This window comes from Streptomyces sp. NPDC059696, from assembly GCF_042733745.1.
Classification (GTDB): Bacteria; Actinomycetota; Actinomycetes; order Streptomycetales; family Streptomycetaceae; genus Streptomyces.
Genome location: NZ_JBHWFG010000010.1, coordinates 227417 through 272006 on the forward strand (window position 1 = coordinate 227417; position 44590 = coordinate 272006).

29 protein-coding genes and 3 pseudogenes (1 of these 32 only partly in view) are annotated in these 44590 nt (G+C 68.9%); 14 read left to right on the forward strand and 18 right to left on the reverse strand.

What is annotated here, in order from left to right:
- Window positions 1–129, reverse strand: the beginning of a protein-coding gene (locus tag ACFV20_RS14210; protein WP_385656049.1) for a hypothetical protein. The gene continues 1107 nt to the left of window position 1, outside the view; only the first 129 of its 1236 coding nucleotides appear in the window; it begins with the start codon at window positions 127–129; its stop codon lies beyond the left edge, outside the window.
- A gap of 765 nt (window positions 130–894) precedes the next feature.
- On the opposite strand from ACFV20_RS14210, the gene ACFV20_RS14215 reads away from it, so the two are divergent.
- From ACFV20_RS14215 to ACFV20_RS14225, 3 genes and pseudogenes are all read left to right on the forward strand, one after another.
- Entirely contained in the window at window positions 895–1614 is a 720-nt protein-coding gene (locus ACFV20_RS14215; RefSeq protein WP_385656114.1) for an AAA family ATPase, read from the forward strand.
- Window positions 1615–1798: 184 nt separating this feature from the next.
- Window positions 1799–3393, forward strand: a pseudogene (locus tag ACFV20_RS14220) (Mu transposase C-terminal domain-containing protein); the annotation flags it as partial.
- Between the two features lie 194 nt (window positions 3394–3587).
- Entirely contained in the window at window positions 3588–4133 is a 546-nt protein-coding gene (locus ACFV20_RS14225) for an AAA family ATPase (protein WP_385656051.1), read from the forward strand.
- A 432-nt stretch (window positions 4134–4565) separates the two neighbouring features.
- Here the strand turns inward: ACFV20_RS14225 and ACFV20_RS14230 are convergent, their stop codons facing one another.
- The 5 genes from ACFV20_RS14230 to ACFV20_RS14250 all read right to left on the reverse strand — a co-directional run bounded on the left by ACFV20_RS14230 (window position 4566) and on the right by ACFV20_RS14250 (window position 15103).
- A complete protein-coding gene (locus ACFV20_RS14230; RefSeq protein WP_385656053.1) occupies window positions 4566–7589 on the reverse strand; it encodes an FdhF/YdeP family oxidoreductase in 3024 nt (1007 codons plus the stop codon).
- A gap of 127 nt (window positions 7590–7716) precedes the next feature.
- The gene (locus ACFV20_RS14235; RefSeq protein ID WP_385656054.1) at window positions 7717–11298 is read right to left on the reverse strand and encodes a helicase associated domain-containing protein; all 3582 of its coding nucleotides are present in this window, start codon (window positions 11296–11298) and stop codon (window positions 7717–7719) included.
- A 15-nt stretch (window positions 11299–11313) separates the two neighbouring features.
- Window positions 11314–12324, reverse strand: coding sequence for a TniB family NTP-binding protein (locus ACFV20_RS14240; protein ID WP_385656115.1), 1011 nt, complete (start codon window positions 12322–12324; stop codon window positions 11314–11316).
- Window positions 12325–12368: 44 nt separating this feature from the next.
- Complete coding sequence (locus tag ACFV20_RS14245; protein WP_385656056.1) at window positions 12369–14555, reverse strand: transposase; 2187 nt, start codon at window positions 14553–14555, stop codon at window positions 12369–12371.
- Window positions 14552–15103, reverse strand: coding sequence for a TnsA-like heteromeric transposase endonuclease subunit (locus ACFV20_RS14250; protein WP_385656058.1), 552 nt, complete (start codon window positions 15101–15103; stop codon window positions 14552–14554). Before ACFV20_RS14250 ends, ACFV20_RS14245 begins: the two co-directional genes overlap by 4 nt.
- 924 nt (window positions 15104–16027) lie before the next feature.
- Between ACFV20_RS14250 and tpg the strand changes: the two genes are divergently transcribed.
- Window positions 16028–16621: a telomere-protecting terminal protein Tpg gene (gene tpg / locus ACFV20_RS14255; protein ID WP_385656060.1), complete on the forward strand. Its 594-nt coding sequence runs from the start codon at window positions 16028–16030 to the stop codon at window positions 16619–16621.
- A 92-nt stretch (window positions 16622–16713) separates the two neighbouring features.
- On the opposite strand, the gene ACFV20_RS14260 is transcribed toward tpg, so the two are convergent.
- Entirely contained in the window at window positions 16714–17403 is a 690-nt protein-coding gene (locus ACFV20_RS14260) for an AbiV family abortive infection protein (RefSeq protein WP_385656062.1), read from the reverse strand.
- 104 nt (window positions 17404–17507) lie between these two features.
- Window positions 17508–18824, reverse strand: coding sequence for a helix-turn-helix domain-containing protein (locus ACFV20_RS14265; RefSeq protein WP_385656064.1), 1317 nt, complete (start codon window positions 18822–18824; stop codon window positions 17508–17510).
- 533 nt (window positions 18825–19357) lie between these two features.
- On the opposite strand from ACFV20_RS14265, the gene ACFV20_RS14270 reads away from it, so the two are divergent.
- From ACFV20_RS14270 to ACFV20_RS14285, 4 genes are all read left to right on the forward strand, one after another.
- On the forward strand, window positions 19358–19681 hold the full coding sequence (locus ACFV20_RS14270; protein WP_385656066.1) for a hypothetical protein: 324 nt from the start codon (window positions 19358–19360) through the stop codon (window positions 19679–19681).
- A gap of 42 nt (window positions 19682–19723) precedes the next feature.
- Window positions 19724–21313, forward strand: coding sequence for a hypothetical protein (locus tag ACFV20_RS14275; RefSeq protein WP_385656068.1), 1590 nt, complete (start codon window positions 19724–19726; stop codon window positions 21311–21313).
- 355 nt (window positions 21314–21668) lie between these two features.
- Window positions 21669–22238 carry a hypothetical protein gene (locus tag ACFV20_RS14280; RefSeq protein ID WP_385656070.1) on the forward strand — a complete coding sequence of 190 codons (570 nt, stop codon included), beginning with the start codon at window positions 21669–21671 and terminating at the stop codon, window positions 22236–22238.
- Between the two features lie 137 nt (window positions 22239–22375).
- Window positions 22376–23347, forward strand: coding sequence for a hypothetical protein (locus tag ACFV20_RS14285; RefSeq protein WP_385656072.1), 972 nt, complete (start codon window positions 22376–22378; stop codon window positions 23345–23347).
- Window positions 23348–23460: 113 nt separating this feature from the next.
- Here ACFV20_RS14285 and ACFV20_RS14290 read toward each other — a convergent pair.
- Window positions 23461–23791, reverse strand: a pseudogene (locus tag ACFV20_RS14290) (hypothetical protein); the annotation flags it as partial.
- Between the two features lie 263 nt (window positions 23792–24054).
- On the opposite strand from ACFV20_RS14290, the gene ACFV20_RS14295 reads away from it, so the two are divergent.
- The 3 genes and pseudogenes from ACFV20_RS14295 to ACFV20_RS14305 form a co-directional block, all read left to right on the forward strand.
- A complete protein-coding gene (locus ACFV20_RS14295) occupies window positions 24055–24699 on the forward strand; it encodes a hypothetical protein (RefSeq protein ID WP_385656073.1) in 645 nt (214 codons plus the stop codon).
- Window positions 24696–24992 carry a hypothetical protein gene (locus ACFV20_RS14300; protein ID WP_385656075.1) on the forward strand — a complete coding sequence of 99 codons (297 nt, stop codon included), beginning with the start codon at window positions 24696–24698 and terminating at the stop codon, window positions 24990–24992. The genes ACFV20_RS14295 and ACFV20_RS14300 overlap by 4 nt, the downstream gene beginning before the upstream one ends.
- A gap of 398 nt (window positions 24993–25390) precedes the next feature.
- Window positions 25391–25555 (forward strand): annotated as a pseudogene (locus ACFV20_RS14305) (helix-turn-helix domain-containing protein); the annotation flags it as partial.
- A 938-nt stretch (window positions 25556–26493) separates the two neighbouring features.
- Here the strand turns inward: ACFV20_RS14305 and cas3 are convergent.
- The 6 genes from cas3 to ACFV20_RS14335 all read right to left on the reverse strand — a co-directional run bounded on the left by cas3 (window position 26494) and on the right by ACFV20_RS14335 (window position 37400).
- The gene (cas3, locus tag ACFV20_RS14310) at window positions 26494–28854 is read right to left on the reverse strand and encodes a CRISPR-associated helicase Cas3' (RefSeq protein ID WP_385656076.1); all 2361 of its coding nucleotides are present in this window, start codon (window positions 28852–28854) and stop codon (window positions 26494–26496) included.
- 84 nt (window positions 28855–28938) lie between these two features.
- On the reverse strand, window positions 28939–29601 hold the full coding sequence (cas5, locus tag ACFV20_RS14315; RefSeq protein WP_385656077.1) for a CRISPR-associated protein Cas5: 663 nt from the start codon (window positions 29599–29601) through the stop codon (window positions 28939–28941).
- A complete protein-coding gene (gene cas7i, locus ACFV20_RS14320) occupies window positions 29598–30629 on the reverse strand; it encodes a type I-B CRISPR-associated protein Cas7/Cst2/DevR (protein WP_385656079.1) in 1032 nt (343 codons plus the stop codon). Before cas7i ends, cas5 begins: the two co-directional genes overlap by 4 nt.
- On the reverse strand, window positions 30626–32050 hold the full coding sequence (locus ACFV20_RS14325) for a hypothetical protein (RefSeq protein ID WP_385656080.1): 1425 nt from the start codon (window positions 32048–32050) through the stop codon (window positions 30626–30628). Before ACFV20_RS14325 ends, cas7i begins: the two co-directional genes overlap by 4 nt.
- Window positions 32047–32715, reverse strand: coding sequence for a CRISPR-associated endoribonuclease Cas6 (locus ACFV20_RS14330; RefSeq protein WP_385656082.1), 669 nt, complete (start codon window positions 32713–32715; stop codon window positions 32047–32049). Before ACFV20_RS14330 ends, ACFV20_RS14325 begins: the two co-directional genes overlap by 4 nt.
- A gap of 2162 nt (window positions 32716–34877) precedes the next feature.
- A complete protein-coding gene (locus ACFV20_RS14335) occupies window positions 34878–37400 on the reverse strand; it encodes a hypothetical protein (RefSeq protein ID WP_385656083.1) in 2523 nt (840 codons plus the stop codon).
- Between the two features lie 504 nt (window positions 37401–37904).
- On the opposite strand from ACFV20_RS14335, the gene ACFV20_RS14340 reads away from it, so the two are divergent.
- On the forward strand, window positions 37905–38093 hold the full coding sequence (locus ACFV20_RS14340; RefSeq protein WP_385656084.1) for a hypothetical protein: 189 nt from the start codon (window positions 37905–37907) through the stop codon (window positions 38091–38093).
- A 454-nt stretch (window positions 38094–38547) separates the two neighbouring features.
- Here the strand turns inward: ACFV20_RS14340 and ACFV20_RS14345 are convergent, their stop codons facing one another.
- Both ACFV20_RS14345 and ACFV20_RS14350 read right to left on the reverse strand, forming a co-directional pair.
- Complete coding sequence (locus tag ACFV20_RS14345) at window positions 38548–38739, reverse strand: hypothetical protein (protein ID WP_385656086.1); 192 nt, start codon at window positions 38737–38739, stop codon at window positions 38548–38550.
- 568 nt (window positions 38740–39307) lie between these two features.
- Window positions 39308–40108 (reverse strand): hypothetical protein, encoded by an 801-nt coding sequence (locus ACFV20_RS14350; RefSeq protein ID WP_385656088.1) that lies wholly within the window; start codon window positions 40106–40108, stop codon window positions 39308–39310.
- A gap of 254 nt (window positions 40109–40362) precedes the next feature.
- On the opposite strand from ACFV20_RS14350, the gene ACFV20_RS14355 reads away from it, so the two are divergent.
- Complete coding sequence (locus ACFV20_RS14355) at window positions 40363–41301, forward strand: Shedu anti-phage system protein SduA domain-containing protein (protein WP_385656090.1); 939 nt, start codon at window positions 40363–40365, stop codon at window positions 41299–41301.
- Between the two features lie 66 nt (window positions 41302–41367).
- Here the strand turns inward: ACFV20_RS14355 and ACFV20_RS14360 are convergent, their stop codons facing one another.
- On the reverse strand, window positions 41368–43875 hold the full coding sequence (locus tag ACFV20_RS14360; protein ID WP_385656092.1) for a Helicase associated domain protein: 2508 nt from the start codon (window positions 43873–43875) through the stop codon (window positions 41368–41370).
- Window positions 43876–44155: 280 nt separating this feature from the next.
- Here ACFV20_RS14360 and ACFV20_RS14365 point away from each other — a divergent pair, with 280 nt between their 5' ends.
- The gene (locus ACFV20_RS14365) at window positions 44156–44347 is read left to right on the forward strand and encodes a hypothetical protein (RefSeq protein ID WP_385656093.1); all 192 of its coding nucleotides are present in this window, start codon (window positions 44156–44158) and stop codon (window positions 44345–44347) included.
- Window positions 44348–44590: the final 243 nt, after the last annotated feature.

Consider the following 44590-nt stretch of genomic DNA (forward strand, 5'->3'; position numbering starts at 1 on the left):
GGCCACTCTGGCACCCGTACCGTCGGGATCGTAGAGATCGATCCAGGTCAGGTCCTCAGGCCAGGACGCCCACCTGTACACCTGGTACTCGTAGATCCAGGCCACCAGAACGGCCACCAGCAGAGCCACCAGTGGCCCTCCCTGGCGCCGCAGGTTCGCGTTCAACACGAGCACGAACGAAGTTCGTTGGTTCACTGACACACCGATATGAAGCGGGAGAGGCATCGGCGGTTCCAGGGCTTATAGGGAGTGAAGGGGCAAAACGGGGGGCGTGCGCACGAGAGCGAGCGCCTATAGCCCCCTGACGTGACCGTGGCGCGTCACTGTGATTGGGCGTTGGGGTGGCAGCGGATGGGCGTCAGCGGGATCGTGGCGTGGATGTCCTGGTAGTGGGTGTGGACGGGGATGGTGGTTGCTGTCATGGGGTGACCAAGCGGATGTTGTGGGGCGGTTAGCAGGTTGGTTGCTGGCTGTCATGGTCTTGGCTGTTCCTGTGTGAGGCGCGGCCGCGGCAGGATGGGTTTTCGCTGAGCGACGCCTTGTGGGAGGTCCTCGGGGAGGCGGGCGGGAATGTAGCGGAGTTGCGGCGCAGGATGCTCCGGACCCAGGAAGAGGGGGCGTTGGAGGGGTGGGGCGCGGAGTGCGTGCCCTCGCTGCCGACGCTGCACCGCGTGATCAAGCGGGATCTGGGGGCGGGCCGGGTTCTTGAGGTGGCCCGTCCGGCAGGGGCCAGGGTGGGGCTGGAGCCGAGCCGGTATGACCGGGCGCTGGCGGATTTGGGGCTCGTGGACGGGGCGGGTGGTCCGCTTGTTGTCGACGGGCCGCCCGCCGACGTGCCGGTGCCGGAAAGCGCCGTGGAGGCGGGGGCGCGGGGCGGCGGTGTGCGGGTTGTACGTGCCGGAGGCCCGGCTGGTGTCCACACGGCAGGTGGCCGGTGTGGCGGAGGCTGCGGGGCATACGGTCGCGGCCCGCGGGATGTGCTGTGTGTACGGGGACACGGGCCGGGGGAAGACGGTCACCGTCGAGCAGGCTTTGCATCTTCTGCCCGGCCGGGTGCCGGTGTGGCGGGCGGTGGCCGGAGTGGCGCCCGGTCTGCCGCAGCTGCGGGCCTCGCTGTGTGAAGCGCTCGGGTTGCCGTCGGGGGCGCTGCCACACCGGGCCGGACCGGCTAGCCAGGCTCTGATGCGGGCACTGGCCGAGCCGGGTGTGCTGTTTATCGATGACGCCCAGCGGCTGACGCCGCCATTGCTGGATTATCTGCGGCAGCTGTCGGACGCGCCGGGCTGTGCGGCGGCGCTGGTGCTGTGCGGGGCCGGAAGCGAGCGGGCCCTGGCCCGCGCGTCGGCGCTGCGCTCGCGAGTGCTGACCTGGCACCAGGTCGGCCGGCTTGAGCCGTCTCAAGTGCCGCAGACGCTGACTCTGTTCCATCCCGTGTGGGCGCAGGCGGACCCAGACGACCTTGCCCGGGCGGACGAGCAGATGGCGCACGGCAATCTCCGTACCTGGGCGAAGATCACGCCGCATGTCTACGCGGCCCGCGAGCGCGGCCCCGCAAAGCGTGTGGAGTGGAAGCTGATCGAGCAGGCCTGCACGCGTCTTGGCCCCTACCCGTGACGGTCCGCGCTGCTCGAAGGGCTCGTGTACGGGGCCTTCACCTGTTCCGACGAGGTGAACGAAGGCGCGCTCTATGGAAGCGGATGTGATGGGGCACGGCGTGGGCGGGCAGTCGATGGCGCCGCCTGAGGATCCGGCTGGTGTGCTGGGGGAGGAGTCCTTGACGGCGTTGCGGGCGCCGGCGGTGCGTCGTCTGCTGGCACTGCGCGCCGAGCGGCGGCTGTCGCGGGAGCATGTGCGCTTGGCCGGGGAGTGCCTGGGGGTGTCGGAGCGGACGGTGTGGCGGTGGTTGGCTGATGCCTCACGGTCGCCTCAGGCCGCGATCCGCCCCGGGGAACGCAGCGGTGACCGGTTCGAGATCACCAGGGAGATCCGGGTGCTGTTGGCGTACTGGCACGGCAACGCTTCTGCGGTCCACCGCCAGTTGGTGGCCCGGGCCGAGACCGGTGGCCGTGAAGGGCAGCCGACGGCGGCGTATGACTCCGCGGCTTCTCCCGCGGGCGCCCCACCGGCTGCGGTGCCGTTGCTGGACCCGGTGCCGTCGTTGTCGACGTTCCTGCGCGCGGTGCGTCGTGATCTCACCGCGGGAGAGCGGGCCGGTCTTGCGGCGGGGCCGGATGCGGCACGCGCGCACGACGTCTTCGGCAAACGGGCGGCCTCCTGGCGCAATTACGTATGGGAGGCCGATCATGTGCAGGCACCGCTGCTGGTCGATGCCGACGGTGACCTGGTGCGCCCGTGGGTGACCTGGTTCAATCGACACCGCCACCAAAGTCATCACCGGCACCGCGGTCACCCCTGGCGTTCCTTCCCGCGCCTCCGTGCTGGCCGCGCTGCGCGCCGCTGCGCTGCGTGAGGAGCCCTACGGCCCCGCGGGAGGGACACCCGAGCAGGTGCGGGTGGACCGGGGCAAGGACTTCCTGTCGACTACCGTCACCGCCGCGTTCGGCACGATGGGCATGACGGTGAAGGACCTTCCCGCTTACAGCCCCCATCTCAAGGGCACGGTGGAGAACCTCAACCGAGCCGTCGACCGGATGCTGTTCGCGGCCCTGCCCGGCTATACCCTCACCAAGCCCCGCTCCGGCCGGCGACGCAAAGGCGCGGGCCGCACGCCGGAAGCCGGTGCCATGTCGTTTCAGGACTTCACCGCGGAGGTGCTGGGCTGGACACATTGGTGGAACACCGAGCACCGTCCCAAGGCGCTGTCCGGCCGCACGCCGCTTGAGGCATGGCAGGCCGATCCGACTCCCGTCACCGATGTTCCCGCGGCCGACCTGTGGACGTTCACCCTGGAGGACGACGGCCGCCCGCGGAAGCTGACCAGCCACGGCGTGCGGTGGCGCGGGCGCACCTACATCGCCCCATGGATGACCGGCCAGGCCGGCCGTACCGTCACCGTGCGCTACATGCCGCACCACGATCACGAGATCGACATCTGTGACGCGAGCGGCAAGTATCTCGGGCCCGCGCACCTCGCGGACGCGGCCACCCCCGAACAACTCAAGGCCCTGCGCACAGCCCGTGCGGAGCGTGCCCGACGTCTGCGCGCGCAGGTGAAAGCCGCCGAGACGCTGCGCCGACAGCACTTCGCCCCGACCACCACGGCCGGGCCGGCCCAACGGCTGGGAGCCCTCACCTCCGCTCAAGCCGGGCGTGAACTGGCCGCCGTCGAGCACACCGACGCCTCGAAGCTGGCGCTGCCGGACCTCATCCCGCCCGCCGCGCCCCCGGCCGACTGGCGTACCCCGCCCTCCCTCGCCACCCGGACCACATCCGGTCGGCCTGCTCCCGCCCCGTCGGAACCTGCCCCCGACTGCCCGCCCGCACGGGCCGCAGACCCTGCTGAAGACGGAGACGCCTCGTGACCGCGGCCACCTACCAGTACGTCGATCTGCCCGATGCGTCTGTGGTCACCACCCGCGCCCTGCTCGGCGCCCGGGAGAACATCCGACACCGTCGCTGCCCGTGCCATGATGTGCATCCACGGCGGCGCCGGCTTCGGCAAGACGCTCGCCGTCAACATCTGCTTGCGCGGCCTCGAGCCGCACGAGGACGTCCGCAAGATCACCTTCCGTGCCCGTCCCACCGCCCGCGCGGTGCGCTACGAACTGTTCACCGCGCTCGACCTGGCCGGTGAACCGCCGCGCCACCCCAGTGAGTTCGACCGGCTGCTGAAGACGGCCCTGGCCGAACGCCCCCGCACCTTCCTCGTGGATGAGGCCCAGTGGCTCAATGGGGAGGCGTTCGAGCACTTCCGCTATCTGTGGGACGAACCCTCCACCCAGCCCGCGATCATCTTCGTCGGCGGCGAGGGCTGCCACACCGTGCTGCGCCGCGAGCCGATGCTGTCCTCCCGCATTTTCATCTGGCAGCACTTCCCCGTCTCACCCCCGGTGAGGTCCTGGAGGCCATCCCGCTGTTTCACCCGGTCTGGGCCGACGGCGCCGACCCCGATGACATCACCTTCGCCGACCAGCATGCCGCGCACGGCAACTTCCGGGCCTGGGCCCAGCTGACCGCGCACAACCGTACCGCCCTGACCCGCACCGGCCGCCCCCGCGTCGACCAGGAGCTGCTGCGCTGGGCCTTCAGCCGCCTCGCCTGACGACCGCGCCGCCATGCCGTCCGCTGTGCCACCGCCGCCCGTCACTGTGGTCATCGATGCAGGTGACGACGCGATCCACACGCACACCGCCCTGGCCGCCCACCATCCGCCGTCCGGCCGGATCACCCCGCACCCCGGCCCGGGCACCACCAGTGAAACCGGCCTCGCCCACGACCTTCTCGCCGCCCTGGGCAAACCGCCCCTGCTCCCGGGCCGCTTCCCTGCCGGCCGTCAGCCCGCCTGGGAAGCCGCCACCGCCTGGATCGCGGCCCTGCCCGTGAACCGGCTGACCGTCCCGCGCGCCCACCGCCTCACCGCCCGTCGCGCGATGCGCCTCCTGCAGCTACATGCCCTCACCGGTATCCACCTGACCTTGGTCTGCCACCGCCCGCACCTTCCCGTCGCTCTGCACCAGGCCGTGCGGACCGCCGACTACTCCCTCACCGCCGACTTCGAGGCGGACGACGATGCCCTTCGACGTGGGCTGGTTGCTGATGTCGGCGACGCTGTCGAGCGGCACCAGGACGTTCGTCTCCGGGTAGTAGGCGGCGGCCGAGCCCTTGGCGGCCGGGTAGGACACGACCTCGAAGTTCTCGGCCCGGCGCTCGGTGCCGTCCTCCCAGACGCTCACCAGGTCCACGCGATCGCCCTGGGCGAGGCCGAGTCCGGACAGGTCGGCCGGGTTGACGAGGACCACGTGGCGGCTGCCGTGGATACCGCGGTACCGGTCGTTGTTCGTGTACGGCACGGTGTTCCACTGGTCGTGCGAGCGCAGGGTCTGCAGCAGCAGGTGCCCTTCCGGGGCGCGCGGGACCACCCGTTCGTTGCGGGTGAACCGGGCCTTGCCGGTCTCGGTGCGGAACACGCCCTCGTTGACCGGGTTGGGCAGCTGGGAGCCTCCCGGACGGGTCACCCGGGCGTTGAAGTCGTGGAAGCCCGGCACGATCCGGGAGATGCGGTCGCGGATGGTGTGGTAGTTGCCCTCGAACGAGACCCAGGGGATGTCCCCCTTGCCGTCGACCGTCAGCCGGGCGAGCCGGCACAGGATGGCGACCTCGCTCAGCAGCATGCGCGAGGCCGGTTCGAGCCGCCCCTGGGAGGTGTGCACCTCGCTCATGGAGTTCTCAACGGTGACGAACTGCTCGCCGTCGGCCTGGACATCACGCTCCGTGCGCCCCAGCGTCGGCAGGATCAGCGCGGTGTCGCCGCAGACGGTGTGCGAACGGTTGAGCTTGGTGGAGATGTGGGCGGTCAGCCGGCACGCACGCATCGCCTTCTCGGTGACCTCGCTGTCGGGCGCGGCGCGCACGAAGTTCCCGGCGAGGGCGAGGAAGACCTTGACGCGGCCCTCCAGCATGGCCTTGATCGAGTTCACCGAGTCCAGGCCGTGCGGGCGCGGCGGATCGAAGCCGAACTCCTTCTGCAGGGCGTCCAGGAAGCTGTCCGGCATCTGCTCCCAGATGCCCATGGTGCGGTCGCCCTGGACGTTGCTGTGGCCGCGCACCGGGCAGGCGCCCGTGCCGGCACGCCCCAGATTGCCCCGCAGCAGCAGGAAGTTGACGATCTCCCGGATGGTGGGCACGCCGTGCTTGTGCTGGGTGATGCCCATCGCCCAGCAGACGATGACGCGTTCGCTCTTCAGGACCTCGTCGCGGACCTTCTCGATCTCCTCGCGGGTCAGGCCCGTCGCCGCGTGGACGTCGTCCCAGTCGACGGTGCGGGCCTCCCGGGCGAACTCCTCGAAGCCGGAGGTGTGGGCGTCGATGAAGTCGTGGTCGAGGACGGTGCCGGGACGGGCGTCCTCCGCCTCCAGCAGCAGCCGGTTCAGTGCCTGGAACAGGGCCAGGTCGCCGCCCGGCTTGATGTGCAGGAAGCGGTCGGCGATCTGGGTGCCCCGTCCCATGATCCCGCGCGGCTTCTGCGGGTTCTTGAAACGCCGCAGCCCGGCCTCCGGCAACGGGTTCACCGCCACGATGCGGCCGCCGTTGCGCTTGGCCTCCTCCAGGGCCGAGAGCTGCCGCGGGTGATTGCTGCCCGGGTTCTGCCCGACCAGGTCGGCGAGCACCCGGTAGTGGCGTTGCCAGTTGAGCGGCCAGGGGCAGTTCCAGTCCGGGTCGATCTCCGTCAGCTGCGCCGCGCGCTCGGCGGCCCGTTCCGGGTCCTTGCCCAGGCCGTTCTTCGCGCACTTCCTCCGAAGGTTGGCCATGTGCTGCCCGATCGGCACGGTGCCGCCGCCGGCGAGGTCGGTCCAGACCGCGTCTTGGCGGGGGGCGAGGTGTCCGGTGGCCCGCCGGTAGGACCGGAGCGCGGCGAGCTTGTTCTCCCACGCCTCCTCACCGGGCTCCCAGACCATCCCAGCCTCCGGCGCGTCCAGGAGGACCTTGCGCCGCTCCTCCAGCTCCCCGGCCCGCAGCGCCTTCCTCTGCTGGTGCACCCACCGCCCAAGCGGAAACGCCTTCGTCGCCCCGACTTCGACCTCGACGTCGTAGGGAACGGCGTAGAGGCCGGTGATCTCGTTCTCCTTCCGCCAGCGGAGCAGGGCCTGGTAGCCCTCCAGCCACACCAGCGACTCCGGCCGGTAGACCCGGGTGCGCAGGAAGGCCGCGATCGTCGCCGTGTCGCGCGGGCTGGAGAAGTGCAGCAGGGCGGACTCGGCAGCGGCGTCGGTGTCGTCCTGCTCCTGGTCCTCGCCGTCCTCGCCGCCGGCCCCGACGATCCGCCCGTCCTCATCGCGCTGGAGGTGGACCTTGCGCTTGCCGCTGGTGAGCGCGCGGGAGGCGAGCTGTTCGACGAGTCGTTCATCATGACTGCGCAGACCTTGCAAAACGGCTACAAGGGGGCGGAAGCTGGCGGAAGCGACCATGTCGGTCGGGTCCTCGCCGGGCTGGAGGAACACCGGCACGATGATCCGCGCGACCTTCGTGCTGCCGTCCTTGTTGAGTCGCAGCGCGCGGCCGATGTTCTGCACGATCTCCACCTGGGAGCCGCGGGTGTCCGCGAAGCACACGGCCTCCACTCCGCGCTCGCCGGTGATGTCCACGCCCTCCCCGAGCACGCGAACGCTGGCGAGGAACGCGCGGTGCACCCGGCGCCCGGCCGCGTCGATGCCGTTGGCGAACTGGCGGATCTTCTCGCGCCGTTCGGCGACGGTGTGGTCGCCGCACAGCCACGCCGACCACACCCGGTCCGGCGGGACGTGGCGGTCGGCCTCGAGTTCGTAGAACTCCGCGTCGATGGAGGACTTCGGCAGCTTGTCAGCGGCGGCCAGGTCCTCATCGGAGGCATCGTTGACGTACAGCTCCGCTGCGGTCTCCGGCAGCTTCTCCGCGAACGCCGCGGCTTCCTCGACCTTCTGGTGGAAGGTCATGACCGTGCGGAGGTTGTGCGCGGCGGCGTGCTCCAGGAGTGCGGTCTGCAGGAGCGCCAGGCGCCGGCCGCGCCGGGCTTCCTCCGACTCCCCCAGAACGGGGGAGGGGTCGCGTGTCGTGGCTCGTTCAATCTGATCGGTGTTCGGTGTGTTGAGCTGGGCTGATCAGTTGATTGGTTGGGGCTGGCGGTGTGCTCTGTGTTGGCGAGCGGCTTGACGTTGCTTGCGGGCTGGGACTGGGTGGGGTCTGTGAGCTGTGGTGTTCCTGCTTCGGGGTGGCCGTGGGTCCGTTGGTCAGTTCTATTGGTTGGCCGGTCAGCTTCGTTGGGCGGCTGTTGTAGCTGATGAGGGGTACGGGTCCGTGGATGCCGAGGGTGGTCAGGAGGTGTTGTTGGTGGGGGTGGAGTTGGTTCCAGGCGCGTTGCTGGGTGCGGATCCACTTGGTCGTGGTGCCAGGGAATGGGCGGCCGGCGGTGTGGTGGGTGTGGGCTTGGTGGTAGCTGTAGTTCCAGGAGGCCCGCCAGGGTGGGTTCCAACACGGGTCGAGTGCGGTGAGCTGCGTGTCGTGGGGCCAGGGCCGGCCGGTGCGGCGTAGGTGGGCGACGGCGCGTTTGCGCTGCTCGTACAGCCACCAGCCCAGGGGGAATCCGTCGTGTTCGGTGGTGTAGTGGGCGGTGCCGAGTCCGCCGTGAGTGTGTGCGTAGGAGCGGGCGTAGGGCAGTCCGCCGTCGATGGATGAGGAGACGGTTGTGGGGCGCGACCGGCTGGTGCCGGTTCGGCGGCGCGTGCGTGTTTCCTGCCGGGGGCGGGCGGCGTGTGCGTCCTGGGGTGTTATGCCGAGGCCGGTCAGGAGTTCCTGCTGCCCCGGGTGGAGGTCGTCATAGTTGATGCACTGGGTGAGCAGCCATCTGGTGGCGGCTGGAGGGAGTCCGGGGAAACCTGCGGCCGCGTTCAGAGCGTGGCCGTGGATGTCGTTTCTGACGGCATGGTAGGTGATTTGCCACGGTAGGCCCCAGGGCGGGTTCCACCATGAGTCAAGGACGGCGAGGGCCTCGGCGCGGTGGTGGGGGAGTCGGCCGTTGGCGGCCCGTTTGCGTTGGTGGGCGATCCATGTGCCCAGCTGGTAGCCGTGGTGGTTCGTGCTCTTGGGCATGGCGAGGTGTCCGTGCCGGGCGGCGTAGGAGCGGGCGTGTGCAAGGCCGGTGTCGAATGATGCTTGCTGGGTGACGCGACGGGGCTGTGCGGTGCAGGAGTTCGCGCTGGTGATGCCGAGTTGCGTGAGCCTGTGTTGCTGCCCCGGGTGGAGGTTCTGGTAGGCGACGCACTGGGTGTAGAGCCACTGCCCAGTCCAGTCGGGGGTGCCGGGGAAACCTTGTGCAGGGAGGAGTTTGATCCCGTTCTCGACGAGTTTGCGGGCGGCGCGGTGGTTGATCTGCCAGTCCCCGTTCCAGGGTGGGTTCCACCATGGGTCGACGGCGGCCAGCAGCGGGTCGGCTGGGTAGGGCGCGGCGAACTTGGCGGTGTGAAGGCTGGCCTGGTGCTTTTGGCGGGCCAGCCACTTTCCGATGGGGAAGCCCTCGTGCCGGTCGGAGGGTGATGCGTTGAGGTCGCCGTGCTGGGCCGCGTAGGAGCGGGCGTAGTAGAGACCGGTCTCCAGGGACGGCCTGTGGGTGGCGGGGTTGGGGCGGGCGGTTGCGACAGTCTGCTCAGTCAGTCCGACGGCCGCGAGCTGTCGGCGCTGTTCCACTGCCAGGCCGGGGTAGGACGCGCATTGGGTGTATAGCCATTGACCGAGTTCGTCATCCAAGGCTGCAAAGGCGCTTTCGGGGTCGAGGGGGTGGCCGGAGCGGACAAGATCGCGCACTGTGTAGCAGGCTCGCTGCCAGTCGGAGGGCCAGGGCGGTGCCCACCACGGATCCATTGCGTCCAGCTGCTGCATGAGGGCGGGATCGAGAATGCCGCGTCGGGCGCGTACGCGGAGGTTGGTCAGCCATTTGCCGATGGGGAAGCCGGCGTACGTATCAGCAGCGCTCGCACAAAGGTGCCCGTGCTGCTTCCAGTAGGCGCGTGCATTGGTCAGGCCCTGGTCACGGGCCTCGGCGAGGTTGCGACGCCGCGGCAGTGCGTGGCGGGCGGCTTCGGCACTGATGCCGATCTGTGCCAGTAGTCTGCGCTGCTGGGGATGGAGGCTGCTGTAGACCTGGCACTGCCGGTACAGCCAGGTGCCGAGATTCTCGCTGGTGCCCGGGAAGCCCTGCTCGGGTCTGATGTCGGTGCCTGAGTCCAGCAGCCGTCGTGCGCGCAGATAGATGCGCTGCCACAGCGTGCTCCACGCAGGATTCCACCACGGGTCAAGAGCGGCCAGGGCCTGGCTGCGCTCGGGGGAGAGCTGAGGGCCTGCGGCGCGCTGGTTGGCCAGCCACAGGCCGAGTTGGAACCCGTCCTTTTCGTGCCGGTAAGGAATGCAGAGGTGGCCGTGTTCGGTGGCGTAGGTGCGGGCGTGGCGTAGGCCGCGCGCGAACCCCTTGGCGGTCTCGGCCGCGTCTGGGGCCGACGACTCCTCCGACGCCGTTTTCCCGGGTGCTTCGTCGACGGGCTGGGTTTCGGCCAGGAGCCGGGTGATCGGTGCGGGCCGGTGGGGCGGGGAGACGTGCCACATGCTGCGTGTCTTCGGCTTGTGCCCAGCCTGCGTGCGTACGCAGGCGCGTACCCAGGCGTTCAGCGGGCCTGTCGTGATGGCGCTGAGGCGACCGGCGATCCATGGCCGCTCAAGGCGCCGAGCCAGTTCGTCCACGAGGCTGGGGACATCGGCGAGCGCGTGCGGCTGATGCCGCCCCGCGTCATCGAGGAGCCGCTGCTGCAGGCCCGGGTCGGCGAGGGCCGCGGCCAGCGTGACGGCTTCGGGATAGGTCACCGCATCCCGCGCCGCGGCACGCCAAGCGAGGTCGTTGCCGGGTGCCATCAGCCGCAGCCGATCGGGCCAGAGGATCTCTTCCAGCCAGGGCTCGTCCCACCACGAAGCCATAATTGCCTGCGCCACGGTGAACGCTTCGCCGGCGTGCGCAGAGCGCCGCAGCAGCCGTACATGACGGCGCTGGGCCGCCCCGCTCTGCGGTACATACCGTAGGTCCAACTGCCCGGGGCCCGCCGTTGCCCCGTCGACGACGGGTGTTTCCAGCATCCAGCACTGGTGCTTGACGCATACCCGGCCGTGCGGCATCAAGTAGCGGCGTGCTTCTTCCCGGCCTCGTGTGGCGGTCGCGGTGCAGGCCCGGCATCCGGGGCCGGTCGGCGGGATAGTGGCTCCGGTGCGGACCCAGGCGGCCGGCCCGTTCCCGAGCCTGCTCGAAGGGCCGTCTCTGCCCCAGGCCGGCAGGGCACGGTGCAGGTGTTCTTCGGGCATGCGGCAGAAAGCGGCGACCACCGCCCGGGCCTCGGCGTTGAAGGCCACTTCTCCGTCGGGCCGCACCGTGAACAGGTTGGGCCGCCGTCCCACGTCCACGAGCGCGCCGATGAGTTCTTTGGCCGTGAGCTTGTACCGGGAGGCGACTCTGCTCATGAACGACAGCGTCGTCTCGCCGTTCAGCGGAGCGACACGCACCGCGCCCAAAGGCAGACTGTGCAGGGCGAGTTCGTTCTGCTCGCGCTGTGGTGGCTGCGAATCATCCCTGACGGCAGGTTCCACTAAAGGGCTGGTGGTCTTCTTCACCGCTGGTCCGCCTCGTCAGAATCCAGTGCCGTTGTTGCGGGGGCGCGGGAGGCGTTTTCGGGGCGGGCGGGCTTGCTGTTCCGCGCGGATGTCGAGCTGGATGCTGGTCAGGAGCCGTTTGGTGATCTTTTCGCTGCCGTCGAGGAGGGCGGTGAGGGCGGCTTCACGGATGAGGTGGGACAGGCTTCCCATGACTCCGCCGGTGCGCTGGTGGAGGTAGTCGGCATGCCGGGCCAGGGTGCCGTGGGTGTGGTGGCGCAGGCGCAGGGCGTTTTCCATGGCGGTGACCAGGTCCAGCCAGATCCCGCGCTGTTCGACGGTGCCGCAGGACAGGGCGGTGTTGCGGACCAGGGTGAAGCGACCGGCGAGCTGCGCGCCGCGCGGCCCGTTGAGCAGAGGGGAGGCCTCGACGTCGACGCCGGCGTAGACAAAAGTTGCGGGAATCCTCTCGCCGAGGTGCTTCATCTGGTCGGACGTCTCCGCGCCGGCGCGGGTGCGGGTGTCGAGCAGGTGGACGTCGTCGACGAGGACCAGCGCGGTGCCCAGCTGGCACAGCAGGTGGCAGACGGCGTCGGTGATCTGCGCCTGGTTCATCCGGACCGCGATGGGGATGCCGAGGAACCGGGCGAACTCCGAGACCAGCATCTTGGGGGTGGAGGCGGGCGGCACCGCCAGGAACACCACGGGCAGCCGGTCGGTGCGCCCGGGGTGGCGGCGCTGCTCGGCGAGCTCGAAGGTGCGGCCCATTTCCAGCAGAGTGGTGGTCTTGCCGGTGGTGGGCGGCCCGGACACGATCAGCCCGCGGCGGGCGGTGCCCTGCTGGCGGCGGTTGAGGAGCATCAGCCGCCGCACCGACAGCGAGATGCGCTCCATGGCTGGGGTAGTCAGGACGACGAACCGGGAGTGGTAATCCAGGCGTTCCTCCAGCGACCAGTCCTCGCTGGTGTCCGGCGGGGGCTGCAGCGGGGGAGTGCCGACGAACTGCTGCCAGCCCTCCCGCGTGGTCGGCGGCGCATACGCCGCCATCTGCTGCTCCTGGTCCGGGACGGGACCGGCTTCGGCGACTGCTGTTACCACTGGGCTGCCTCCTGGAGGGCGTCGTAGATCCGGGACGGGCGGGGGATCGCGGCCGGCCCGGGTGGTGGTTCGTGCCCGGCGGGAGCGCCGCCGGCATCATTCGGTGAGCCGAAAGGGTCGTCGTCCTCGTCCCAGCCGTCCTCGAACTCCTCGCCCGCAGGCACCTCCTCGCCGTCGGGCTCGTCGAGGCCAGGTGGGGTGAAGGTGCCGACCAGGCCGTAGGACAGGGTCGGGGCCGTGAGTAGGCCGGGTGGATCGGGCTGATGCGGAGTGGGCCCGGCCAGCGATGCTGCGGCGCCGGCGCGTGCTGCGACGGTCCGTTCGCGGCGGGTGCCTTCCCCGTTGCCGGCCCGCCGCAGGAGGCGGTCCAGGGCCTGGGCGAGATGCTGCTCGTGCTCGTCGCGGTCGCTGCGGCGCTCGACGGTTGCGCGGATGTGCCGCCAGGTGAAGTCGGTGAAGGGAAGGCTGACACGCTCCCGGTGGATCCACGGGATCTCCTGCCAGCCGTCGGGCAGCCGTACCCAGATCTGATGGGGGTCGTAGGGGTTGTGGTGGATCTCCCACATCCCGTCCCAGGCTGTCGACTTGAACCCGCGGTGCGGGTTGAGGACCTTGTGGTCGTAGGTGCGGTAGTCGAAGCGGATGCCGTAATCGTTGATGCCCAGCCGCTTGACCGGCATGAGCTCGATGTAGTTCTCCGCGCTCAGCAGCACCGGGACATAGCCGGTCACGCCGACCAGCGCGGCCCACATCTCGTTCGGTGACACCGGGAGCTTGGGCGCCAGCGGATGGCGCAGTGAGGCGTGTTGGCGGTGCTGCCAGTCGGTGACCAGCCACTCGTCCAGCAGGTCCTGCAACTGGGGAAGGGTCCAGCACGCCTCGTCCTCGACGGCCTTGCCGCGCTCGGTGACGTTCGAGCCGGTGTAGCCAGCCACGTACTGCGAGAACCGGGCGCCGATGGTGCGGAACATCCTCTCGACGTTCCCCTTGGCCGGGCCATTGGCCGGCGGCGCCGGCTGCACCGACACCCCCAGGCTCTGACACGCCGCCGTGAACGAGGCGGAGATGAACACCGAACCCTGGTCGACGACCACCGTCTCCGGCATGATCACCGGACGGGCTGCCGCCCCCTCCAGCCGCGCGTCCAATGACACCAGGCGTTCGTAGGGGATGACCGAGCGCGTCAGCGCCAGCGCCTCTTCCCATCCCGGGCGCATCCGCATGGGTGTCGCCATCTGCGCCAGCAGGATCGCCGCGTCCACCGATCCGGTGCCCATTGGCCGCAGCACGGTCGCGCAGATGCTGCGTGTTGCCACGTCCAGGGCGATCGTCAGCTCGGCCTTGCCCGTGACCCCGTCGGCCAGGACCACCATCACGTCCAGCGGGGTGCTGTCGAGCATCACCAGCTCGCCGGGCCGCAGCGCCACCGTCGGGGTGAACGGGGGAGCCGGCCGCGAGGAATGCCTTCGCCGTTGCGCCGCGGTTCCCAGCAGGCCCTGGCGGTCCGCGAGGGCGTGCACCAGCCGGTTGAACGTCGAGGCCGGCGGCACTTTCACCGTCCCCGCGCCGTGGGCGTCCTCCAGGATCCAGCCGACGGTGCTCCGCAGCCGGCTCAGCGTCCCGGTCGACCGTTCCTTCTGTGCCTGGAGTGCCTGCTCGATCGCGGCGACCACTCGCTCATCGGCGCGTCCTACTGGCGACCGCGGGCGGGCGGCCCGGCCGTCCACCAGCCCCCACAGGCCGTGCTCCCGGTAGCGGGCGCGCATTCGCCGCACCGTCACCGCACTGGCCGGCTGCCCGGCCGCCGTCAGTTCGGCGGCCTTGGCCTCCTCCCGCTCCGCTATGGTGCGCCGGGCCGGATCGAACTCGGGGCGCGGCACCTGGTCCTGTCCCGGGACGGGGCACCCGGTCTCGACCTCGCGCACGTGCCGCTCCCAGGCATAGGCGCGCTCGCGCACCTGCTCCGGGAGTTCCTCCAGGAGCCCGAACGGCGGTACGTGGCGCCGCGGTGCGCCCACCACCTCGAAGTCGGGGTCGGCGAGCAGGAAGTTCGCAAGGACCGTGGCGACGGAGTTGTCCGCGTCGATCAGCTTGACGCACGGTCCTTCCAGCATGACGACCGTCCACGTCCGCTTCGCGAACCGCACGTGTGTTCCGGGCTCCAGCACCACGGCGCTCACCCCTGCTCCCGGCCGGGGCTGCCTGCCGTCACGGTCACCCGCTCGTGCAGGGGCTCCTCCAGGGGAGCCGACAACTCCCCGTGCCACAGCGCATGGAAGACCACCGGGAAGACCTGGACCGGATCGCCGAGTTCACGCACACCCTCGATCAGCGGTAGCGGCCGCCGGAAGACCTCGGCCGCGCGCCTGGCCAATTCTCCGCCCCTGTAGCGGGGGTGCCGGTACCCGGCCAGCCAGCGCAGATTGGCCGCCAGAACCGGATCCGGGGGCCGCAGGACCTGGTACTGCCAGCCCACCGCCGCGGCCGCGGCCTCCATCACCGCCGCCCGGGCGGCCAGGCGCGGCGAGATGTCCCCGTGCCCGGCGCAGTCCGCCAGTAGACCCCTGCCGTCCGTGAGACGGGCCATCAGATGCGGTGCATGCCGCACCCGGGCCCCCTCACGGTCACGCCAGGTCAGTTCCACCGGGCGGCACGCTATGGCTACGACCGAAGGATCCCAGTCCAGCAGCATCACCTGGGTCCGCATGACCCCGGACGCGTAGTGCACCAGCCATCCGTCGGTAGCCGACCACCACCACCCCGGGGCCATCCGCTTGCCGTGCCGCACTCCTCCAAGCAGACACCACGTGCGGCGTCCGGCCACAGCATCCGCTGTTCGTTTCCCGCCTGGTCGACGAACCGGGCCTCCAACCGCTCGCCGATCCCGACCGGTAACTCCGCGGTCGCCTCAGCATCTGCCGGTATCCCGCTTGACAGCCTGGCGGGGTGCCCGGATGTGCGAACCGGCTCGCGGACCGCCGCAGCCGGCAGTCGGCCGCATCCGCCATCTGCCGGACCAGATGCCCGAGGACCGGCCTCCCCTGCGGCCTGCGCACCGCTGCGGGCTCCAGCGATCTGCCGTGGCGATGGGGGTAAGCCGGGGCCGCCGGGCGCCGGAGGGTGGTGCGTGTCGATCATGTGCTCCAGTCAAGCGTGCCCGTGCGCGCGGCCCGCCGAATTCGGCCAACTTCCGCCGCACACCGCCCGGTTCGCCCGGACTGCCGATAGTGGCGCAGGCCGGCTGCCGGTGTCAGTGCAGACCACTGCCCTGCTCGTGACGCTCCCCTCGGCTGCCTGCCGACCGCGCCCGTCCCGGTCACTGCGCGGTGTATGCGGCGGCGGCGCGGCCATGCCGGTCGCGGAGCACGCGCCGGACAACCATCGTCGTGCTGCCGCCGGCGTTCAAGGGGCCGCCCGAACGGCCCGTTCCGCGCCCGACCCGCAGCTGCCGACGCTGCACCCGGTCGGCCTCGCATGCTACCTCGGTCTGTATACGCGGCCCAGGTGACGACACCGCGCGGCAGCACCGCCACGACCGGCCTGGAGCTGATGACCGCGCTGCGCCCGCCGACCCGCGCCGAGAAGAACCCGAACACCGGCCGAGTTCAAGCGGGCCTTCAACGACGACGCGCTCACCGACGTATACGACGTCGTGGAGTGCGAGGTCCCCGGCGAACATCCGGTTCTCAACGGCAAGTTCGCTCGGCACCACCTGCGCACCCCGGCCGAGATGCTGATGGAGGAGCCGTACGACTGGTGCCGGCCGCTGACCGATGGGGAGTGCGCCAACCCCTACCTGGTCGTCGTCGACCTCAACATGAGCTTCGCCGCCGCCGCGAACGGCCTCACCGTCGGCCTGAACGGCCCCACCCGCCTGACCGGAACCCGCAGTTCGATCCGGCGCTGCCTGGCTCTTGGCTGGTGGACCTCTCCTACGTCGATCTGTCCCGCGTCCAGGAAGGCGGCGACCACGGATGGCCTGGTGGTCTCCACCCGCGCCCGCTTCGGCTTCACCGCCGCCGCAGGCACCACCGATGATGCCCGGATCCGCGACATCACCCAGGCCCTGCCACCCGAGTACGCAGACCGGCTCTTCACCGCCCGCGAGCAGGGCGCCACCGAGCAGCAGTTCCAGCAGATCGCGGCCGACGGCCTCGCCCAGATGTACTTCCGAGCCAACAACAGCCGCGCGTACGGGCTGGGCGTGGAGTTCACCGACGTGGACCGGCTCGACATCGAGGTGTAGACCGGCCTGCACGGAACGCCTGGTTCCCGGCATTGGAGCTGCCAGGAACCAGGCGCTTTGCGTAAGGAGACTGGCCTCCGAATCCTTGTCGGCTACCAGCTGTCCTGTTCACCCTCTGGGTCAGCCGATCCTGTGGCCGCGGCCCAGTCCTCAGGGTGTGCCACTGACAACAGCCGGAATTGCTGCTCATGGGTGCTGTCGTATGGTGTGGCGGCCGACTTCATCCGGACGTGATCGTTGATGAGGAGCATCTCGATCACTCGGGCGGCGGTCTGTAGGTCGGTTTCGGTCGTTCCGGCGGGAATGGCCGTGGGGGACAGGATGCTGTCGTCCTCGTCGCGGTCGACGTAGAACCCGCGCTGCTTTGCCAGGTTGGCGGTCCGGGCAGCGGCTTCCGCTTCCTGCTGCCGTGCCTGGTAGGCCTTCTCCCATTCCTCGTAGCTCGGTCCCGTGGCGCGGACGGCGCTGTAGTCGCCCCAGAACTCAGCGAGGTCGTCACCGAAGACCACCGCCTCCAGGTACTTCTTGGTGTGGCTCCTCCCGTGCTGAGTCAAGGCGTCCACCGTCCGGGGCTGATCAGCACCGGAGCTCCAGTCCTCCTGGAAGACGTTGTAGATCCACAGGGCCTTTCCGAGCTCCTCCTGCGCAAGGACGGTCAGGGAGTAAGCCCGCCCGTAGGACCCGGCGTTCAGCAGGGTGCGAGCGTCGGTGATCAGGGAGGAGGCGTTGTCCACCAACGCCTTCCAGAACTCGCGTGCCTGCCCTGGGCTCATTTCGGTCATGAACCCAGTGTGTCGACTTCCCGACCGGGGTCAGCAGTACTCGTACAAAGGCCTGGTCCCCGGCATTGGAGCTGCCGGGGACCAGGCGCTTCGCATCGTATGTGTTACCTCCTAGGCCGGGTCGAGGCCCGGTAGCTCTCGACTAGGGCCTCCATGCCGGTCAGGCCAGCGTCGAGGCCGAGCTGGCGGAGCCAGTCGTCCACCTGCTCCTGGCGGTCGGCGATGTCATGCAGGTCCAGGGCGGGGTTGGCACGGAAGACACCGCCGGCCGACGCACCGGCTTCCGGGATCTCCTGAAGGATCTCGGTGCGAAGGAGTTCCTTGACCTGACGGTCCGCGACGAGGTGGAGCTCGCGCGGCTGCGCCACAAGGGCGGGGTCGATGTCGGTGATGCGGGCGATCTCCGCGACGACCTTGGGGTCGACGGTGGTCTTCAGGATCCCTTCGAGCAGGTCCAGGAGGTTTGGTACTGGGTAGCGGTACTCCTCACCTGGCACCCCCACCTTGTCGAAGGCGTCGGCGTACCGCCGGATCCGGGAGATGACGTCGATGGTGACCGTCGCCAGCGCCGCCGTGGAAGTGCCGTAGACCTCGGGCAGGACGACCGTGACGACGGCCTCCACAGGGTGCGGCACCGGGCTGTCACTGAGGGCCCTGTACACCAGCCGGGCGGTGCGGGACCTGTTGTAACCGTGCTGCTGAAAGCTCGTGGATGAGGAGAACGACTGGTGCCCGAGGGTATGCAGGGCGGCGGGGAAGGCCGAGTTGTTCAGCGCACGGGCGAGAGCGGCGACAGTTCTCTCCGACATTGGGCGCCAGGCGCCAGCCTCTCCCATCAGGACGTTAAAGCCGGTGCGCAGGATGAAGTCCGCAGTGCACTTGCCCTCCTGATCCCTTTCCAGGTTCGGGGACATGACGTTCTGCCCCATGGGCAGCACCCTCGCGGCCGGTTCCTCACGGGCGAGCTGGAGAAGCCGGTCGCGGTCGGCGGTGGAATTCTGCCCGCTCAGCCGGATCGGCGCTTTCAGCTCTATCAGCAGGGGCCGGGGCGCGACGTTGGCGTCCACCCGGACTACCACCACGCTGCGCCCGGTTCCGTCAGCGAACGGAACGGGGATGAAGGTGGGCTCCCAGGGCGGGTCGAACTTCTCGCGGCACCCGCTGGCGATCTTGTCGATCGTCTCCTGGGCGTCGACACCGGCGACACGCTCGGTGCCCGGCTCCGCTTTGTCGCTGATGCCCACCAGGATCATGCCACCATAAGTGTTAGCCATCGCCGCGATGGTCGTCACCAGGCTCTTGGAGTACTCGCGCTTGAACTCCAATGTCAGGCTTTCGACCTGGTCCGGACGCGCGGCGAGGGCACGGATGCGCTCGATCGTCAGGTCCGCCGCCGACGCGGCGAACAAAGAGTTGTTCATCCCTTAATAATCTGCCAACGGTCCCATTCCGGCACCGAATTATCGCATCGGCTCGGAGCCTGCTCGCCGCCGCCCAGCTCCCGGAGACGCAGCGTTTCGCATGCTGCGGAAGGCCCGCCACGACACCGGAGGGCGTCACCCGGATCGGTCGACACCGTGGCACGCCCTTCCTGGCGCCACCTTGGCCGCGTGCGGTCAGCTCCTTCAGCTGGGCAACGGCGCCGTAACCCTATTCATCATGTGGTGGCAGACCCACCATTAGGCCGGCGGCGAGCCCACCCGGTGGACCCGCCACACCCCGGCGATCTCGGGGCCGGAGGTCCGCCGTGCTTCGGCCACGCGTCCACGAACGAACCAGGTGACGACAGTCAACCGGACGACTCAACCGGCCGCCGCAGGCATCGCTCATTGGATGGAACACACCACCTGCGCAGCACCTGTTCCCCTGCGCCGGTCGTTGAGGCGGTTCGACGCATCCCGCACAGGGATCGCGCCTGAGCGATAGGGACGCCATGGCGGGCAAATTCGCCTTCTTGAGGGAAGAGTTCCTGATCGAGGGGGAGTGGGATGGGCTCGACCTCAAGGGGCCGGTGCGCCACCTGCGAGCCGGTATCGGGTCCGGCGGCAGCACGATCTCCGAGGCGGCCTTCGCGGCCCTGGGGGCCACCAGCGTGGGCCTCAGCCCTGTGATCACCGAGCAGTGCGAGGCCATCCGGATCGAGTTCGAGACGGACGAGGGCATCTGGACGGCCACCCTGGACCTCGCCGCCCAGCACGTGACCTTCCTGAACAAGACCACCGGAGAGGTCGAAGAACCGCTGCCCGCGTGCGGAATTCGGGCGGCTGGGCATCCCTAACGGATGTGGCTGGAACGCGTTGATTACGTCTAACCTTCCCCCATGTCAGCTCTGTCGCCACTGAACCGCGCCTTCAACCAGATACCGAAACGTGCCGAGAAGCAGGAAGGTCCGCAGCTCCACGAGACCTTCGTCGACTCGGGCGTGCTCGACGTGATCAACATCGTTGACCATCAGGTGATCTACGGCCGTCGTGGCACAGGGAAGACACACGCCCTTAGTTACTTGGGATCCGAGGCGTCCGCGAACGGTGACCTCGCCCTTTTCATCGACCTGCGCACGATCGGCTCGGCAAACGGCCTGCTCGATCCGCAGTCCGCTGCGATCACCGAACGTGCCGCTCGTCTACTCGTCGACCTCCTTGGGCAGTTGCACGAATCGCTGATCAATGCGGTCATCGAGGACAGCGAGCTGATCGACGACGGCAACTTCGTGGAGAAGGCCGACCAGCTCCTCACGGCCATCACCTCCGTCCGCGTCCTGGGCGAAGTGGAGCGCACCGACGAGGCCGAGAGCAAGGCGGGCGGCAAGGATGGTGCTGCTGCCGAGGTATCGCTGGCGGGGGGTGGCCCCAAGTTCACCGGCAAGTGGAACTCGGAAACGTCGTCAGAAGACCGTGACCTTCAGCGAGAGACCCGCAAGGGTACCGAGCAGATCAGCCTCAACTTCAGCGACGTGGCAAAGGCGCTGCGTGACCTGGGCAAGACACTGAGCAGCAGGCGGGTGTGGCTGCTGCTCGACGAGTGGAGCAGCGTTCCCCGGGATCTTCAGCCCTACCTGGCGCACTTCCTCACCCGCTGCGTACTGCCGGTTCAGAAGTTCACGGTCAAGATCGCCGCCATCGAGCAGCAGTCCAACTTCCGTGCCCAGGTCGATGGCCAAACCATCGGGATCGAACTCGGCGCAGACATGGGTGCTCACGTCAACCTGGATGACTTCCTGGTCTACGAGGGCAACGAGGAACGCGCACGCTCGTTCTTCCAAGGCCTGTTCGCCAAGCATCTCAAGAGCGTGGCTTCGGAGAAGCCCAACCCACCTCTGGCACGCATCTCGGGGAACATGGTCTCTGCCGCGTTCACCGACAAGCGCGCGTTCGACGAGCTGGTGCGTGCCTCCGAAGGGGTTCCCAGGGACGCCTTGTACATCGCCGCCAAGGCCGCGATGAAGGCGGGCCCGGCAGAGATCTCCGTACCGCTCATCCGTGATGCTGCACGCGACTGGTACCACGGCGACAAGATGAACAGCATCGCGAGCCTTACTCAGGCGCGCCGACTGCTCGAATGGATCATCACTGAGGTCATCCGAAGGAAACGCGCCCGGGCGTTCCTCGTGAACAACGCCGATGCCCGTGATGAACTTCTGCTCGCGCTGTTCGATGCCCGCGTACTCCACATCATCCGGCACGGCTACTCCGCGCAGGACCAACCCGGCGAGCGGTTCGACATCTGGGGGATTGACTACGGAGCCTACGTCGACCTGATCCACACCCAGAGCGCGCCGCTCGGTGCCCTGCCGATCAGTGACGAAGGGGATGAGGGGTACGTCGACGTCGACGTACCTATGCAGGACCACAGGGCGATTCGACGGGCTGTTCTCGACCTCCAGCAGTTCTACGCGTCAGACGAGACCTGACCCCCGGGCGGCCGCGCGGCCGCCTCCGGCTCACGGTGGATCGACACCGCCCACGGCCGCGCTCCGACCTTGCTCGCATCCACCCTCACCGCACACCCGGCGGGTGCGCATCGCGACGAAGGCGGGGTATTCATGGCGGCCCTCGATGCCGACGTGGTCAGCGCCGGGGGCCTCACGAAGGACCAGGCCCAAGCCGGGCACGACGCCAACCGCCGGCGGCGGGGGGTCGTACCGCGCCCGAATGGTCCATTCCGCTCTTTGCGGGCGGCCAGGAAGTCAACCGCATTCACCAGCCCGCACCGGTCGCTACCCTCGTGGCAAAACCGGCTGGCAACGACGGGAGTTTGAACGGCCGATGGCTGATACCTCCGCGCCCGAGAACGCGATGACATCCTGGGATGTCCCGGACCTGCCCGGCCAGGTGCTGGCCGCCCCCGCGGGCAGCCGCCTGTTCCTGCTCCCGGACACGACCCTCGGTGGCGTCGGCATCTACCGGGACGACGTGGCTGGCCTGGTCAAGACGATGAGGCATCAGGGCCTGGACGTCGACTTCGCCCTGCCGCGGGAAGACAGGCGCTATCTCAGCGAGTACGGGGCCATCGATGTGGTGGCCGTGATCGCCGTGGCTGTCGCGGGCGACCTCAGCACTGAGGTCGTCAAGAGCATCGCCCGGCTCGTGTGGCACCGGGCCCGCTCTGCCCTCGGCGGCGGATGCACACCGCAGCAGGTCGACTCCGCCCCCGTGACGGTCAAGGCCGCTGAGGTGACACGGAACGGGGATGAGATCGTCATCCGCGGTCTGGAGGTCAGCGGCCGGGCCGCCGACATCGAAGGCCTTCTCCGCAACGCCCTGTCCGCTCTCGGCCCCACGGCACTGCCTCCTGCGGCTCCGGATGCCACCGGGGAGGCGGACCCTCCCGCATGAGATTCGCCGGACGTCTCATCCGCACTGGCGTGCCCCTGCCACCCGCCGGGGGGCCAGGCCGCCAGGCGATGATGCGACAGGAAGGAGTCGCGAGTCTGAGGCAGTCCATGCGCCTGTACGGGCAGTGCTGTCGCAGCATGTCCCAGACCTGGGGCCCGTCCCTGTCGCAGCTCCCGTCGTGGGAGGCCACCACCGAAGCCATTGACCGGCGCGGACTTCGCACCATGAAGGCGCAGCAGCTGTACCTCACACGAGTGTGGTCTCAGGCCGAGCGCCGGCTGCGGCGAGGCATCAACCGGCTCACGCGCCCCCAGGTCACCCTCGCGGGGCCGGTGTCACTGCGGGCCGCCGGAACCGAGCACCGCCGGTATCAGGGGATGGCACGGGCCCTGCAGATGCAGCCCCTTACGCAGGCGTCCTCCCAACTGTGGCCCGAACTTGAGGACTGGGCGCGGACATCGCTGGCCCGGGCCGTCGATGCCTTCAACTTTCTGGAGGACACCGACCTCGCCGAGCTGGCGCATCAGCATGCACATCACGTCGCCGCATTGGTCGGAGGCATCTTTGGCTGCGACATCGAGTACAGCGAGGACAGCTACTGGGACACCTGCCCCCTGTCTTTGATGCACCGCAGATCGGGCCTGTCCATCGGCTTCACCGCGATACGGCTGTGCTCCCTGTGCGGGAAGGACCTCGATGAATGTGAGCACCTGCTCGACACCCGGTACCCACTCATTGTCCGCCGCACCCCGGAAGGCACCTGCAACGCATGCGGGCGCCGCAGCTGTCCTCATACGGACGGCCAAAGCGTTCTTGCCTACCCCCGCCCAGTCATTGTCGAGGGACAGATCCACGAAGTAAGCATGGTGTCTCGGCCGAGAGACCCCCTGGCCCGATTCACGAAGATCGAATTCGATGTGCAGGAGCTCGCGCACAGCCTGGGACAGGAGCCGAACGGCCAGCCTCTGCGGTGCTTCCGCTGCCTGCATCCGTGCGAAGGGTTCAGTGGGCAGGATGCGGCAGGCACAGAACTTCCGGCCGGGCGCACTCCGGATAGACCCGTCCGAAGCGTAGGCGCAGACATCGTGTCGGCCTCACAGGGGATTTGATCTTCGTATTCCGGCACACCCGCGCACCGCGTTTCGTCGGCTTCCCTTGCCTTCCGTTCAGGCGCCCCTTGCATCAAAGGGGCCGGGCAGCGGATAGGCATTGATGGGCCGGGTCAGGGATTGGCCGGTTCGGGCTGGCTTTCGGTCGCGGCGGGTGTTGGCTGCGTCGCGTCGGCCGCCGTGTAGAAAACAGAGGAGCCCTGTTTGGTGCGCTGGGCCTGGCTCTTGGCCACGAGTCCTTCGAGCGTGGTGCGCACGACGGTGGTCTTGATGGTGCGCTTGGGGTGTTGCGGACCCAGCGCGGTGGCGGTTTTCGGCAGCGGAGCGGGGTTCGTTCTGGCCCGCCAGGTGTTCACGCACGAGGTCGACAAGCGTCGGCGATGCTGACGGTGCGGCCGCCGCCTTCGCGGCCTTCTTGCCAGTTCGCTTCCCGGCCGCGGGTCGTCCTGACCGCCCCCGGAGGCCGGGGTGCCGCTGCTGTTCATCGAGGTCGACAACTGCACCGAGGAAGCCGCCCTCATCGCGCAGAAGTTCGACAAGTACGCCCGGTTCTTTAAGCGGCAGGAGAAGGACACCGACGGCCTCGAGAAGCCGATGTGGCGCACCCGCTGGTCCGCACCCCCCTCCGATGAGTACGAGCGGGTGCACCCGCCGGTCCTGCTCGTCTTCCACCAGGTCGTGTCGGCCAGCGCTCCGCCAGAAAACAGATGGCCAAGGTCGCCGACCTCACCCGCTACCACTGGCAAGGGCGGTGGCATCCCGAGGGCGGCTACCACTCCTACGACCACTGCATCCCGATCGTGGCGACCACGCTTCAGGAGCTGCGCGCACACGGCCCGGCCGGGCCCGCCTTCTGGCGCTTCGGCCGCGACCACCGCCAGCCGCTGCTGGACGCGATCGGCAATGCCCGCCGGGACGCCTACCTCGCCCGCCGCCGCCAGGCCGCCAGGGAAGAACAGCGGCGCCGTGCAGAGCGGGAAGCCGCACAGCGGGAGGCGCGGCGGCGGGTCTGCGAGGAGTGCGGGCAGAAGTTCACCGACGACCGGTGGGAGGCGATCGGCTACACCCGGGACTGGAGCAAGCGCCAGTCACACCCGCACCTGTGCGAGGACTGCCAGGACCGGGCCGTCGCAGCCGAGCAGCAGGCCGAAGTCGACGAACACGAGCGCCAGGAGCAGGAGCGCCTGCGCCAGGAGGCAGAAGAACAGGCCGCCGCGCAGAAGGCCGGCGGCTGGCTCTCCCGCTTCCGCACCCGACCCGGGCAAACCGCGGCCACCGGCCACGCCGACAAGCCCAAGGCAGCCCTGGGCAAGCCCGCGTTGTCGGTGGCGGCTGCAACGCTGATCAGATGAACGGCGATGAGCAGCTGCTGAACGGCCGGGTCTACGGCGCGGAACACGACGACCCCCACCCCGGCCCGCTCCCACACCGGACTTACGCCGAACTGGTCGGCGGGCCGCTGGACGGCCTGCTGCTGGACATCCACGGCTGGCGGACCGAGGAAGTCGACGACGGTGTCGCCCTGTCCACCGAACTCGGACGGTGGCCCGGCGGCCGCGCCCTGTACGACCCGCGCCCCGGCGAACCCCGCACGCCCGGCCCGGGTGTGAGCTGCCGCTTTTACTACTCCGGCGACACACCCTGACCACAGGCCCGACTACGGCAGGTCAGGAGTCGGTGATGTGGCCGAACCCGCTCCGCATCGGCGTCACCTCCTGAGCGTACGCACCCGCACAGCGTGCATAGGGTTCTCCGCCCCGTTCAACGCGTGCTCCACATTGAGCAGCGGCGCGCCCTGCGGAGCCTATTCGCAGTCCGGCGCGTGCAGCACGCCCCGGGCCGGGCCCCGCCCCTCGGTGGTTCTGCGAGTGGGGGGGGCTGCGGTGCGGGGGGCGATGACTAGGTGTTCTGTCTCGGGAGGTTGTGGACGGGTGAGCCAGGTCTCGGCTGAGGGATCTTGAACAGGTGAGGGCCTTCCGGTTCGGTGTGGATTGCGACGTCTACACCTGATCGAAAGGCCCTCGTGCCCCACCGTATGCGCCCCTGACCGAGACCGGATGGCTGCGCCTGGCGCGCCGGGTGGTCGAGGACAACTGGCCCCTGCGTCGCGCCGCGGAACGCTTCCAGGTCTCGCCGACCACGGCCCAGCGCTGGGCCGACCGCCACCGGCAGTCCGGCGAAGCCGGCATGAGCGACCGCTCCTGTCGGGTGCGGTTGTCGTGCTGATCTCCTTTGTGACTCGACATCTCGAAGATCAGCCGGTGGCCGTTCTTGTATCCGGGCACTCCTCAGACGCCAGGCCAAACGCCCGGATCAGGTGGGAGCCCGTACACCACTTCCAAGGACGCAACCCCGCCCTGCGCCTGCCGTGCCTGCTGTCGCGCGCAGAGCGTCTGCAGGTGTCCGCGACGGGCGGCTGCAACCCAGGCCACCGGCTGGTCCGTGCCCAACCTGTTGCGAACCCTTCTGGGCTGATGACGATCGTCCTCGTGTCCATCACCGCCGTCGAGGTCAAGCCGTTGCGAACCCTCCTGGGCTGATGACAACCAGTTCCGCCGCCTGGTCGACGGCGGGCCGCTGATGTTGCGATCCCCTCGGGCTGATGACGATCACGGACCGGCTCGTGATCGACATCAACGGCGATGCGTTGTGATCCCTCGTGGGCTGATGACGACCTGGCTCGCGGACTGGCTGTACGACGTCCTCGCGTTGTTGTGAACCCTCCTGGGCTGATGACGGGCGGCGAGCCATCGCAAAGGCGCTTCTGGCTGAGTAGTTGCGAACCCTTCCGGGCTTATGACGACGAACCGGGCGACATTATCGTCCTCGACTGGCAGAGCTAGTTGCGAATCCGCCTGGGCTAATGACGACATGCCGTGGTGCTGGACTCCTATCCGGCGCTGGTCGCATTGCGAGCCCTCCCGGGCTGATGACGAACCGCGATCCCGAGAACAGCACCGAGGCCCACCACATGTTGCGAAGCCTTCTGGGCTGATGACGGTCTATGGACGCTTGCGACAGACGCCGCCACGGACGTGTTGCGATCCCTCCTGGGCGGATAGGGGCCCGCCGGGTGCTCCTGTTGAGTAGGACGTGTGGGAGTTGCGATCCCTTCGAAGGCTGATGAGGGGGAATGGCGCCTGCTGTCAGGTTGATGCTGACCGGCCTGGGATGCCTGCGTTTCTTACGTTTGTGAGGCCGTGTTCGCTGCTGTACTGGCCGTCGACGATATACACCTTCAGGTCCTCGTCGTAGTGGGCTCGTGGGGTGGTGTTAGCGGGTAGGGGGATGAGGTAGTCGTCTGCGAGCAGCAGGCCTGGGCGGCCGTCGGCTTGGTCGAGTGCGGCGGCATACGCGGTGCGGTCTTCGACGAGGATGGCTTCGGTTCCGTCGAAGAGTTCGTCGAAACGTTGGGCGAGATCGGTGCGGTCGTCGTAGGGATAGGTGAAGTCGAGGAACGTGGCCGCGAACTGATCCCGGTGGTGGAGCACTTCCTCCCGCCAGGTGGTGCCCCAGGGGGTGGCGTAGATGGTGTTGAGCCAGTCGGTGATCTCGTTTTCGTCGACGGGTTGTCCGTCGTGGGCGGCGAGGATGCGCCAGGCGGCCTGAGTGGGGGCTTGGGGGTAGATGCCGTCGGCGAACCACTGCCCGGGGGCGTTGTTGCGTGGGCTGTAGTGGGCAGCGTGCACGATGACGTCGGCGGGGGGTCTGGCGGCGATTCGGTTGGCGCGGCCGAAGCGTTGGGCGAGGGCTTCAAGGTCGGCGGCGGCGGTGAACAGGACGTCGAAGTCGACGTCCATGGAGACTTCGAGGACCTGGGTGGAGACGACTAGGCCGGGCAGCCGCTGGCCTGCGCGGGTGCGGTCGGTGCTGTACCGGGCGGTGATGTGCTGTTCGAGGCGGGAGCGGTCCCGGCGTTTGTAGCGGGAGTGCAGCATGGTCGCCGCTGCTGGCCCGTGCAGGGCGCGTGCTGTGGGGGCGAGCTGGTCGTAGAGGTGTTGGGCCTGGCGGATGTTGTTGGCGATGACCAGGACGGACTCGCCCCGGTGCAGGCGGTCGGTGATTTCGGTGACGGCGGCGGGGTCGGTGAGGTGGTGGGGGCGGGTGCGGATGCGGTGCCTGGCTGGTGGGTTGCTGTCGGCGTCGTCGGTGCGGGTGACGGTCTGGGTGAGGGTGTCGGTGATCAGGTCGGCGAGGGCGTCGGGCAGAGTCGCGGAGAGGATGGCGAAGCGGCCGCCGAGGCGTTCGAGCAGGCCCATCATGGCCAGGATGTAGCCGAGCCGTTTGGTGTCGTAGGCGTGCAGCTCGTCCATGATGAACACCGAGTTCGCCGCGTCCACGAGCAGTGAGGCGTGGGCGGGGCCGACGAGGGCGGCGCGCAGCAGCTGGTAGGGGGTGGTGATCCTGATCGTTTCGGTGAACAGGCGGGTGGCGGCCTGGCGGGCGACGGCTTTGCGTGCGGCGCTCACCCGCTTGTCGTCGCCGTCTTCAGGGCAGGCGGCGTTGGCCAGGTGGTAGGCGGCCGCGCGGCCGTGTGCCACGCCGACCAGTTCCGGTGCTCCGAGTTCCCGGGCGGTGCGGTCGGCGTTGGCGTTGATCGAGGCGAGGTAGGGCAGGGTGTAGAAGACGCGGGGTACGCCCTGCCCGGCCGTCTGCATGGTGGTGGTCTGGCGGCAGGCCCACAGCCAGGAGGCTTCGGTCTTGCCACTGCCGGTGCGCGAGCGCAGCAGTAGGTGGCCGTCGATCGCGGCGGCGCGCTGCTGGTGCGGGCGCAGGGTGTAGCCCTTGGCCTTGATCGTGTCTTCCAGGCGGGCGGCGAAGGCCGGGCCCATGGGTTGCACGAGGTGGGGCCGGGCATGGGCGGAGGACAGGTGATCGGCCATCGTGACGGCGCCCTGCAGCAGGACCGCCACGAGTCCCTCATCCGGGTCGGTGCCGTATTCGAAGCGGTCCAGCAGCGCGCCGAGTTGCGTGTGCGCCTGGGCGATCCAGTCGCTGCCGGCCGGCAGCGACTGGGCGGGCAGTCCGGCCCCATCGGCGGTCCGGTACAACCATGCGGCGAGTTCGTCGGCCATGGCTTGGTCGAGCGGCGCGAAGCGGGCCCGCCACTCGGTAAGCGGCGCCGTGCCGTACAGCGCGGCGAGTGCGCGGGGGGAGTTCGTCAGCGGCCGGTGATGGGTGGCGATTCCGGCCGCCACCCAGGCGCGCACCTCTGCGTCCGCTATCAGGGGGGTGAAGGCGAGGGAGAGCACCTCGTGCCGTTCGCCCCAGGCGGGGCCGCCGGTGAGCATCTGCTGGAAGCCGGGTGGGATCTTGCCCGCGTCGTGTAGCAGATCGGCCAGGCGCACCGCCTCCCAGAATCCGGGCAGGATGCCGGCGGCCGTGGCTATCCGCCCGGTGCGCCGGGCCACCAGGTCGGCTGCTTCCAGGGCCGCGCGCAGGTGGGCGGTCAGCCGTTCGGGCCGCCGCCCGTACTGGGCGCTCTTGGCCAGGACCGTGTGCAGCACACACGCGTCTCCTGGAGCTTGCTGTTCTGCCGGTGTCCTTGTCGGCGGCTTAGACGGCGGTGGTGTGGGTGGCGCCATGTGGTGCTAGGCCTCCGCGGTGGCGGGATGCGTGGGCGGGAGCAGGCTGACCGCCTGCCCCGTGGGGGTGCGGTAGCTGCCCGGAACCGTTGTCGCCGTGGTGCCGGTGGGCTCGTGGCGGTAGGTGCCCCACACGGTGCGGGTCCGGTCGAGCCGGATCGCGGTGGGCAGACGCAGCGCGGTACCGGCCAGGCCGGGTGCATCCTCGACCACGGCACCGCGCTGCTCACCCGCCTCGCAGGTGAGTTCGGTGGTGCCCAGACGCAGACCGGCGAGGTCCTGGCTGCGGCCGAGGCGGAGCGGCCAGGCGGGCCGGCGCAGGATGCTGCGCCACCGGTCGGGCTGGTCGGTGATCCAGACCGTGAGGGTGGTGAAGGCCAGGAATTCCCGCTCTTTCGGTACCGGTGTGGTGGGCCGGCCTTTGGCGTCGAAGGGGTGGTAGGTCTCGAGGTCGACGCCGCGGCCGCGGGCGTGGAAGGCCATGGCGAACCGGAAGGCGTCGGGGATGTGCTGCCAGCCGCCGGCCGCGGCGGCGAGCATGCCGCCGACCGTGGACGGCGGCGGGCACGGCAGCTGGACCTGCACGCCGGAGTACAGGGGATTGCGGAAGCTGGCGACCGGGGCCGTGAAGGTGGCCTCGAGCGCGGTGACGGATGCTGCGGCGGTCATGCCTTGGCGTCCTCGAACCAGTCGTCGTGGGAACCGTCTTCGATCTCCTGGGCCAGGCCGTTGAGGATGGTGCGCGGATGGTCGATCACCACGGTGCCCGCGGTGATCAGGTCCTCCAGGTCGCGGCGGGCTCGGTCGCGCTGGTCACCGAGAAAGCCGGGCGCCCACCCGATCCGTACCGCTCCGTCGAGTTCGTCGCGCCACGCGGTGATTTCTTCGGCCAGGGTGTCGGCGGCGAAGGCGGGCTTGCCGTCTTTGCTGGCCAGGACGCGGGTGAAAGGGTTGACGCCGCCCTTGAGGGGGGCGAGGAGAATGAAGGCCGGGGTGCGGTCTCCATAGTGGGAGGCGGGCTTGGCACCGCCCCGCAGGGCAGCGAGGGCGCGCAGCACCAGGGCGGCGCGGCGGCGCCGCTCGGCGATGTCCAGGACCAGGGCAGCGACTCCCCGGAAGGTGGCTGCGGTGGCGCCCGCCGCGGTGGCTTCCTCGGCGGCCTGGGAGTGCAGGGCGATGCGGATGCCCTGTCCGTCGGTCTCGAAGGTGCCGATGCGGGGCAGGTCGAGGTTGAGGTCGCCGGCGCAGACGGCGGTGTAGAACTCGTGCTCGTGAATGAGGGGACTGTCGTCGGTGGCGAACCCGCGGGTCATGGTGCCGAAATCGGAGGTGGGCCGCTGGGGGGTGACGCTGACGAACGTGCCGGTCGCAAGGACGGTGTCGCGCTGACAGGAGCTGTCCGATCCCTTGACGGCGACCATGTAGCCGAACAGGTCGTCGTCCGCGTACAGGTCGGGGCGGCCCTTGGTGTAGGCCTGCTGCTTCTTGCCCTTGCCCTCGCGCAGGACGGGGGAGACGGTCTCACCGGCGGGGAAGCTGTCGCGCAGCCAGCGGCGCACGGCCTGGGGTGAGATGTAGGGGTACGTGTCCCGGCCGACCTGCATCTTCTTGACCACGCCGACGTTGTCCTGGCCGCGGCCGTTGTTGGGGGCGCCGGCCTGGATGTCGAGCGCGAGCTTTCCTGCGAGGTGTGTCACGGGGCGATTCCTTCCTCAAGGGCTTCAGTGTCGGCGGGGTCGATGGCGTCAGGGTCGAAGTCCTCGACGATCGTCTTGGCGTCTTTGGGCTGCCAGCCGCGGCGGTGCAGTTCCGCCAGAACGGACGTGAGCAGGTACTGCCTAAAGAACCAGGCGTTGCCGTCCTGGCTGGGGGAGAACAACAGCTCGAACCCGCGCTCGGTGATCAGCGGAGCGCCGTCCTCCGGGCGGGACAGGACCCATTCGACGCCGTGGCGCTGCAGCCAGCCGCGCAGGTCAGCGCCGCGGCCGGTGCGGAACAGGGCGTGAAAACCGGTGAGCTTGCCCCCGGTGTCATCGGGCTTGAACAGGGCGGCGACCCGCTGGGCGGTCGCACGGATCTCAGCGAGATCCTTCTCTTCCATGTGCATCACCTCGTGCAGATAGGAACCGGCCAGTTCGGCAACGGGCGGCGACTCGGGCGCAGGCCGGCCACAGGCCTCGGTCCGGGCGGTCAGGTAGGTGGCGAGAACGCCGGGGAGGCTCTCGGGACGGTGGAACACTCGCCAGGCCAGGTTCTGCACACCGCTGTTCTTGTCGGTGCGCAAGGAACGCAGCAGGCACGAGAACCCGGTCCGCCGACCGGGCAGCCGCGTCGTGGTGCGCAGCCACTCGGCAAGCGGCTGGTCAACGGCATACGAAGTGAGGACCTGGTCCTGGTTGTTGTTGGTGAACACCAGCAGCTCCACGCCTGCTGTGACGCGGTGCTCGTAGCCACGCAGCGCCGCCAGGACAGCAACGTCGGCCTGCGGACTGGCCGGCTTCGCACCGAGCGTGATCAGCAGCTCATTGCGCTGCACCTGCCGGCCGACGGTGTGCGCCGCAAACCGCTCGTCCCAGGTGTGTACGACCGTGCTCGGGCCTCCCGACAGCTGGCTGCCGAAGGGCACCGCGTGGAAGGAACACACGCACGGCCAGCACAGCGCGAGACCCGCGTGCCCGCGCGGCGTGCTGTTGCGATAGGCGACCGACTCGGCCAGCACGACGTCGCTCTTGCCATAGAACCCGACCGCCGCTGCCCCGCACAGCACGCACCCCGTCCTCGGCCAGGTCTGCGGTGCGGGGATGGTGCGCCAGGCCCGGACGGCCTCGGTGACCTCCGTATCGGAGAGCTTCTTGTTCCGCGGGTGGTTCATCTTGCTGTTCGGCCACAGGCTGTACGAGCACTTCAGGAGAAACCCGGCCTCCGCCTTGGTATCCCTCACGAGCGCGGCCCGCACAGCAGCCGCGGTGACCTTCTTGGTGGCCGCCTCGAACAGCAGGCCCGCCACCATGTCCGGATGACGGGCGCCGGCGAACGCGACCAGGGCGAACGCCCCAACCCGCTGCAATGGATGAGGCGTCAGCCGTAGCGATACCTGCTCAGTCGTGATCTCGGTCATGCGGTCACCCACCCGAACCCGGCCCCGGTCTGCTGACCAATCCCCGCAGACCACAAGGCGGCCAGCGCGCCGGCACCTCCGCGAACCTCGACCTCCACCGGCGCCCCCGTCCGGTGACCGGAACGGCCCTGGCCACAGACCCGGAAGGCGCGGCGCACCCCCACCCACGTGATCCCCTCGACAGAGATGTCCGCGGCGTGGCCGAATGTCTCGGCCCGACGGTTCAGATTGCGCTCCAGCGCCACCGGATACGCCGGATCCTCCGGCAGCAACGCCCGTACAACGGTGTGCGAGGTGCCGGGCTCGGGCTGCCGGTACTCGGACAGATGCACAGGGCTGGCCGTGCGCAGTCGGGCCCGGCCGGCGGTAAAGCTGGGCGGCTGCTGGACGGTGACACTGCGGACCTGCAGCGCGACCCCGCCCCAGTCCAGCAGCGAGCGGGCCGGGTCCATAAAGGCCAGAGCCAGAGCCTGTGCGAACTGCGGCAGCGGACTGCCGAACTCCAGATAACCAGTCCCGCCCGCCGCATACTTCCCGCGAACCCGCCGCGCGCTCGGAAACATGGGCGCGCTGTACCCGAACGGGGCCATACCGTGCGGACCCCATCCGTTCTCATGGATCTTCTCCGCGAGATCGGGCGCAGTCCGCCGAAGCGCGTCGTACACGATGCCTCGCCCGGGAGCGAGGACGTTCTCCCATGGGATCTCCCGAGCCCGTGTACTGATCTCCAAGCGCAACCGCACGATCCCGTCCCTTCTCCCCGTCCGGGGCGAATGAGTCCACATCAGGGCACGCCAAATAAGCCCTTTCAGCAAGGAGTTGGCGTTCCGAGGAGCAACGTACACAGAGGCACTGACAACGTCCGCTGAGCTGGGAGATACCACCATTGCGGGCAACGGGTCAGGTACTGTCACCAGCTGTCAGGCGTGAGGCCGATGATGATCTTGATGAGTAGCCAGCTGCTGTCGTCATCAGCCCAGAAGGGTTCGTAACGGGTAGGTGGGCACGGCACGCAGGACTGGGCAGCCGGTCCGTGATCAGCCCGGGAGGGTTCGCAACGATATGAGCTTGCGCGTGCCCTTCATCGCTAGGAGCCGGGTCGTCATCAGCCCCGGGGGGGGGGCTCGAAACGCCCACAGTTCGAGCGCGAAGCTGGTGCAACACTTCGTCGTCTTTTAGCCAGGAGGGTTCGCAACGCGACGGTACCGGTGTAGTGCCAGTCGTCGTCGACGTCGTCATCAGCCCGGAAGGGTTCCCAACGGGTAGGTGCCGTAGTCCCGGCTGCCTGCCGTCTCTGGTCACCATTCGCCCAGGAGGGTTCGCAACATGTACGTGCGGGCGGGGACGCGGTGGCACTCGTCCAGTCGTCATCGGCTCAGCAGGGTTCGCAACCAGTGGTGGATGAGGCCCGCGCCTGGCAGGAACTGCGTCGTCATCAGCCCAAGAGGGCTCCCAACCCGAGCCTGGTGAGGCTGGTCGTGCCAGGGATGCAGGTCGTCATCAGCCCAGGAGGTTCCTAACATCATCCAGTCGAGGACGTAGTAGCCGACTGTCCGAGGCGTCATCATCCCAAGAGAGTTCGCAGCAGGATCATCATCAGGTTCGCCTCGTGCGCAGCCTTGGGTCGTCATCAGCCCAGGAGGGTTTCGTGAAGAGCCGCTTGCCCATAGCAAGTCCGGGATCGTCGTCGTCAGCCCAGGAGGGTTTGCAACCCGGGAGTGAGCATGGCGGGCACTGTGTCGGTGTTGCGTCATCATCAGCCCAGGAGGGTTCGCAACCAGATCCGCGACGTCTGCGGTCAGAAGGTCTCGCTCGTCGTCAGCCCAAGCGGTTCACAACACCAGCACGGTCAGCTGGCCCTTGACCTCCGCAAACGTCGTCGTCAGCCCAGGAGGGTTCGCAACCGGTAGGCGGTGGGCAGGTCCCGTGCGGTCCAGCTTGTCGTCATCAGCCCAGGAGGGTTCGCAACTCCTCAGCGATCGGGACGACCCAGTACAGGTTCACGTTGTTGTCATCAGCTCAGGAAGGCTCGCAACGTCACGAAGTATGGCTGGATGCCCAGCGGCCCGAAGAGGGGGGCATCATCAGTCCGGGAGGGTTCGCAACGCGACATGCCGGATGATCCATGCCATCCGAGTAAGTCGTCATCAGCCCAGAAGGGGTCAAAAAGCGATGATGATGCCGACGACAACGAGCTTGGCCAGGGTAGCCATCAGCATCAGCCCAGGAAGTTCCGCAACCATGATGGCGTCGACGGTGGAGAGGTAGCGCGCGATGGCTGTTATTAGCCCAGGAGGGTTCGCAACGAGGTGGTGACCTCGTCATAGGTGACGAGGAGGTCGGGTCATCATTAGCCCAGGAGGGTTCGCAATTCGGTGGTTTGGCCGATTGGTACGCCCCCGGCGGGGATCGCGGGACGCCATCAGCCCAGGAGGGTTCGCAACGTCACCTGTACCCGAATTGCGTGCGCGACGAGCAGGTCGTCATCAGCTCAGGAGAGTTTGCAAAAGGATGACGAGGTCGCCGGAGATGCCATGTCGAAGGTCGTCATCTGTCCACGAGGCTTCGCAACGTCCAGAGATTTGCGTTTTTCGGATCACCGGCCACGGTCGTCATTAGCCCAGGGCACGACGCGCCCCCTCGTTAGCGTGGGGGCGCGTTGCTGTGGCGTGCGAGCCGCCCCGGCTGACCTGCTCACGCCGGCATGCGCCCCTGAACCAGTCACGTAGCCGGTCGAGTCACGCCTCTGGTGAGGGCAGGAGGCGGGCTCCTCAGCTGCCTTGAGGAGCCCGCCGGCACACGACGGGCTCGGGTTCTACCGCACCGGTCAGACCTGCAGGATCAGCGCTTCCACCTGTTCGAGCGTTGTCACGCTGGCCTGGGCCGCGGCCCGGACCTTCGTCAGCTTCTCCATCCACTCGATGCGCTGCTCGGCCGGGAGCGCGTCCTCTCCGAGCTGGACTCGCAGGCGGTGCGCCTCCTCGAAATCCGTCATCAGGCCGTGGGCGGAGTCCACGGCCTGCTGGTAGCTCCCCTCGACGAGTTCGACACGGGCGGGCAGCTCCCGGCGCAGCGTGGCCAGCTGGTCGTGCGGGTCGGCCGGCGGTGCGCCGTGCACGGTGGTGACAGTGGGATCCGTGCTCGTTCCGGCCGTGGGGAGAGTGGTGGTGCTTCCGGGGCCGCCTGGGGCCGGGCGACCGAGCTCAACAGGGAACATCTCGTCGAACCATGCCTTGTCAGCGACGTAGTGGGTGGGCCGGCCCTCAGTGTCAGGAGCGATCACCATCCCCGCGGTGATCGGCGTCCGGCCCTTGACCCAGTGCTGCTCCCCGTAACAGATCAGAGGCGTACCGTCTTCCGTCTCGGGCGGCTGCGTCGCGTCCGGGTGCTCCAGCACGGCCTTCGCGAACGCGAGGAGAAGAGCCCGGCTGATGCCCGGGGCGCTGGTTGCCGTGTACGCCAGAGTGAGGGCGGCGAGGGCGCTCTTGGGAGTGCGGCGCACACCCTTGCGGCCGTCGCCCGCCTCGCTGCCCTGACCAGCGGTGATGAACGGCTGCGGAGCGTGAATCAGCGCCGGTGCCATTCGCTGGACGAGGGCGGCCCAAGCGGTCGCTTCGCCGGCCTCTGCCCCGAGGAGGAGCACCTTGAGTGACCGCGGGTCCTGCCCGGCACCCTTAGCGGTCTCCGGAACACCGAAGAAGCCGAGGGCGGAAAGGATGTTGCCCCGGTGCAGGAACAGTTGGGCAACGGCGGCGGACCACAGACGGGTACGTGCCTCTGCCGTCTTCGCCTTTACCTGGCTCCACGCCGGTTCCTGCAGCGTCCCCCTGACAATCGGCCAGAAGCACCCCGTGTCCCGGACGGTGCGTACGTTCGTCCGCTTCGGGGCCTCGGGCGGGATCTCGGGGAACACGAGCGCGGTGATGGCGCGCACCGCGATGTCGCGGAGCACGGCCGGGGAGACGTCGTCCCCCGCGGGTACGAGCGGCACGAGCGGGTCGAGCGGTCCGTTGGCGGTCAGCGCGTCGCGCACCCCGACCAGGTCGAGGAGGTCCACGCCACGCGCGTCGGGGAACGCCTCGGCGAGCGCGTCCGCGAGGAGCGATTCCCTGGCGTATGCGTCGACGAGCGTCGCGAACAGGGCGATCAGACGCGCGTCCTCGTCGTAGGGCTGGATGCCGCGCAGGTGGTCGTTGACGTTCAGCGTCCGCAGGACGTGTTCCAGCGCCGCCGGCTTGGTACAGCCGATCACGATCTCCGCGGAGACCGTGGCGATCTTCCCGGCCCGGACCGACGGGTCGGTCGCCTCCGTCTCCGGCTTGGCGACGGCGTCGTTGAGCCGGTCGGAGAGCCGGTTCAGGATCTCCCGCTGACTCAGCAGCAGCAGTTCGGGATCGGCTTTCTTGTCCCTCGGCATGGGCAGGAGAGACTGAGGCATCCCCGTGACCAGGTGTTCCGGACGCACACGGAAGATGTTGAGACGCGCCAGTGCACGGTTGTTCCCGGTCACGGCGGCCAGCCGCCACAGCTTCGACACCGTGCCGTCGGGGCGGGTGATCTGCCACTGCTGCAGGACGTTCATGCCCTTGGAGAGCTGGCCCGCGTCCACGAGGGACTCGGCCAGGTCGTAGCCGCGGGTCTTCCCAGCACGCTCGAGATTCTCGGCGGCGTAGCGCTGCATGTGGACGGCCACCTCGTACGGCTGCTCGGCGAGAGTGAGCGCCGCCTTCGGCTCCCCGTCCTCCTCCACCGCGCGGACCACAGGACGCGGCCGCCGGCCACCAAGGGCGGTGAGGAGGGCCTGGCGCTCGCCTTCGAGTTCCCCCACGCGGCGCTCAGCGTCCTCGTGCTTCTGCGTGGCCGCTGCCAGGGCCTGCGCGGCGTACGGGTCGTCCCCGGCCGCGCGGCGGCAGCTCTCCCGCTCCTTCTCAGCGGTCTTCGCGGTCTTCCTGGCATCGTGCAGCGCCAGCTCGGCGGCGATGAGGTCCTTGACGCGCTGGCTGGCCTCAGCAATGGGCGGCGACCAGCAGCTGACGGTGCGGTCGTTGAGGTCCCACGGGACCACCGCAGCGCCATGGACGTCACACATCAGCAGGAGTACCTGCTCATCGCCGGCCTGCACGAGACGGTAGGCCGAGGGCTTGAGCACCTTCTTGTTGCTCCGGCTGGCGATCAGGCCCTTGATCTCGGTGTCCGGGAGAGCGGTGGCCAGCCCCTCGGTGATCGCCTGCCGGGGAGGCGGTACGACCCCGAGTTCCGCGCAGGTGTTCTCGATGGCGTCCGCGAGATTCCGGCCCCAGGCGTCGGTGCCGATGTGCGGGAAAATGCCATCAGGTCGTTTCGCGACCATGGTGTTGTCCTTCCACCCGGCGTGCCGGGCCAACACAGAAACTCCCGTCTCTCGGGAGCGTGTCACGCGCCCGAGCGCCGAAGCCTCGTGCCGACGAAGAACGGGCCAACACCCTGTAGAAGGGAGTACGGCGGTCCTCGCCCCGTACGGTCCACCTGCCAACGCCCGAAGAACGATCAGCCCCAACAACGCCTCGGTGGCGCCTGGACATCTCGCAGCTTGCTCCTGCTCCGCCGGCGGCGGCATGAGGCGGACGCCGGTGATGAGCCACCGACGTGCACCACGGAATCTGCCACCCGTTCCGGCGCAGTGCCGAACCCGGACGGCGGAGTTCACCAGATCAGGTGAAACGAACGTCCAACCGTGTCGCTCGCGAAGCGATTCGAGGTAGTAGCGCGTGGCAACGGAGCGGCGTGAGCTGGTGAGCCGGGCTATGCGGTTCTGGCCCAGAGGCGTTCGCGGGGCTCTACGGTGCACCGGTGAGCAACGAGACGCTGCCAGCCGGTGAGGACGTACTGCCCCGAGGCCGACGAAATCCTCGCCGGGGCTCTGCTGAGCCTGGGAGCCCAGGGTGCCCGGGCGTTGGGGCTGGCGGGGGACGCGCACCGGATCCTGTCCGGGGTCAGCGGGCTGGAGCGGCCCGGGGAGATCGTGGAGGCGTGCGTGCGCAGCGCGGCCGATGCCTTGTTTTGAAGCTGCCCGGGGCCCCGAAGAGCCCGGTCGGTCTACAGTCCGCGGCAAGGGATCTGCTGGACGCGGTGGACGCCGCCCTTCCCGCCCAGCTGCCGCCCCCGTCGCAGTGACCGACACGGGGTGGGAGCGAATTCGGGACGCGGCTGAGGTGCTGCGCGGCGAAGTACACAACCCGGGCGGCCACCGGCGCCGGCGGGCGCGGGGGATCGCCGAGAGGCTGATGGGCCTGCGGCTCGGTGCCGCACAGGATGAGCTCCTCAATGCGTGGGGGGATCTGTACGCGAAGGCTTCGGGCACCTTGCACGGCGTCGGCGCCGAGGAAGGTCGGCCCGCCGCCTGTACGCCGCTCTCCTCGCGGCGGCACGGGAGCTGCTGGTGCCGCTTCCCGGCCGCGCCGCCCGTATTTTGGAGCTCACCGCTGGTCTTCCTCGTGCGTGCCCCGGCCCCGGTGGTGTCACGGGTGCCGTACGTTCGCGTTCCTCCAGGCGACGAGCGCGGCGTGGACACGCTGGGCGTGTTCAAGAGTTCCTCCGAACGCACCGGCCTGCAGGAGCGGCCAGGTGTCGCTGAATTCCGTCGCGACGGAGCCGGCCAGGCCGGTGTCGTCCCACCCCCAGGTCGAGTGGAGGAGGAACTCGCCGCCCACGGGTAGGCGCGGAACTCGCTGGTGGTGTCCATGACGATCATGGGGATCACCCTTGCCTTCGCAACGGGTGGTCTGGGTGCGTTCCGGCTGATCCGTGCCGCGCACGGGCGCCCAGCCCTCACGGATGTCCGCGACCTGGCGCCAAGACCGCTCGCAGAGCACGCCGAAGCCCTGGACTCAGTCCGCTCACTGGCCTCGGGGGTCCGCCTTGCCGCTACCTGCGCCCTGCTTTTGGTGGCGGCTGGGGGCATGACCTGGTACGGACCGGAGAAGGAGTCTCAACCTGGAGATCACGACGCCTTCAGGCCCGATCTGTGGAACCACAGTCCGTGTCGACGCCGGACGGCTCGTCCTCAAGGCCTCCGGAGGCGAGGCCACGGTCGATCTCACCAAGGTGACCGCCCTGAAGGCCGTGACTGCCTGTCCTCCGTGAGGGGCGAGTTCCGTCGGCGGGAGCCAGCCCGCCTCGTCGTGGCGCGTGGCCGGCCCTACTCAACGCTGCCCTGCCCGGCCGCCGAATTCCCCTTCGCCGCCAGGCACGTCCCTTCGACGAGACGGTCCGGGCCGGCTACGCGGCCGGGCGATGTCGGCCGTAGGGCGCCAGCCATCTCCGAAGCCGCGATGGGGCGGACGACCTTGTCAAACGGCCGCTAACGCTCGGAGGGGGTTTGTTGGTGTGCCCGCCGTGGTCTGTCGCGGCCAGCGGTCCCAGCCAGGGCCGGCCGACCTGCTCGCCGAGCCTGCGGCAGAACATCCCATCGGTAGGCAGCGCCCGCGGCCGCCCGGCACCACTGTCCACCCACACCAGCTCCGCCATGCCCGGGTCCAGCAGCGCGTCGGCGACGGCAACCACCTCGGGGAAGACGACCGCGTGCCGCCCCACGATCCGCCACCGCTCCAGATCACCACCGGCATCCCCGCCCGCCACATGATGCAGGCGCCGCGGCCAGATCGCCTCCCGCTCCCAGCCAAAGGCCTGCTCCCACCACCGGGCCATCACCGCCCGCGCCAGCGCGAACACCCGCTCGGTTTCCGCCCCGGCCCGCACCGCCCGCCGCGCCACCCTGGCACACCGCCGCTGCGCCTCCACCACCTCTGGCAGGCCACGCAGGTCGAGGTGCTCCAGCGGTTGGTGGGCGTCGGCGTCCAGGAGCCACCGCCCATGCCGCATGCACACCCGCTCCCACCGCGGCGCGTACCGCACCACCCGCACCGCCGCCCCTGTGCGCCGCGCCGTGCACAGCCGGCGGCCGAACGCCACCGGACCGGCAACCGCACCACCGACCCGCCACAGCCCCAACGGATCCTCATCCTCGACGCGCAGTTGGGCGTCTTCTTCTCCCCAGGACGGCAAAGCCCGCGCCAGCACGGCGACGAGGATCTCGTTGCGGGCCGCGGGGCTGGAGCGCAGCAGGGCCGTGTCGTACTACGGGACCTCTCTCCGAGCCGCGCCCTCATGAATCGAATAGGTGATCTACTTTAGGGAAAGTTGAGACACAGAGTGATGCAGTGGCCCAACATGCAGTTATGGACTGGAATGAGCCAACGTTCTTTGATCGGCGTCCTGCTGCTTCAGGGGCCCTCTCGTACGGGAACCGACTGGTCGTTAGGGACACCTCTCACGTGCTCATCGAGGCCATCCCCTTCTTCATCCCCCACAGGAATTCATCGCCTGAGCTCTCTATGAAGCTCGTCCGTACAGACAAACGGACCGGTGATCAGTGCGAGATGACGCTCAAGTCGGAGGACCTGTACATACTCAAGCGGCACATTGCCCAAGCGCTCTCTGTGTCTGAGCAAGACGACGATGGCCAGTTCATCGTGCTCAGGACGGATGGGTTCGGGGCACAGCCCGATGCATCCGACGACGCCGTCGGTGCTATAGGCTGCGCCCTTGAAAACCGTCGGTTCGCCGCACAACTCGCCCATCAGGTCAACCCGGAGACTCTGGCCAAAGCTTTCTCAGCTGCGGTCAGGATCGGCGAGCTGAGGGCGGCAGTCACCGAATTGCAAGAGCACCTCGCCGAAGGCCGTAACCGAGAGGACGTCTACCAAGACTGGTGTGAGCGCCACTCCTGGGCTTTCGGCAATGCATATGTCGTCCGCGATGATCAGAGAGTGATCGGAATTGGCGATCATGTCGACCTCCTGATGAAGTCCACCGCCAGTGGGCTCCGTGACGTATACGAGCTGAAGCGTCCGGACAAGGACGTGATCCTTTACGACGACACGCACCAGAACTGGTACTGGTCATCGCATACAGCGAAGGCGATCGGGCAGTGCCACCGCTACCTCGACACCCTGCATCGGGCAGCCGAATTCGGTCTGCGACCTGCCCGTCCCGACATCGTCGCTTACCACCCCCGTGCCGTCGTCATCATCGGGCGGTCTTGCGATTGGGAGGAGGCACAGCTGCGTGCTCTGCACGGGCTCAACAGCAGGATGCACGGAATCACCGTCATGACCTATGACCAGCTCGTCTCCCAGTGCCATGCGCTACTGAGCCATGTGACCGCCGCAGACGAGGCCACCGAATCCGAGCCGAGCGAGTTGACTGCTTAGCTTTCCCGGCGTGCATGGACGGGCCGGGCAGAAGCACCCCTGCCCGGCCCCACTGGGGTTGTCTGGTTACGCCCACCGCATGCCGACGGCGGACAGCAGCTCCATCCGCTCCGGGGTCAGGGTCGCGGCTCTGGAGCGCTGGTTGCTGATCCATGCCCCGAGCCGGAGTTCCCGCTCCTCCTGGTCCTTACCGCCGACGATCCGCTCGACCCACTTCCTCGGCACGCGCAGGTGCCCCTCGCGCTCGTAGAACTGTCGGGCAGCCTCGTAGTTGAGGGTCCATTTGTCGGCTTGGCTGCGTCGCGGTGCCGGTTTCTCGTCGTCGGCGGGTTCGATCCGGAGGATGTGCTCCAGCATCCACTGCTGCGCGCCGGTGAGTTTGTCGAAGGCGAGCCGCTGCGCCTGTACCCATCGGCCGAGGTCTTCGCCTTGGCGTACGACCGTGCCGGGCTGGGTGGGGAGTGTGCCGCCGGTGTCGAGGTGTTGTCGGGTGAGGTGGAAGCAGCGTTGCCAGTCGATGGGCCAGGCGGGGCACCAGGCGGGGTCGATGTCGTCAAGCTGTTCGCGCCGTTCCTGTGACAGGGCGCCAGCCGCGGACTCCACGGGCAACCCCTCAGCTCGCCGCTGCTCGATCTCGGCCGCTCGCCGGGCGGCTGCACGCGCGTTCTTCAGATATAGCCCTACGCGGTAACCCTGGAAGGTGGCGTCGGTGGGTGCTGCGAGGTGCCCGTGTTCCTTTGCCCATCCGCGGGCTGCGGCGAGTCCTTCGTCCCATGCGATGTCGTAGTGCGACCAGACCATGCCGAGCTTCTCCAGCTGCTCGATGCGGTCCTCGTCCATGTCGCTGCGGGCGTAGAATCGGCGAGCGTCGGCGATCCACTGCCCCAGCGGGAAGTTCGCGAGCGAGGCCGGCCACCCTTCGCCCTGCACCGCCTGGTCCTCCCCGCCGGGCACCCGGTACGTGAAGGGGACCTTGAGGTCGCCGTGCAGCCGGTTGTAGATGACGGAGGCCTCGATGCCGCGCCGCCAGTGCTCGTGCTCGGGGTTGAGAACTCGCAGGTTGATGAACGCGGCCAGTTGCGCCGGGTCGCGCGGCGTGGAGAACTTCAGCAACTGGCGCGCGGGCGCCGACGGCCCGCCGGACTCTTCCCCCTCGCCCCGGCTCTCCTGGTCCCCACGGCGGCTCTGAACGCCCCTGACACGGCTTGGCGCCTGCTGCTCGGCGAGCTGCTCCACCACGCGGGCATCGTGCGCCCTGAGCGCCTCCAGCAGCTTCGCCAGCCCGCCGTACGCCCGGGACGTGAGCATGTTGTGCGCGGTCTCGCCGGGGCCGAGCAGGACCGGCACCACGAGCGAGGCGACCTTGCCCTCGCCGGGCTGCATCCGCAGCGCGCGGCCGACGGCCTGGACGAGGTCGGGCATCGAGCCGCGCACATCCGCCCAGTACACAGAGTCGCAGTTCTTGGTGTCGACGCCCTCGCCCAGCACTTTCACTGAGCCGAGGAAAGCCTTCTCCACGATCGTGCCGTCTGTGGCGATCCCGGACGCGAACTCGCCCAACACCCGGCGCCGATGGCCCGGCTTGTGCTCGCCACACAGCCAGTCCACCCAGACCATCTTCGGGTACAGCTCGGGGTCGGCGGCGTGCAGCCGCTTGGCGACATCGGGGAGGCCGGCCGCGAACGCCTCGGCCTCCTTCACGACGTGGTGGAAGACGAGCGTGCGCCGGAAGTTCTCCTCCGAGGACGCCTTGAGCAGCGCGGTCTGGAGGGCTGCGAGCCGGGCCCCGCGGACCTGGTCCGAGCGGCCCTCCGCGCCCAGGAACTGCGCGGCCTGGAGCTGGGTGTCGGTGATGTCCAGGCACACCACTTGGTACGGCGCGCAGATCCCCCGGTCGATCGCCGCCGAGAGCGTCAGCGTGAAGCAGCGGGCGCCGAACGGCCCGTCCGGGTCGTCCTCCATGCTCGCCACCAGCTCGCCCGGCGCGCCCTCGGCATCCTCGTCCATCTGCCACAGCCGGGGCGTGGCGGTCATGTAGAGGCGGCGCAGGGACGGGATGCGAGTGTTGTCGTGGACGACCGCCCACGGCCGGCCGATCCGGCCCGAAACCCGGTGCGCCTCGTCCACGACGATCAGGTCCCAGCCCGGAAGACCGGCCTGGTGGGCACGTTCCAGCGTGCCGAGCCCGAGGGAGGCGTACGTGGCGAACACGGTGACCTTGTCGAACGGCCGCACCCAGGAGACCAGCTCACCCACGTCCGTGGTGTTCGGGAAGGACGCCTCCTCCCCCCGCAGGGAGGAGACACCGATCATCGGCCCGGAGCGCCCTCCCTCGCGCCAGGCGCCCTCGGTCTGGGCGAGGAGGTCCAGGGAAGGCACGAGGACCAGGACACGGCCCGCCCGGAGCTCCTCAGCGCTCCGGGCGGCCACCAGCGTCTTGCCCGATCCGGTGGCCATGATCACCTGCGTCCGCAGGCCCCGCTCGGGCACAGACGATCTTGCAGGCAATTCGAGCGCCCGGAGTACCGCATCCACGGCTTCCCGCTGATGCGGACGAAGCTCCTTCACAGCCACTAAGGTCCAATCCCTCCTGCAAGGCGGACGACAGTCCTCACCCCGCCGTACAAGCAACTAGCCCTACTAGTAAGGGATTTGGCCAGTAGCCCATCCGTACAGCACAGGCCCATCCTCGACCTGGAGCCCAAATGACCACCCTCCAGCAGGCAATCGCAGAGGCACTGATACTCAGGTCCAGACTCTATCCTAGCCACAAAATGAAGCAGACGAGCCGAAGAATGAGCACACAAGCTAGGGGTACTCCGTACCCATCGCCGCCCACCCGACCAGGAGAGCCATGACCCACAACACCGGCAACACTCGAGGCAACCGGTTCTGCAAGGCCTGCGGCACGCCCGCCGAAGACGGGAAGCTGTGCAACCACTGCGGTGCGGTTCTCGACTTCCCCGACCAGACCGGACTGATCGAGGATCAGGCAGCCGCGATCCGGCGCGACTTCGAAGGCCGCACCGAACAGCAGCACAAGTGACCCCGAACGTGGGCCGGCATAACAACCCCAGCTGGCCGCGCGGCAGCTCGGTCAGCCCGCTCACCCACTCCCACCTGAGGTGCGCCAAGGGGGAGCGGGTGAGCGGCACCCGGCTCGACGCCCCCCACCCTTACTGCTGCCAGCCCGGGCCACGCGGAGCGTGGCCGGTTAGGTTCTGGAGGCGCAGCCGAAAGAACCGTCAGGGGGGGGGGGGGGGGGGGGGCCCCGCGCGCCCCCCCCCCC

Excerpts from the sequence above, each read along its gene's own strand:
- ACFV20_RS14225 (WP_385656051.1), top strand. The coding sequence starts at position 3,588 with ATGATGTGCATCCACGGCGGCGCCGGCTTCGGCAAGACGCTCGCCGTC.
- ACFV20_RS14230 (WP_385656053.1), bottom strand. The coding sequence starts at position 7,589 with ATGACCTTCCACCAGAAGGTCGAGGAAGCCGCGGCGTTCGCGGAGAAG.
- ACFV20_RS14240 (WP_385656115.1), bottom strand. The coding sequence starts at position 12,324 with ATGGCGGCGTATGCGCCGCCGACCACGCGGGAGGGCTGGCAGCAGTTC.
- ACFV20_RS14260 (WP_385656062.1), bottom strand. The coding sequence starts at position 17,403 with ATGACCGAAATGAGCCCAGGGCAGGCACGCGAGTTCTGGAAGGCGTTG.
- ACFV20_RS14265 (WP_385656064.1), bottom strand. The coding sequence starts at position 18,824 with ATGAACAACTCTTTGTTCGCCGCGTCGGCGGCGGACCTGACGATCGAG.
- ACFV20_RS14275 (WP_385656068.1), top strand. The coding sequence starts at position 19,724 with ATGTCAGCTCTGTCGCCACTGAACCGCGCCTTCAACCAGATACCGAAA.
- ACFV20_RS14280 (WP_385656070.1), top strand. The coding sequence starts at position 21,669 with ATGGCTGATACCTCCGCGCCCGAGAACGCGATGACATCCTGGGATGTC.
- ACFV20_RS14285 (WP_385656072.1), top strand. The coding sequence starts at position 22,376 with ATGTCCCAGACCTGGGGCCCGTCCCTGTCGCAGCTCCCGTCGTGGGAG.
- ACFV20_RS14295 (WP_385656073.1), top strand. The coding sequence starts at position 24,055 with ATGGCCAAGGTCGCCGACCTCACCCGCTACCACTGGCAAGGGCGGTGG.
- ACFV20_RS14300 (WP_385656075.1), top strand. The coding sequence starts at position 24,696 with ATGAACGGCGATGAGCAGCTGCTGAACGGCCGGGTCTACGGCGCGGAA.
- cas5 (WP_385656077.1), bottom strand. The coding sequence starts at position 29,601 with ATGACCGCCGCAGCATCCGTCACCGCGCTCGAGGCCACCTTCACGGCC.
- ACFV20_RS14325 (WP_385656080.1), bottom strand. The coding sequence starts at position 32,050 with ATGACCGAGATCACGACTGAGCAGGTATCGCTACGGCTGACGCCTCAT.
- ACFV20_RS14335 (WP_385656083.1), bottom strand. The coding sequence starts at position 37,400 with ATGGTCGCGAAACGACCTGATGGCATTTTCCCGCACATCGGCACCGAC.
- ACFV20_RS14365 (WP_385656093.1), top strand. The coding sequence starts at position 44,156 with ATGACCCACAACACCGGCAACACTCGAGGCAACCGGTTCTGCAAGGCC.